Genomic DNA, 57,671 nt, shown 5'->3' with positions numbered 1-57,671 from the left:
TGTTTTGGGGCTAATGCTTGCGCTTATCATTCATTTCGCTTATAGCGTGATTGGAAATAAAAAGGTGACTAAAAATATACCACTTGGCCCACATCTAGGAGCAGGCTGTATAATAGCCTATTTTGTAATTAAATAAAAGAAAAGATCAGGAGGAATACAAGCAATGAAAAAAATATTAAGAAACAGGACCGTTCTAGGGATAGCCAGTATCGTGCTATCTCTTATTATTTGCTTTGGATTGACCCCCTTATTCAATCAGGTGATTTCTGAGAAAGTATCGGTTGCAAGAATAACAGAGAATATTCAAAAGGGTGACCTGATAACGTCAAAAATGATAGAAACAGTTGAAATTGGTGGATATAATTTGCCGGATACAGTTTTACGTCAGGAAGAAAACATCGTTGGTAATTATGCCTTAACAGAACTTCACGCAGGTGATTATATTTTGAATTCTAAGATTTCAAGTAAACCCCTTGCAAATTATGAGTATTTAACAGACTTTGATGGTAGTGAACGAGCTATATCTGTCAGTATTAAAAGCTTCGCTGCTGGCATGTCTGGAAAATTAGAACCGGGAGATATTGTTACGGTCATGGTTTCTGACTTTGGAGATATGAGAGAAACAGTAAGTCCTGCGGAGCTTCAATATGTAGAAGTACTCGCAGTGACAGCCGGAACAGGTCTTGACACAGATGAATATGAAATAGATCAAGAGGCAATAGAAAAAGACAAAGAATTGCCAGCCACAGTGACATTAAAGGTAAGTGATAAGCAGGCAAAACTTCTTGCTGAGATGGAAGCTAAGGGTAAAATTCACATAGTCTTTGTGTATCGTGGTGAAAAGGAAAATGCAGATAAGTTCTTGGACGAACAGAAGTTGATTTTGTCTGAAAGTGAAGATGAAGCAAAAGCTGAGAAAAATGAAACGGATGCTATAAATCAAGATGAGACACAAGAAAATAGTCAAGAAATTGAGGAAGAAGTGGAGGTAAGTGATGATGAAGAACAATAAAATTATTGCCATATGGGGCAATCCCAATAGTGGGAAAACCACTTTGAGCATTAAGATTGCAAATGAACTGATTAAAAAAAATAAAAGTGTCATATTGGTCATGGCAGACCCATTTGCACCGGCTATTCATACCGTGCTTCCATTCACAGAGACAAAGGATCAGTCATTGGGAGCATTGTTGTCTTCGATTCAGATTTCTCAAGAAAGTATTTTGAAAAAGTGCATTCCAGTCCCTAATACTAAGAACTTAAGTGTTTTAAGCTATCTTCATGGAGAAAATATTCGAACGTATGCAGATTACGGGAAAGAGAGAATCCTTGATTTTTTCATTCTGTTAAAGCATCTTGCAGATCACATTATTGTGGATTGCAGCAGTCAGTTTCACCATGATCTATTGTCAAGAGGTGCACTTGAATTATCAGATCAAGTCATTCGTTTAATATCACCAGACTTAAAGGCCATTAGTTTCTATGACGCTTCGTTACCTTTATTGGGAGAGAGAAAATACAATGTGTCAAATCAGATTAAGGTACTATCCAATGTGAAAGCAGAAATGCCTAAAGATATTGTTGGTAATCGATTTGGGGGCATTCAGAATGAACTGGATTATAGTGAGGAACTTGAGCGACAAGTACTTGAAGCAAGGCTCTTTGAAACATTAACAGATAAAAAGAGCGAGGGATATAATAAGCAACTTCAAAGCCTTATGGATATATTGTTCTTTGGTGAAGATGATCATGAGAAAAAAGAAAAGAAGAAGGAAAAGAAACTTAAAATTGCTTTTCTCAAAAAAGGGAGTGATGCGTAGATGAGTGGTGTGTTTTTAGATTCAGCAAAGAATATCCGGGAATTTTCTGATATCCTTCACGAAGTGCAGGAATATATATCAGGAAAATATGCAATTTTAATATCCCATGACAGCGAAAATCAAAAAGATCAGATGAAGTCCTACATCACCAAGTATCTGATGGACTATTCCTTAGCGGTTGAAGATATGAACCTAGATGAGTTGGTAGAAACCCTATACTCAGAAATGGCAGAGTATTCATTTCTAACCAAGTATATTTTTCGTAGTGACATAGAAGAAATCAATATTAACGGATGGAATGATATTAAGGTCACTTATTCAAATGGCGAAATTTTACCGATAAAAGAAACCTTTAATTCACCAAGCCATGCCATTGATGTCATCCGAAGACTGCTTCATAAAAGCGGTATGATTCTTGACCAGTCACAGCCTATTGTCGTGGGTCATCTATCTGAACGTATTAGAATCACAGTTTTAGGACAAGGTGTTATTGATCCCGCAATAGGTGTTGCGGTTTCCATTCGTATTGTTAATCCAAAGAAACTGGTGAAAGAGGATTTTATCAGACAGAATACGGCAAGTGAAGAAATGCTAGACTTCCTGTCATTGGCACATCGATATGGTGAAAGCCTTTGTATAACAGGTGCAACGTCTAGCGGTAAAACCACTCTCATGAGTTGGATTCTTTCTACACTACCGGATAACAAGAGACTCTATACTATTGAAAACGGGACAAGAGAATTTAATCTAGTCAAGAAAAATGAAAAAGGTAAAGTTATCAATAATGTTATCCACACCGTAACACGACATAGCGATGATCCAAAACAAAATATTACCATGGTAAAACTCCTTGAAACAGGACTTACAGTGAACCCAGATTATATCTGTGTAGCTGAGATGAAATCGGAAGAAGCTTTTTTCGCACAGGAATCTGCAAGGACTGGCCATGGTGTGACAACCACCATTCATGCCAGCTCTTGTATTGCCACCTATTATCGAATGGTAACCCTGTGTAAACAGCGCTATGATATGGATGAAAGAACCCTTTATAATCTGGTAACGGAAGCCTTTCCCATTGTTGCTTTTTCAAAAAAGCTAGAAGACAACTCAAGGCATATCATGGAAATTACCGAATGTGAGATCAAAGAAGATGGAACAAGAGCAATCAGGACATTATATAAATTCAATGTTATAGACAATGCTGTTGTAGATGGGAAACTTAAGATCATTGGAAAATATGAAAAGATCAATGACATATCATTATCTTTAGAGAAAAGACTTCTGGAAAATGGTATGCCAAGTAGCCTTTTAGAAGGGTTTAAAGGAGGTGGAGACCATGAGTAGTTTATTGTTTATCGCATTTATTGCCATGATGAGTGGTCTATTTATTACCTTTGAACTTTCCCCCTTTGACATGGCAACAGACATTTTAAGAAAGAGTGCTAAAAAGGAACAGGCATTAAATGAAAGAATTAAAGCATTAACCAGTAAGAAAAAGAAAAAAGGATTGAAAAAGCTTATTGATGAAACCAAACACGTACTAAAAATGACCAATAAAGAGAATCTATTTATGCTGATCGTCATACTATCTTTAGTGTTTATGACCATCGGCTTTTTTTGGGCCATTACACTAAATAATATGTTCCTTGTACCAGTACTAACCATTGGTTTTTCATTACTTCCTTTTTGGTACGTCCAGTTTACAGCGACAAAATGGAAAAAAGGACTAAACAGTGAACTGGAAACAGCCATATCAATCATTACAACATCTTATTTAAGAAGTGAGAGTATTATCATGGCTATAGAAGAAAACGTCAACTATATCAATCCACCAGTCCAGCATGTGTTTCATGCTTTTTTAACACAGACGAAGCTTATAAATGCCAATACAAAAATGGCACTGGAAAGTTTAAAACCTAAAATAGAAAGCTCCGTATTTCATGAATGGGTGGATGCGCTCATTGATTGCCAAGAAGATAAAAATCTTAAAAGTACCCTGACACCCATTGTATCTAAATTATCAGATATGAGAATGGTCTCAGCAGAACTTGATTATCTTCTATATGAACCTATTAAAGAATTTGTGACCATGGCCATATTATTAATCGGCAACATACCACTCATGTATATGCTCAACAAAGATTGGTACCATACCTTGATGTTTACAGGCATCGGTAAATTTGTGCTGGCAGTCTGTGGTATCGTCATATTTATTTCACTGGCAGCCGTAGTTAAATTATCTAAGCCTGTGGAATACAAGAGGTAGAAAGGGGTGATTAGATGGTACAAATTTTACTTTTATTTTCGATATCCTTTTCTTTAGGTGTGTATCTAATCTTGAAGGACCTATTAAAATTGCCTTCAGGACGAGCTGTTAAAGCGGTTCATGTCATAGATAAAAGGGAAAGAAAAAAATCAAAGAATCTTGAAGTGTTAATCAATGAATGGGCGATTAGATTATCTAAAGTAGTCCATATGACAGATTACAGCAGACGAAGACTTACAGCGACTTTAAAATCAGCAAATATAAAGCTCTCACCAGAAACCTTTGTTGCAAGAGCTTGGCTAAAGGCAGGGATGATGTTACTTTTTATAATCCCTGCTTTATTCATTTTCCCCATGGTATTTCCGGTCGTATTGTTTTTAGCAGTAGCAGTTTATTTCAAAGAAATCCGAAGTGCTGATGAAGCGGTCAGAAAAAGAAGGGAAGATATTGAGTTTGAATTGCCACGTTTTGTTTCAACCTTGTCCCAGGAATTAAAAGCCAATCGAAATGTGCTGAATATCCTAGAAACCTATAAGCAAAATGCAGGCAAGAGTTTTAAAAATGAGCTAGAGATTACCGTGGCAGATATGAAATCAGGCAGCTATGAATCAGCCCTTACAAGAATGGAAGCAAGGCTCAACAGCCCATCGCTGTCTGAAATGATTCGTGGGCTTATTGGTGTACTTAGAGGGGATGATGGCGTTGTTTATTTTCAAATGCTATCCCATGATTTGAAACAGCTAGAGCTACAGCGATTAAAGACAATCGCCATGAAAAGGCCGGCAAAGATAAGAAAATATTCATTTGCCATGCTCTTTTGCTTTTTGATGATGTATCTATCGGTTATGTTTGTTGAGATTATTGAAACCCTTGGGAAACTATTTTAGAAAGAGGTGATGTAGATGATAGAAATTTTAAAATCAAAACGGGGAGAAGGGTATATTGATGTTGTGGTGGTTGTCCTTATAGCTATGATGGTCATTGCTATGGCAGTTAAGGTCTATCCTGTTTTTGTAGTAAAGAGCGATTTAAACACATTTGCTAATGAGCTTGCAAGAGTGGCAGAGATTGAAGGGCGCATTGGTTCAGAAACCACGGCTAAAAAAAATGAACTCAGGGCAAGTCTAGGGATTGATCCAGCAGTAAATTGGTCTACATCAGGGAGTATTGATCTCAATGAAGAGTTTAGCCTTGTCTTAACTTTACCTGTAGATATTGGCTTTTTTGAATTTGGGTCTTTTCCGATAACCCTGACCGCTAAGGCAACAGGTAGATCGGAGGTATATCACAAGTGATAAAAATCATAAAAGATAAACAAGGCAGTGCAGCGATCTTTGCCATTGTCATTATTTTATGTCTGATACTTCTCTTTACAGTTGCAAGCGAATACTTAAGATTACAAATCATAGCAAGTGGTGTCAGAGATGCCCTGCAATCCTCTGTTATTGCTGTAGCGACTGAAAACTATGATGAAGTCTACAATGGTTTAAGAGAAGGCTATTCTGGTGGTTATCAGCTAGATGAGATGGATAGATGGGACGAGCGAGTTGATTCAGGTGCAGTGCTCATGAAATTAAGTGATAAACTGGGACTGATTGGTGGCAATAAATATTCAGGTGGGTATTTGGAATATCGCTTGTATGATTTGGATATTCAGATTAATAATGCACCTTTTGCAACCAGTGATAGTAACAACGGATTTGAAGCAGAAGCCTGGGTGACACTTCTTGTACCTTTATCCTTTGGATGGGAGCATTTACCGCCAATGGAGATTCGACTTAAAGTCAATGCAGGGTATAGTCCTAAGTTCTAAAAAAATAAGTGAAGTATAGACAAATAAAATCTTTGATTATAATATGAATATATAGAACATGTATAGATTGTACATGTTGTACATATTGTTATTGGAGTTGATGAACATGAATAATAAATCTTCTATAAATCTGAATGAACCAAGCTTTTATATCTTATTGGCACTATCTAAGGAGTCGATGAGTGGTTACGAGCTGACAAGAGATATACTAAATATCACAAAAGGTAGACTTGAGGTAAGGACTGGAACCATGTACCCCACACTAAAAAAGTTAGTGGACCATAAGCTCATAGAACAGGTTGAAGAAACCAGCCAAGAGAGAAACAAGAAGACCTATCAATTGACAGAAGAAGGGGAGAAAATCCTTCAACATGAAGTTGATATGCTCAAAGAAAAACTAGAAGAAGTAAAGTTGATTATAAACGAAACCTAAGGAGGTCGTGGATATGAAAAAAATGAATTCAAAACAAATAACATTGGTTACAGGAACATCTTTAATCATAGTTGCAGTAATATTTGGAGCTTTGATTTTTTCAAAGCTAAATACAGGAGAAGTTACTAAGGATAATTTATCATCAGAAAATCAGGATAACATGCCTGTTGTAGAAGAAATTGAAGTATATGAAGAAGTTAAGCCCATTGTTGAAGTTCCTAAAATTCAGGATACAGAAACAGTGGTAATAGAAGATAACGAAGAAGTTGTTTCTATTGAAAAGCCAATGCCCGAACCACCAGAAAAACCAGAACTAGAAGTACCAAAGGATAAACCAGAAACTAATGACGATTTAGAAGATATGGAAAATGTACCAGAGTACGATGAAGAAGATTTAGTTGTTGAAACGGAAGAGGTTGTTGAAGTGAGTAAACCTCAAGAATCAACAGAACCAGAGCCGGTAGTAGAGGAAGAGTACGAAAGCAATTTAGTACCACCATCTGAAAATCCATTTGCTAATCCTGCTAATGCAGTTAATGCTGAAGAAATTGATGGATCTGAATTAAGTGATTATGTTCCTGGCACAGGGGATAAATTTTAAATGAAAATAAATTATTTGAGACAGTCTCTTAGAATATGGGGGACTGTCTTTTTTTGGAGGAATGAATATGATGAAAAGATATAAAAGTACACTAGGAACATTACTTGTTATAGCACTACTCATTAGTTCGATAGCCGCATATGCCGATGATAATGCTGATACAGGTTCTGGTGATACCAGTAACGCACTAGAGGGTAAAGGTTTTTACCGTGGCAGTGAATATATGTATAAGGTATCTGTGTATGTTGGATTGTCAGATCAAGCTGATAAGAATACAAGTTTAAGCTCAGATTGGAGGATGTTAAGCTCAAGACCTATCTATGTAAAACCATCAAACTTTTCAATGCCATCAAGTGTATTTTATGGTATTGAAAGTAAAGTAGGCTATCAAAATGGGAATGCATTAACATCAAACAATAATCCTAAAATTCTTATAGATAGCCCTCCGCCAATTCCTATTACCCATGGTGGAAATATTAATGCTATTAAGTCCTACTTTGGTGATACAGCAACATTAAATTACTTTATTGATGCCTTTGCATCCCAAAAAGGAACTTCAAGAGAAGGTCTAGTTGAAAACATTAGTTTTACCATTGAAGGTGAAACAAAACGTTATCCAGCAGAAGAAATATTGCCTATCAAAGTCAATGATAAATATCAGAACAAAGTACCATGGCTGATTGTTTACGAACCTGTGATTATTTCATATCTAAAAGACCGAACAACCACATTAGCCTTTACCGCCACAGAATATGCCTTAGCTCAAAAGCTAGGGTATTTTAATTTTAGGGGTGGATCTGACGGACAATATATATCGGGAATGACCCATTCTGATTTGCCCAATTCTATTTTCTTAGAGGAAAGTTGGTTTGGTTATCCGGTAACGTCAGCACTTCCTGATAATGTGTATTGGGATTTAGATCGTATCATAGCAGGCGGTGGTTGGGGTATGCGCCTATTAAAGGCGAATGCGGTCAATGTCGTTGAAAATGATACAGAGTATGACTATGAGTATCGTGTTGACACAGATGTTATTACGTCAGTTCGAGTTTACGCAAGTGATGACATAACGCCCGATAACCGTCATGAAAGTGAAGCTGCCTACAACAATCCAGTTAAAAATACAGCCACTGTAACCATCAGTGCAAATGGCTATTCAAAGAGTACTGAGGTCGTTATTCCTAGTGGCGGTTCAGAACTGGTTTGGCTCAAATGGCATACTCCAAATACGCCTGGTGACGTAACAATTCAAGTAAATGTTAGTGGAAACAGTGCAGCAAAAATTGATGGAACAAGTCGTAGTGCTACCTTAATAGGTAAAGTTGTAGATTTAAGCTTGAGCGAACCACCAAATCCAACAGCCAATGACCGAAATGATCATTTTACCTTACCAAGTATTCCGGTAAAAGCAGAGAAAACTACTGCGAACTGGGGCGTGTATGATTGTAACTGGATTCCTAAATGGGTATGGCATCCAAAATGGGAATGGGAATCTGATTGGCAGAAAGATTACTATACCCATCATCATTCTGGTGGATGTAGAGATACTGATGGTGATGGAGATGACGATTATTGTCCAGGCCACAGAAGATACCGCTGGGTAGATGAAGGTGAATGGGTTGACAATGGCCATTGGGTAGATGAAGGACATTGGGAATATGACTATACAAACTATAGTGCCAGTCTCACAGGAACGATGTCATTGGAACCAGATGAAAAATCTCCAACCGCAGACGGAGCGGTTATGAAATCAGGCTATGGTGTTAATATTAATGTTTCAACTTTTCCAACAACCAATGCCCCAAGTTCTCACGTTACCAATGCTCAAAATGTCATTACCTATTTCCCTGAATTTCATTATGACACTTACTGGAGGTTACTGGATACAAGGGGATATGGTGAATTTGCCTTCAAGGAAAATAAGTATTCAACATTTAATAGCAGAGTACATTTCACACCATTATGGTTTCCTGATGGAAGGTATAGTGTCTATTCAGAAATCATAGATATGTGGACCCCTGATGGCATGCTTAGAATTAATTTAAATGACAATGTGACCATTGATGGTGATTTATATATGGATTGGCACATTGGTCCCAAAAGGAGTGAGTAATTGACATGGCAATAGATCCAGCAACACTAAAGGTAGTAGCAAAGGTTGCTACAACAGTTTTGTCAGATGAAAAGGGCAGGCGAATCATTTTGATTGCCTGCCTTGTTCCTTTTATTATCATTCTACTCGTTTTATCCTCACCATTTGCTATCTTCTTTTCAATACTTGGTGGTCATGACGAAACAGTTTCTGTTATTAGCGTCTTGAATGAAATGAAAGAAGATTTTAGATATAGCATTCAGCAGGAGCAATCAGATTCTTCTGCTGATGCCATTAAAACCATAGTAATGGGAAGTGAAGATGGCACACTCATTGATAATTCAGAAGATGTATTGATTGCTTTCGCTGTGAAATACAATGGGACAAAGGATGATGCTGAGCAGATTGCTGTCCTATCTGATAAGCAAGTCGAAAAGCTTAAAAAGGTCTACTGGGATATGAATGTAATTAACACTGCTTATGAGACTTCATCAAAAGAAGTTGAAGTCACGACAACCAATGGCAAGGGAGAGAAAGTTACCAAGACAAAAATAGTTACGACAACGACGAAAATTATTACCATTGACAGTTTGACAGCAGAAGATATCGGTGAAATATATGGATTTGATGATGTGCAGAATCAGATGATTGCTGAAATGCGGCAAAGTGGTTATGGTGTACTGATGGCATCAAGCAATGTCAAAACGTTTTTAACTGGGCAAGAAATTAAAGACATACAAAGTTATATCCCTGAAGGTATAACCATTGAAAGTGAGAAAGTTGTTGAAGCAGCAGAGAGTCTAGTAGGGAAAGTGAATTATTTCTGGGGTGGAAAAAGCCTTGCCATGGGATGGGATGAGCGTTTTGGAAGAGATATGGAAGTAACTTCTCCGGGAAGCTCATCGACTGGCACAATACGTCCCTTTGGTCTTGATTGTTCAGGCTTTGTAACTTGGGTATTCGTGAATGCAGGATTGGCTGCTGAGTCCATTGAGTCAACCATAGGCCATGGCACAACAGCACAGTGGAATGTATCGACCAGTATTCCTGCCAGTACAGCAAGGTTAGGTGATCTAGCTTTTCTTGCAACACCAGGAACAAGAAAGGTCAATCACATCGGTATCGTCGTAGGCAGAAATGCTGACGGACAAATATTGGTTGTCCATTGTTCAGCAGGTGCTAATAACGTTTCAATAGCAACAGCAGAAAGTATTGGTCTTCATATATTTAGAAGACCGGCAGTGCTAATCAATTAAATCAGGGAGGTCAAACATGAATCCAGTATTACCAATTGTTATGATTGTATTATGTGCTATTGCAGGAGCAGTAGCCTTTTTCTTTTTAAAAAGACCCATTCAATCAAAGACGAATCAAATATCAGAAAAACAAAAAACAGCCCAAGAATTTGTCAATGTGAAAGATATTCATGACAGTTTCTTATACACGAGAGATGGGCAAATTATCGCCTATATTAAGATTCATCCCATTAGCATAGATTTGTTCTCAGACAGTGAAAAAGAACAGATTTCAAAGGTTTTAACAGCTGAATTATCTAGTGTTCAGAAACCCTTTAAGTTTTTAGCTGTCTCAAGACCTGTAGATATAACACCACTGGTGAATGAATATCAAAGTCTCTTATCAGAAACGACAGATCAAAAACAAAAAGAGCTTCTTAGAAATGAAATCATGGAAATCAGTAATTTTGCTACCAGTGGTGAAGTTATAGAAAGAAACTTTTTTATCATGCTGTGGAGTCGATATCGAGAAGGCATAGAATCAGATTTGATTAAAGAGTGTAAGGAAATGATTCAGAAGTTTGAAAGTGTAAATATCAGCTTAGATATTATCAAAGAACAGGAAATCGTCAGGTTATGCAATCTCATTAATAACCCAGCATATACCCATATAGAAAATATGGACATCTAAATTAAACTTAAGGGAGGCAAATACGTGAAAAAAACAAATGAAAGTACCTTGGAGTACAATAACAGTCTATTAAACATCATCACTCCAATAGGCTTAGAACTTAAAAGAAACAGCCTGATTGTAGGTGAAAACACAGGGAGAATTTATGGAATCGTCAAGTACCCACAAAAGGTGGATTATGGATGGCTAGCAAAAATTACAAATATACCTGGAACAGTTGTCGGCATTACATTTATTCCGATTGATAATGGAGAATTTATTTCAGGATTATCAAAAAGTGTGATTCAAAACAGAGGTGCTGCTGAATCAGCTAAAGATCCACTGATTAGACAAAGAGCAGAGCAAGCAGCACTTGATGGGGAAAAGATCATGCTACAAATTGACAGAGAAGGTGAAACCGTTGGAACCATGATTATATCCATCATGGCCATAGCAAGGGAAGAAAATAACTTTCAAAAGATTTGTAGAAAGACAGAAAGCATCATAGCAACAAGTAAAGCAAAATTAAGAATTATGGCTAACCTACAAGAACATGCATTTAAAAGCATTGCCCCATATTATACCCTCGATGAATCCATTGGAGAAGTCCTTAAAAGAGTTATTCCGATGAGCAGTTTTGTCGGGGGTTTTCCTTTTTCATCTTCTGGTTACAATGACGGTACGGGTTACTATTTTGGAAGAGATAACACAGGTGGTCTGGTTGTACTTGATCCATGGAAAAGGGGCAATGACAGAACCAATACAAACTTTACCATTATGGGCGTGGCTGGTGTGGGCAAGAGCACCGTCGTTAAGCACATTGCTCTTTCAGAGTATATGAAAGGAACAAAAATTATCTTCATTGATCCAGAAAGAGAAATGAGAGAGTTATGTATGGCGCTTGATGGCGATTGGATCAATGCAGGTGGAGGAACCAACGGTAAGATTAATCCACTTCAAATCAGACCTACACCAGTGGATGAAGATGATAAATATTATAAGGATGAAGGCAATGGTATGGGCGATATGGCCATATATATGAAAAATCTTGAAATCTTCTTTAGTCTCTATTTACCGTCAATTTCAGATAAGCAAAAAGCTATTCTTAAAAATACACTGATTGAGCTCTATAATAACTTTGGCATCCATTGGGATACAGATATCAATAAGTTAACTAATGATGACTTTCCGGTGTTTCTTGATTTATATGAGCTTTTGAAAGAAAAGATAAAGGATAAATCGATATCACCAAATGAACAAAATGAATATGAAGAACTGGCGTTACTGCTTCAAGATATTGCTCTTGGTAGTGACGCTTTTTTATGGAATGGAAAAAGTTCAATCGAGACCAATACAAGATGTATTTGTTTAGATACCCATGATCTTCAAAATACCAGTGACAATATTAAAAGAACTCAGTACTTCAATATCCTTACATGGTGCTGGCAACAAATGAGCTTGGATAGAACAGAACCAGTGCTCTTGATCTGTGATGAAAGCTATCTTATGATTGACCCTAATGTGCCACAGTCATTGGTATTCTTAAGAAATGTTGAAAAAAGAGCAAGAAAGTATGAAGCAGGAATAGCCATCATCTCTCATTCAGTCGTTGATTTTCTTGATCCTAAAGTGAAAATGTATGGACAAGCTTTATTAGATATCCCAGCGTATAAGATATTGATGGGCTGTGATGGCATGAATTTAATTGAAACAAAACAACTTTTTAATCTTACAGATGCCGAAGAACAGCTTTTAGCTCAAAAGAAAAGAGGAAATGCACTGGTTATGGTTGGATCAAAAAGACTCCATGTCAATTTTCAGATACCTGACTATAAATTCAAATTCATGGGAAATTCCGGAGGAAGGTAGGCAATTATTTTGAAGAAGAAACTTGTTATAGAACTTATGATATATATTGTTATCGTTGGTATTGGCATTGTCATGCTTTTTATGTATGAACCAAAGGAAGTGGATATCGTACTGCCAAAAGACTTTCATATTGAGCAGGAAGGAGGTGTAAATGATGCTTTTATACCTATCGAGTAATGACAACGTAAATTTGCTGGATTTTCTTAATGATGAGCATGGCATCATCATTAAGAAATTATCTGGTACCTTTTCACTTAGACAGTTTATTCTCAACGACCTTAGAAGCCTTGATCACTTTCAGTATATGGTTATTGATCTTAATGCCATTAAGGATTCAAATAGTGACATTATGGAAGCTGTGAGTGCTTATAAAAAAATGTTCACATCAAGATTGATATTTTATATCGAGGATATGAAAAAGCATCATGATCTAGCCCTTAATCTTATTGAAAATGGAATTTTTAATATTGTTACAGCTACAGATATTGAAGCCATAAAAGCAGAACTCCTTAAATCCATAAGTGATTTAGGAATAAGTAAAAGAGAGGTTATGTTAAAACTTAATCCAAATGATTCCTCTTTTAATACAACATTACATGCATATAAATTCTCAAAAAAAGAAATAAAGATAGCTGTCACGGGGGTTCAACACAGAGTTGGTACAACTACCATGGCAATTAATTTTGTCAATTACCTATCAAGTATCGGTGCAAAGGTTTGTTATGTAGAAGCAAACGAGCATGATCATTTAAGTAAACTACCGGCATTTTATCAGGGGATGACAGCGAACGAGGATGTCATCTTATACAATGGCGTGAAATACCTTTCGCTCCATTCTGAGTGTCATGATGAATTTGATTTCATCATTTATGACATGGGGGTGATTGATAATAGAATTATCAGCGCTATTAGAAAAAACTGTGATGCTGCAATTCTTTGTGCAACAGGTAAACCCTATGAAGTGAATGATATTGAAAAACATAAGAACCTGTTAGATACAACATCACTTAACACAATATTTTCTTTTATTGCAGAGCCAGATCAGCACAAGTATCTAAAGCTTCACAAAGACATTCATTTTTCAAATTACACACCTAATTATTTTAATGGGGAAGTAAATGAAGTCATATGGTCAACAGCTATTAAACCATTTATAAAAAAATCGGAGGTCAAGTATGAATAGCAAAAGTCTTTTAATAGAAAGAGTTTACTCTTTAGAATTAACTCAAAGAGCCACACTAGTTGCTTTTTATCTGATAAATCGTGCTGACAGCGAGGGGACTTGCTTTCCTGGGGTTAAAACAATCGCTAAGGAGTGCAATATCAGTACCAGGACTGTGCAAAGAGCATTGAATGATCTTGAAGAAGCAGGTTTTCTTGTGCGTGAAAGTCGCTTTCACGTACAAGGGGGTCAGCGCTCTAACCTTTATTATCTGAAAGTATTAGAAGATGAGCAAGATGATACACAGCCAGTTGAGGATCAGAGGGAGGAAGATAATAATGATAGTGATGTTTCAAATGCGGAGTCTAATTTGAATATTAACGATTCATATCAGGCTTCAATCAGTATAGATTTACCAACAGTAGGCTTTAAAGAACTACTAGAAGAATATGTGTCACGGTCCCCCTGTCACGATGGCATACCTTGAACTTAACACTCTATTATTAAGGGATATTGAAAAATAAAGTTTAATATTTAAAGCAGGATGCTAATATACTTAAAACTTTTTAAATTAAATGAGTGAATTGGGTTGACAGAAACACTCAAAAAAAGTTATACTACTTATGGTGTTCGGAACGCGAACTGTGGTATTCTATTATACATTTTTAGTTTGAGTAGTTTGAAAGAGGAGATTAAATTGGCAGATAGTAAGAGTATTTTTTCAGACAATGAATATACCATAATGTCAGAAATCGTTGAAAATGAAAATGTTACTCAACGTGAACTTTCAAAAAAACTTGGTATTTCTGTAAGCACGGTTAATGTACTTGTTAATAAAATGATAAAAGAAGGTTTAATAAAAATGACCCAGGTGTCTCAAAAACAAGTGTTTTATATGTTAACGCCAATAGGTATGATGGAAAAAGCAAAAAAAACAGTGAGTTACCTAAAAGGACATTATAGAGCAATTTTTGAAACTAAAGAAAAGATCAAAACTATTTTTCAAGCATTAGATCAGGAACACGATGCTATTTTTGTTTTGTTAGGTGAAGATGAAATGGCAGAAATAATGGGTATTGCGGTAACTGAATTTAATTCTAAGCAGAACCAAGCGAGTGTTAATGTCCTTAACAAAAAAAATAGAAATGAAATAAAGAATTTTAAGTCTCCAGTATTAGTACACATGACTGTAAATGAGGAAATCTTGAAGGAATATGAAATTGTTGATAATTTGAACATTGTAAATTTAGCTGAGAAATTATAAATGGTTTGAATTGATACTTAAAAAATCGAAGTTATTAATTAGGTGTTTCGGCCCTATATAAATAATTAGAGGACATAGTGAGCTTGAGTTAGCAGCGTGACTGTGAATGGGCGAAGCTATGTCTAAAAGGATAGAGTGAAAAACTGTGAGGTTTTCATGATGAAAAAGAATTTGTTAATACTAGGTGCCGGAGGCCATGGTCACGTTGTCAAGGAGACCGCTGAGGCTATGGAGATCTTTGATAATATTGAATTTTTAGATGATCAGTTAGAAAAAGCTATTGGAAAACTAAATGAAATTGAAAGCTTTTCTAAAGAATATAGATATGCATTTATTGCTATTGGCAATAATAAGATAAGAATGCAATGGATTAAAAAAGCAGAAGAACTTGGTTTTAACATACCTGTACTAATACATCCTAAAGCAATGGTTAGTTCTTCAACATCAATATATCCAGGATCAATCGTTACTTTAGGCGCAATAATAAATGCAAATGTGGTTGTTGAAAAAGGTTGTATTATAAGTGCTGGTTCTATCATAGATCATGATAGTTTTATTGGGTTTGGTACCCATGTTGATTGTGGGGCTATTGTGAAATCACATTGTCTCGTCTTAGGAAATAGTAAAATTGAGAGTGGGACAATTATTACCAAAGATGATTTGCCTTCTTCGGAAGATTTCATAAAATCAAAAGGATTTTAAGTAGAAATTTAATGGTTAGATTATGCGTAATAAAAGTGACATATCAATTGGTATAAGAAGCAAAGATGGATTTTCGTTAATAGAGTTAATTATTGTTATTGCCATTTTAGCAATTATTTTAGCAATTGCAATTCCTAACATTAGTAAATATGTAGAGACTACAAGAAGGTCTGTTTGTAATTTAAACATAGTGCAGTTTGAAAAGTATTATGAAATCTATTTAGAAAAAAATGAAAAAGACCATTCTGAAAATATCTTAAGTTATTTTAGGCTCGAGTATGAAGAAAGTTATGGACAAATTTGTCCATCTAATGGAACGATTTCTTATAAGAATGGAACTATAAAATGTGGAAAACATTCTGGTAAAGAATCCTCGGATGATGAGACAGAAGAAATCCCATATATATAGTGAGTCCTATTCTCTCAAACACAATATGTAGCATAATATAAGGATTCGAATCTTTTTTTGCCCGACGTGAGTATGGTGAAAGGATAAAGAGGCCTTAGCCCTGTGAAATCAATAGTTCCAACAGAAAAGCAAAAATGTACATTTTGAAAGGTCAACCAGACTACATAAATTAGAAAATTGAGGTGTTGTACACATAAACACCTATACATTATATAGATGAAAAACACTAAAGAAACTATTTAAGAGAGGGCGAATAAGATGACTGAATTGAGAAGCATTCCATTTTCACCACCAGATATTTCAGATGAAGAGATCAATGAAGTAGTAGATACTTTAAAGTCTGGTTGGATTACAACAGGTCCTAAAACTAAATTATTCGAAAAGCAAATTGCTGAGTATTGCAATACATCTAAAGCAGTTGCACTCAATTCAGCAACAGCAGCAATGGAGATGACTTTAAGACTTCTTGGTGTTGGACCAGGAGATGAAGTCATTACCTGTGCGTATACTTATTCTGCATCTGCTAGTGTTATCACTCACGTGGGAGCAAAAGTCGTTCTTGTAGACTCAGGAAAGGACTCTTTCCATATTGATTATGATGGGATTGCTGATGCTTTTACAGAAAATACAAAAGCCATCATTCCAGTCGATATCGCTGGTGTGATGTGTGACTACGATAGAATTTTCAAAGCTGTAGAGAGCAAGAAGGAACTATTCAATCCATCGAACAAACTTCAAAAAGCATTTAGTAGGGTTGTTGTTGTTGCAGACGCAGCTCATTCAATAGGAGCTACATATAAAGGAAAGATGAGTGGCGAAGTTGCTGACTTCACATCTTTCTCTTTTCATGCAGTAAAGAATTTAACTACAGCTGAAGGTGGGATGGTTACGTGGAAAGATATTGATGGCTTTGATAATGAAGAGATTTATAAACAGTATATGCTTCTTTCCCTTCATGGCCAATCAAAGGATGCACTGGCTAAGACTAAACTCGGTGCTTGGGAGTATGACATCGTGGCTCCAAACTATAAATGTAACATGACCGATATTATGGCATCTCTTGGACTTGCACAGTTCAAAAGATATCCAGAGATTCTTGGTAGAAGAAAAGAAATCATTGAAAAGTATGATGCTTTATTGAGCCAATTAGATGTAACGTCTATGAAGCACTATGACGAGACATATCAATCTTGTGGTCACCTTTACTTGCTAAGACTTAATGGGAAAGATGAAGCTTTCAGAAACGATATTATTACGAAGATGGCTGAGAAGGGTGTTTCTACAAATGTTCACTACAAACCACTTCCGATGCACTCTGCTTATAAGAACTTAGGATTTAAGATGGAAGATTATCCAAATGCATTTGATATGTATAAGAATGAGATTACACTGCCACTTCATACCTTATTGACTGATGAGGACATTGAGTATGTGGTTGGTAGATTAAAAGAATCATTAGATGAACTTAAGTAATGGGGTGAAGGTGTGTATCGTAATTTTTTTAAGAGAATGTTCGATTTAGTATTAGCAATCATAGCACTTCCATTCTGGTTGATTATTTTAGTTGTAGTCGGTCCGATGATCTATTTTCAGGATAAAGGATCGATCTTCTATAACGCGCCTCGCTTAGGTAAGGATGGCAAGATATTTAAAATGTATAAGTTCAGGTCCATGAAAATGAACGCACCTGATTTGCGTAATGAAGATGGCTCTACATTCAATGCGGAAGATGATCCAAGGCTAACGAAAATAGGTAAGTTCATTAGAAAGACTAGTATTGATGAAACGCCTCAGCTTCTTAATATCATCAAAGGTGATATGAGCATCATTGGCCCTAGACCAGATCTTCCTGAGCATATGGAACTATATGAAGGAAATGAAGCTAGAAAGCTTGAGATAAGACCAGGTGTTACAGGTTATAACCAAGCATATTTTAGAAATACAGTTCCTTGGAAAGAAAGAATCAAGAATGATATTTACTACATTGATCATTTGACGATGTGGATGGATATCAAAGTGTTCTTTAAGACTGCAGTGTCGGTTCTAAAAAGGGAAGATGTGTTTGTTGTTGCAAAGAATGAAGATAAAGTTACCTACAAAAATTAAGAGGAATGATTAAATGAAATATGTACTATTTATAGGAAGCAAATTAGGTTATGAAGCAATAAAAATTTTAACTGAGTTAAATTGTCATATAGAGCATGTTTTTATAGAAAAGGAACATGAACACGAACATGAAAAATATTATGCAAAGTCTAAAGACCATTGTGAGATTTATAAAATACCTTTTAGTATAAACGCTGGTAACAGAGAGATTCAAAACACAATAGAGGAGATAGATGCATTTGACTATGTCATGAGTTTTGGATATAGAAGAATGATCAGTGAGTTGGCAATAAAAAAAGCTTCAATATCAGCACTTGGAACTCATTTTTCACCTTTACCAAGATATAGAGGCTTTGCACCATTAAATTGGGTTTTAATTAATGGTGAAGATGAAACAGCTGTAAATCTTTTTTATCTTGATGAGAAGGTGGATAATGGTGACATTATTGCTAGTAGAAAAGTAAAAATAGATAATTTGGATGATATAAATTCATTATATGAAAAATGCATAGTAGCATTCACGGGAATGATGAAAGAGGCAATACCGCTTATTGAAAGCAAAAGTTTCCAACCTAAAAAACAAGATGAATCAAAAGCTACTTACACATGCGCAAGAAATCCAGAGGATGGACTTATTGATTGGAACTGGGATTCAAGAAGAATTTATAATTTTGTACGTGCATTAACATACCCTTTTCCTGGAGCGTTTACATTTCTTGATGGTAAAAGGGTGATTATTTGGTCTTGTGAAGAATATGAAATTCCGAAATATGAAGGGATTATCCCTGGCAAGGTTATAAAGATTATCAAAGATAGTGGTGTAGTAGTTCTTTGTGGTGAAGGAGCCATACTTATAAAAGATATTGCGACTGAAGAGCAGCAAAACATTAAGGCTGATGAATTTATATCAAGTATAAGAGTAACATTAGGAAAAAGATGATGACGATGGGTGTGTCAATATGAAAAAGATATTAATTGTGTCTACTGTAAGTAGACAGTTCTATTTATTTGAACAAGGAAATATTGAAGTTCTCAAATCGTTGGGATATGAAGTTCATGGTGCTGCGAACTTTGAAGATATTAATGAAAGATTGGATAAAATTGATATTGTAAGACATCATTTCGATATTCAAAGGTCACCATTCTCCTTGAAAAATATTAAGGCTTATAAACAATTAAAAACGATAATGAAATCTGAGAACTTTGATGCTGTCCATTGTCATTCACCAATGGGAAGTGTTTTAGCTAGGCTAGTAGCTAGATCTATAAAATTGAAAAATGTAATTTATACAGCACACGGGTTTCACTTTTACAAGGGAGCACCGATTATTAACTGGCTACTATATTATCCAATTGAAAAGTGGCTTTCTAGATATACGGATATTTTAATCACAATCAACAAAGAAGACTTTGACAGAGCTAATTCCTTTAAAACTTGTAGGGTAGAATACATACCAGGAATTGGTGTTGATTCGAGTAAATTTTCTGAAGATAAGAGGATAAGGACTAAAAAAAGAAGTGAACTAAATATTCCTGAAAATTCATTTGTAATTTTATCTGTTGGTGAACTTAATAGAAATAAGAATCATGAAGCAGTCATTAGAGCGATATCAAAAATTGCGAATAAGGATGTCTTATATCTGATTTGTGGGAAAGGAATACTGGAGAATTACTTAAATGATCTAATTCAAGAATTAGGATTATCAAATCAAGTGAAGTTGCTTGGGTTTAGAAATGATTTAGATGAAATATATCAAGCCGCAGATTTATTTGCCTTCCCATCATATAGAGAAGGACTTTCAGTATCTTTAATGGAAGCAATGGCATCTGGATTACCTATTGTCGCTTCACAAATCAGAGGAAATGTTGACCTCATTGAATCGAATGATAATGGATTACTTTTTAAACCGAAAAATACTGAAAGTTGTGCTATTTCAATTGAAAAAATAATAAGCAACTCTGGTCTTAGAAATGAAATGAAACATAGAAATCTAATAACTATAAAAAAATTTAGTAAAAAAAATGTTAGTGAGAAGATGAGAGATATCTACAAAAACTTACTTTAATTAAAGTTTTCATGCGAGGAGATTATAAATGAGAGTATTACATTTGCTTAATTCCGATAGACTATCAGGAGCTGAAAATGTTGCTGTTGAAATAATAAATGGATTTGATGGAGAAATTGAAATGGCTTATTCATCCTCTATGGGGGCAATTGAAAAATCTTTAAATGAACGAAACGTTAAATATATTCCATTAAGAAATTTTTCAAAATCTGAGATTAAGTCAGTTGTAATGGGTTATCAACCGGATATTATTCATGCTCATGATATCCGATCATCTATTCAAGCGGTAAGGGTAGCAAAAAAAATACCAGTTATTTCACACATTCATGGAAATCATGATGATATGAAAAAAGCATCTCTCAAATCTATATTGTACATGCTTGCTTCATTCAAATTTAAACATATTATCGGCGTTTCCAAAAGTGTGGTTAATGATTTTAAATTTTCAAGGTTAATCAGGGATAAATGTTCAGTTTTATATAATGTTATTAGTAAAGATAGAGTTATTAAGGGTGTCAAGAATGATTCTATAGAATATGATTTTGATTTCGTATACTTAGGTAGATTATCTGAACCTAAAAATCCTAGTAGAATAGCTAGAATTGCATCAAAAGTATTAGTGAAAGTTAAATACGCAAAATTCGGAATAATAGGCGAAGGTAATATGGTAGAGGAAATGAAAGAAATCTTTATTAAGAATCAGGTGATTGATAGAGTTGAATTTTTGGGCTTTATGGCAAATCCATACAAGGTTTTAAGTCAATCAAACGTAATGATAATGTGTTCTAGATATGAAGGAACCCCTATGGCAGCGTTGGAAGCATTGTCGTTAGGCATACCAATAGTATCAACATCAACGGACGGATTAGTTGAACTAATTGATGATGACATAAATGGATATATCAGTGATGATGACGATGATTTTGCAAATAAAGTTAGCAGTATCATAATCCAAAAGAAACTATTCGAGCGTCTTTCAGCAGGAGCAAAAGAAAAAAGCATTGATTACACAGATATGAAAAAGTATAAAGAAAAAGTGCTGGATATATATTCAAAGTGTTTAGGCGGAAAAGATGGAAGTGATAAACTATGATTATTAAATTAAATACTTCAAGTAGCCATGTTAAATATCTATTTCTGATAGTGATGATTATTTTCTCAATGCTATCTACATTAATGGGAATAAATAATCAGCATGAACTTTGTTTTATTTTCTCGTTAATGGGCTATTTAGTAATGGTAATCGGATTATTAGGAATATTGAAAAACTATTCAAACATTACGTTGGCTTATGTTTTTTTTATGTTCTTATATACTTACTCTGGAGTTTTTTCAGTAATATGGGGTGAAGGCCTTCATAGAATTTTCAACCCCAATTATGAACCCTCAGTTTTCTTGATTTTAAGTAATTTTGCATACACAGCATTATTTTTAGGATTCATAATATTTTATAAGAATAATAAAAATGAAGAAATTCATTTTTCGACAATAGAAAAGAAAAAACGTCTAAATGATGTCTTAAACAAAGCGATAATATTTAGTTGGGTTGCATTTTCTATGGAATTTATTAATTTTCTCAGAGTTGGTGGCTTTAATGCTGTAGCATTAGGAAAAGCATACTATAATAGTAAATTAAGTCAGATGGTTCTTACTCTACCTGGATCAATGATGGTTACAGTATCATTTGTGTTTTTTGCGTTGTATTTAGGTTATAAGCGGAAATATAACTTTGCAAATAAACCTCTTAAGGTTTTTATATTCCTATTTCCCGTTACAACTGTTCTAGCACTGTATACGCTTCTAGGCAGGAGAGGATCATTTGTAAGTTTAGCGATAATATTAGTAGTAGGGATATATTATTTTAGACCCTTAAGACGAATTCCATTTAAAATCTTTCTTGGAGCCTTAATGTTATATTTCGTCTTGTCAATACTTTATAGTGTAAGAGCACATATAGGTTATTATTTATTTGAGCAGAATGACATAGTAGGACTGTTAAATCTAATAACAGATAATGACAGAATATTAAATGCTATAGTGCCTTCACAAAATGAATTTGGGGTTGCTTTTGGTAATTTTAATGAATACTACGTTTCAGGAACGAAGATTCTTAAGTTAGGAGAAACATATATTAAAAGCATATTGCTATTTATTCCAAGTTGGATATATCCTGGGGAAAAACCTTTGCAAATAGTTTATGAGTTTAGAAATATTTTCTTTCCATCTGAGGCAGCTAGAGGAGCAATAGCAAGCACAGGATTTTCATTTCTTTTAGAAGCATACATGAATTTCCGTATTTTTGGAGTAATTATAGTTTATTTTATTGTTGGAGTAATCTTGGCTAAACTTGAAAAGAACAGAATAAGGAAACAAGAATCATTATTTTTTCAATCATTTTACTTAAGTTCCATAGCTGTTATTGGAATTTTTCAACGAAATGCTTTTGGAGATATTTTCTCTGCGATTGTTATTTATTCAATAATTTTATTAATTGCTAACCTAAGGATAGTTGCTTATAAGAGAAAAACTGATACATTAAGTGACAATTGTGCAATTGAAAGGAAGGTGACAAATTCGTGAAAAAAGATAAGATCGTATGCATAATTCCATCTATCTCAACAGGTGGTGCAGAAAAAATGGTTATTGATTTAGCGAATAATATAGATTCGAAAAACTTTGAGGTCTATTTGATAAGTTTATATTCTAAAAAAAACAATGTATATGAAGATTTGATAGATGAAGATAGGGTTAGATTAATTTACTTAAACAAAAAGAGTGGAATTGATGTTAAGACTTTTATAAAACTTTTCAATGAACTTAAAAAAATTAAACCTTCTGTTATCCACACTCATCTTAATGCAGCAATTTACTCCATACCATGGAAAGTCTTTAATGCGAATGTAGGATGGATTCATACTATTCATAATGAAGCTTCAAAAGAAATGCCACGTCTATACTTAGGCGTTATGAAATTAATGTACAAAAGAGGAATAGCAACACCTATTGCAATATCAAATCTGATAAAAAATTCAATTAAGGATTATTACGGGATTTCTGACAAGATAATTCCATTAATATATAACTGTATTGATACGAAATATTTTAAACCTAATCATGATAACGATGAGATGTTTAAGAATAATGTAACTAAATTATGCTGTGTCGCTCGTTTTAGCTATCAAAAAAATCATTCTTTGTTGTTGGAGGCCTTTTCAATAGCACTTAAGCAAGTTAGTGATTTAGAACTAACGCTTGTTGGAGATGGTGAGTTACGTACAGAAATTGAGGAAAAAATAGTAGCTCTGAGTATTGGCGATAAAGTAAAACTCGTTGGCAACACTAACAATGTTGTAAAATATCTTCAACAATCTGATTTATTTATACTGTCCTCAAGATATGAAGGTTTACCATTATCAGTTCTTGAGGCTATGGCTACTGGACTAGGGATAATAGCACCTGAAGTAGGAGGGATTCCCGATGTAGTTAGTAGCGGAGAAGAAGGCATATTAGTAAAGCCAAATGATTTACAATCGCTTAGTTCTGCGATTGTTACTTTAGCGACTAATCATCAACTACTATCTAGAATGAAAGAAAATGCCTACAGAAAATCCAAAGATTTCGATGTTAAAATTATGAGTAAATTATATGAAGAAGAGTACCATACATGTGTTAAGCTTAAAAATTAAATTGATAGGAAGGGAGGGGTGATGATGTCTAAGATTGTTTTTATGGCAAGTACAACGTATTTTACAAAAAAAGAATTTAGAGACTTATTTGTGGAACAGTTGAATAATTATTATGAGATCGAATTGTGGTCAATATTAAAATTATATAGTGGAATTTATGAAAAGTATAAAGATGTTGATTTTCCAGATAAGATAAAAGAAGTAATTAATATTAGTAATTATGAAGAGTTGGAGAATAGATTAGTTGACATTGGACCGAACCCTATAATTATAACATCGTATTTTTATCCTAATGAGAATCCTAGGGTATTTGAAATTATCAAAAAACATAATGGGATAATAATAGATGTAGATAAGGATGGTTTAGCCACTTATATTAGAAAGAAAGGACAAATTTTTTCAAAAGATGGAGCTGTAGTTGATAGAATTAAAGCACTTTTAAGCTCGAACAAACCTTTAAGAAAAATTTATTATAAATTCCATTATAAAGGGTTATTAAATGATTATTGCTTGACACCTCCTAAACTGACATATTCACCAGCAAAAAAATATATACCAATGCATCACATTAAGTATGATGAGCATTTAAGTGTACAAGATGAAAAACGATTATTAAAAAATAAATATGCAGTATTTCTAGATTCTAAAATACCTTATTTATCAGATATTTTGATACTTAGAGGTGAAGAGAGTGTTGAACCTAAAAAATATTTTTCTTTATTAAATAAATTGTTTGATTATGTGGAAAATGAGTTGAATGTTGAAGTAATTATTGCTTCTCATCCTAAAGTTGATTACAATGAGGAACAATTTAACGGAAGAAAGATCATAAAATACAAAACAGCGAATTTAGTAAAATTTTCTGAATTTGTAATGACACATGACTCAACCTCAACTATGAACGCAGTATTAGCATACAAGCCAATTGTTTTTTTATACTATAATGAAATGTTAGAAAAAGGAACAAGAGATTGGGCTTTGGCTACTATTGAATATTCTAAGTTATTAGGGTCCACTCTCGTAGATATTGAAAAACAATCAAATTTTAATGTTGTACTAGACAGAACAAGATATCGAAGATTTATATATAATTATTTAGTTAACAAAATGGAAAAGAATAAATCAAATGTTGAAATCATCAAAAATTTCATAGATAGTATCAAGGATGAAAAATAATTATGAGAAGATTAGTGTCTATTTTGCGAAATAATAAAATTATTAAAGCTGGAAGCTGGTATACATTTACAAATTTTTTTGTGAAAGGGCTCGCATTCATTACGATTCCAGTCTTCACCAGAATCTTATCAACTGAAGATTATGGTCTTGTATCTTTATATAATACTTGGGTTATTATTTTATCTATTCTCATTGGACTAAGTCTAAATGAAAGTATAAGACGAGCGAAATATGATTTTCCTGAAGAATATGATCAGTTCTCTTCAAGTATAACTACTTTGACCATGATTATATTCTCTGCATTTTTTGTGGTATTTGTATTTTTAAAAACTTCAGTACAAAACATACTTGGTTTCTCAGATTTATTATTCTATATGATATCATTTCAAGCATATTTTTCTTTTATTAATGAACTATTGATTACTAAATTGCGGTATGAATACAAGTACAAGGCAGTATCTTTAATATCGATATTTTCATCAATATTTGGTGTTTTATTATCAATTTACCTCATTATGTATATTTTTGATGGAACGAGACATATTGGGAAAATATTAGGTAATGGAATACCAATAGTTTTCACAGGCATTTTTGCCTTATTCTATCTTCTTAAAAAAGGTAGAAGGTATTTTGATGTTAAATATTGGAAATACGGACTAGTACTTTCAATGCCATTGATATTTCATAATCTCTCGAACGTTGCAAATAATCAATTTGATAGGGTGCTAATCAATCATTATATAGGGGAATCTGCAACTGGAATATACAGCTTTGCTTACAATATAGGTACAATTGTTACTGTAATTGCAGTTTCTTTTAGCCAAGCATGGTTGCCTTGGTTTTTTGAGAAGTTAAAAAATGACGAAGTTCAAGTTATAAGAGATAGAGCAATACTATATAGGGACTCATTTACATTTGTATACGTTGTCATATTAATGATCAGCACTGAGTTAGTGAAATTGATGGCAGATTCAGCATATTGGATTGGATTAGATATTGTTCCTTGGATATTTATGGCACATTATTTTCAGTTTTTATATGCATTTGAGGTGAATGTTGAGTTTGCGCTAAAAAGAACCAAATTGATTTCTATAGGAACGGTATTAGCGGCAATGATAAATATATCACTTAATATTATATTGATACCAATATATGGATACATCGCTGCAGCGGTTGCAACTACTATATCATATTTTCTATTATTTGTTTTTCATTATATATTGACTTCAAAAGTAATTAAGAAAAGTATTTTCGGCATCCGTTTTCATGTTCATTCAGTCTTATATGTATTAATTAGCACTGCTTTTTTTATTATATTCAAAGATTGGATCTATATTAGGTTGTTGGGTATTTTATTAACATGCTTATTATTTTTTAAAAAAGTTATTAAACCTCATTTGCAAGGTTAAGTATACTTTGAACTTTCCATAGTATGTTTTTACGATGTGTGAAGAAACAAAAGAAGGAGAAGAGTGGATGGGCGAAATTATAAAAATTGATAAATCCAAAGTCATAGAGTATTTATTGCCGGAGAGATTAGATTTGGTAATAAAATATATGTATGTAGAAGCATATGTAAAGCAAAAAAATTACAATTATTGTCTAGATTTATATAAACGGCATATTGCCCTTAGAACAGGTGGATTCGAGGATAAGAAGAAATTGATTAATGATTATGTGAATGATTTTAACAATTTGATAGAATCCATGAAAATTGAAGGCTTTAACAAGAATTATCCTATACCAGTATCACGTAATAATAAAATAATTCTTAATGGAGCCCATAGGTTGTCTTGTTGCCTTTATTTCAATTCAGATATGTATGTTGAATTTTCTGATAAGGAAGGCTTGACATGGGATTTTGATTGGCTTGTGAAGAATAATTTTGATGATGATATTTCAAATATTTTAAATAAATATGTTTGTTTAAAACCTCAAAATACTTATATCGGAATTTTGTGGGGAGCAATAAAAAACAAATGGGAAAATGTTGAAAAAATTATTGGTGAAAGATTTAAAATTGTTGGTGAGAAAGATTTCAGTTTTGATAGATATGCTTTTGTTTCTATGATTGAAGATATATATTCATATGAGTTCGGTGTATTTCCATCGTTCAACATAAAAAATAAAATAAAATTTTTAATGAAATTCCCATTAGATTTTCGAATAGTTGTATTTAATATAGAAGAACCAAATTTCATTTATGAAAAAAATCAATTAATATGCAAAGAAACTGTGGAACTAAAAACGTTCATTAGACAAGAATTAAGTACTTTAGTTGATGTAGATAAATTTGCAACAATTCATACAACAGATAATGCAGAGCATAACATATATCTTAACAACATTTTGCTTAATAAATTTAACATTGATATGATAAGAAAAAGAAAGAATATTGAGTATCGAAAAGAGTTTCTCCAATGGTTAGAGGAATATATTTCAGTACTTAAGAATCATGGATTATCATCTAACGATTGCTGTATTGTGGGCAGTTCAAGTCTTGAAGTAATGGGAATTAGAAACTCAACAGATATTGATTTTATTTTAAAGACTAGTATGAGAGATAACAGGTTTCCAGATGAATTTGTAAAACTTTCAGATAATGTAGATATTGTCTATAAAGGATATCATTTACGATCAGGATCTGATATCAAATATACTGATAATGAAGTAATTCAGGAGTTTGATAAACATTTTTATTTCAGAGGGATTAAATTTGCATCAATACAAATTATTAGAGATAGAAAAGCTCATCAGAAAAGGCCTAAAGATCTTAAAGATATTATGCTGATTGATGAATTTTATAGTTTGAATGAGAGTAAGAATTTCAAGATTACTTTTAAATCATATGTTAAGAAGCTCAAAATGTTCATCCAGATATATATAGTATCTTATATCAAACATGGATACTTGATAAAAGTTAGAACAGCAATTGGAAATAGATTAACAGACAAACAAAAGAAATTAATTAAAAAAATCCTGAGAATTTGAAATTATAAATAAGATGAGAAAGAAGGCTTATATGGAAATGAAAACAGTTGCTTTTGTACCAATAAAATTAAATAGTCAACGATTACCAAATAAGAACATATTGCCCGTAGGAGGGCAACCCCTTTGTTGGCACATACTAGATACTCTTTCTAGGACAAAAGGAATTGATGAGGTGTATGTATATTGTAGTGATGAGAAGGTCAAAGAATACATACCCGATAAAGTAAAATTTCTAAAAAGAGATAAACAACTTGATGGGGATTTAGTAAAAGGATTTGATATTTATGATGCTTTTATAAAAGAAGTAAAGGCTGATATTTATATATTAGCACACACAACATCACCTTTTATAAAGCGGGAAACAGTTGAATCAGCCCTAGATAAAATGATTGATGGTGATTATGATTCGGCATTTTCAGCTCAAAGAGTTCAAACATTTGCATGGTATAATGGTAAACCAATAAATTATGATTTAAATGATGTACCGAGAACACAAGACATGGAACCAATATATGTAGAAACCAGCGGATTCTTTATGTTCAGAAAAGAAATATTCACTGAAAATCGAAGAAGAATAGGGTTCAAACCATATATTCAAGAAGTTGATAGCATTGAAGCGGTAGATATAGATACTAAAGAAGATTATGAGTTTGCTTTATTAATAAGTCAAAACATGAATAAAGGAGAGTAAATTATGTTCAGATTAATTGCGGGTCCATGTGTTATAGAAAATGAAGAAATGGTATTAGAGGTTGCAAAGGAAGTAAAGAAAATCACTGATGAATTAGGAATTGAATATGTATTTAAAGCTTCTTTTGATAAGGCCAATAGGACTTCAATATACTCATATAGAGGACCAGGAATGGAAGAAGGCTTACGTATTCTTAAGAAAGTTAAAGATACTTATGGACTAAAGGTAGTAACAGATATTCACGAGCCATATCAAGCTGAACCTGTTTCTAAAGTGGCTGATATTCTTCAAATTCCTGCATTTCTATGTAGACAAACTGATCTCTTAGTTGCTGCAGCAAAAACAGGAAGAGAAGTTAATGTTAAGAAAGCACAGTTTTTAGCTCCTTGGGATATGAAGAATGTTGTCAACAAGCTAGAAGAAAGCGGAAACAGGAATATTAATCTTACTGAAAGAGGGACTACCTTTGGATACAATAATTTAGTTGTTGATATGACAGCAATTATTGAAATGAAGAAGTTTGGATATCCAGTAATATTTGATGCAACACATAGTGTTCAGAAACCAGGTGGAAAAGGTGATGCTACTGGTGGTAACCGTGAATACGTTGAATATCTAGCAAAAGCAGCCATAGCGGTAGGTGCTGATGGTTTATTCATGGAGGTGCATCCTGACCCTGATAATGCAAAGTCTGACGGGCCTAACATGGTTCCATTAAAAGACCTTAAACCATTGCTGATAAAGTTAGTTGATATATACAATTCAGTTCATAAGTAGGGGGAGTTTTGATGGATTTATTACAAGAAGCAAGAAGAGTTTTTGATATTGAGATTAATGCACTTGAGTCTGTTAGGGACTCATTAAATAGTGATTTTTTGAAAATTATAGATGCAATTACCAACTGTGAAGGCAAAGTTATTATCACTGGTATGGGTAAACCGGGGCATATTGGAAGAAAAATTGCTGCAACTATGGCTAGTTTGGGCACCTCTTCATTCTTTTTACATCCGGCAGAGGCTCTTCATGGTGATTTGGGAATGATTGGGAAAGAAGATGTTGTGATTGCGATTAGTTATAGTGGTGAAAGTGAAGAGGTTACTAGATTACTTACCAACATTAAAGCAATAGGGGCTACACTTATCGGAATATCTGGAAATGCGAACTCTACATTAATAAAACATAGCGATATATCACAAGTGTTCACAAAATTTGATGAAGCGTGTTATATGGGATTAGCACCAACATCAAGTACGACAGCTTCATTAGTTTATGGCGATGCATTAGCCGTTGTTGCGTCCAAAGTTTATGGATTTAATGAGAATAATTATGGCTTATATCATCCTGCTGGCTCTTTGGGGAAAAAGCTATTTATAAAAGTTAAGGATATTATGGCATGCAAGCAGAATAATGCTGTTGTTATTCGAGGTGAGACTCTCAAGAATGCAATAGTAGAAATGGGTAAAAAAGGACTAGGTATGGTAACAGTAATCGATAGTAATTCACTTATTAGAGGTGTAATTACTGATGGGGATTTACGACGTCAATTAGAAAAAGGGGTTGATGTCTACAACTTAGTGGTAGATGAAGTGATGTCACAAAACCCTACAATTTTAACTGAAGAAATGATGGCTATTGAGGCGTTACAAATTTTAAAGCAGAAGAATATCTCAAGTGCCCCAATCGTAGATAAAAATAACCAATCAATCGGAACAATAAGATTACAAGATATTCTTAATGCGGGTATAGTACTATGAGAATTAAAATTTTAGTTATGGATGTAGATGGGACATTAACGGACGGTAAAATATATATTGGTTCAGAAGGTGAAATGCTTAAGGCGTTTAATGTAAAAGATGGATTGGGAATTTCTAAATTACGTTCCTTAAATATTATTCCAGCGATAATTACTGGAAGAGAATCAGAAATTCTCAAAAGGCGATCAGAAGAGTTAAAAATAGAAGAACTATATCAAGGTGAAGAAAATAAGATTGAAAAACTTAAAGAACTTGTTGAACGCTACAGATGCAGTTTGGCAGAAGTTGCGTATATTGGTGATGATGAGAATGATCTCCAATGCATGAGAGAATCTGGATTTACTGGTTGTCCAGCGGATGCAGTTGATGCTGTAAAAAAAGAAGTGGATTATATTTGTAATAAGAGTGGTGGAGAAGGCGCTGTAAGAGAATTCATTGAACAGATAATATTACAAATATAGAGTCAAAATTGTAATTTAGGAGGTGACCACAACCAATGAACATATTAGTAACCGGAGGCCTAGGCTTTATTGGCAGCCATACGACAATAGAACTAATTAAAAATAACCATGAAGTAATCATCGCTGATAATCTTATCAACTCAAAGATTGAAGTACTTGACAAGTTATCTACCATAACTGGCATTAAACCAACGTTCTGTCAAATCGATGTGACGGATGAAGCAAAGGTAGAGGAAATCTTCAATAAACATAAGATTGATGGTGTGATTCACTTTGCTGGACTTAAAGCGGTAGGAGAATCTGTTTCCAAGCCACTCGAGTATTATTATAATAATTTGGTAAGTACTATGGTACTAAGCAAGATGTGTGTAAAGTATGGTGTGAATAAGTTTGTTTTCAGTTCATCGGCAACAGTGTATGGTGATCAACCATCTCCACTCAAAGAAGATATGGAACTTAAGAAGACTACCAATCCTTATGGCGAAACTAAAGCCATGAGCGAGAGAATATTAACTGATACAGCCCGTGCTAATCCTAATTTTGCTGTAAGTCTATTGAGATATTTCAATCCAGTAGGTGCTCATGAGAGTGGATTGATTGGCGAGGATCCTAACGGAATTCCAAACAATCTTATGCCTTTCGTGACTAAAGTAGCTAAGGGTCAACTTCCCAAACTTAGTGTATTCGGAAACGATTATGATACCATTGACGGCACCGGAGTTCGTGATTATATACATGTTGTTGATCTTTCTAAGGGGCATGTTAAGGCCATCGAGAATCTTAAAGATGGTGTTAACATCTATAACCTTGGAACCGGCAAAGGTACTTCTGTTTTAGAACTTGTTAATGCCTTCATGAAGGTAAATGACATCGATGTTCCTTTTGAGATTGTTGGAAGACGTCCGGGAGATATTGCTACGTGCTATGCAGACGCCAGCAAAGCTGAGAAAGAATTAAAGTGGAAGGCTGAGCTTGGCATTGAAGAAATGGTCAGGGATGCCTGGAAGTTTGAGCAGAATAATAAGTAGATCAGTAGAAGAAGTTGATCCCCAAAAAATCCCCAAGACACCATTCCTCCACATAAGTAAATTTTGGGAATCTTATACGAGGCGTTATAAGTAATAAGGGCTATGTACAGGGTGATGGAGAGATGAGCTGCTATACAGAATAAACAGATAGGAAAATAGGCTGGTATCAAGATCGGTAGTGACGATGATATTGCAGATAGGCCATGATTACTTTGACACCCAGATAGGCAGTGATGGTAATTTTTCAGGCAGTGATGGCAAACATCCCAGATAAGCAGTGATTCTGGTTGATCAGTTTGACACCATGATTAGCAGTGATGGTAACTTTTCAGATTGGTACTGACGGTTAATTTTCAGGTAGTGATTCTGGTTGATAAGCATGACACCATGATTAGCAGTGAAAGAGAACGGGCATTTTTAGAAGCAGAGATGTCCGTTTTTTTAAGAAGATAAGTTTACAGAATATTGTATTAATGGATGAGGTGTGGGAGGTGATATAGTGTACTCAATGACAAATAGAAAACCAAAAACATGGATTGAACTACAAGATATGGTTGCCCACTATTTCAATTACTCCGGTTATCAAGCAATCTCACCATATAAAATTGAAACAGTACGTGGTGAAGTAGAAGTAGATGTTTTTGTCAAAGCCGATAATGAATTAGGAAACCGAGTTATATGTGAGTGTAAGTTTTGGAATACACCAATACCTCAAGAAAAGATCCATGCATTTAGGACAGTGGTTGCTGATTCTGGAGCTTCTCTAGGAATTATTATATCTAAATTAGGATTTCAAGAAGGAGCAATATTAGCGGCAGATAAATCAAATATTAAGTTGTTTACATGGGAGCAATTCCTGGAATACTTATTTGAAAAGTGGTTTGCTTATAGAAAGAAAAGATTGAAAAACATTTCTAAGCCGTTATCTGTCTATACTGATCCCTACGATATACCAGCGGAGTTATTATCCAAAACTCAGCTTGAAGAATATAAAAAAACAGTTGTAAAAAATGCAAGTCTACATATAATGATATCTAACGTTGATGAAAATTTTTTATCGAATTATAAAGAGACCTTTGATGACAGTGTAACTACAATCGAAGATTTTTTTAATAATGCTGAGCAAAGGGTCGAAGATGCAATAATCTATTATAAAGACCTTTTTAAAGGAATTGAAATACCCGAATGGAAGTTTGAATGGTAACTTTCATATCGAGATTAAGTTATAAACTGAAGGGCGGTGCTCAATTGAGATTAAACTTTAAAAATTATGATGACTATTATTCCAAATGCAATAACTATTCATCTCATGAGTGTTCTAAATGTAAAGGGACAAAAGAAGTAGCTATTTCTGAGGGAACAGTTATTATTGCTGATAGGATTATGAATTTTGAAGATATTCCTGTTCTGAAGTGTACTTTTTGCGGGGCAGTATCCTTAGCAGACCACTCGAAAAAAATGATCGATGAGTGCTATAAGTACATGATAAAAGAAAACCATCTTGAAGGTAATCATAAATATAATGGCTATAGAAAAAAATTTGAGTATTGCCAAGAAGATGATTTGATATACGATCATAGGGATTACTATAGTATTCCTGGGTTATCAGTTGATTTTGAGCACTCAATAGAAGGCTTTTTAACCCCGGTTTATTTCACCAAAAAATCAGTCTTGCATTTCATGCATGACCCTGATTATGAATTTAGACTTTTTTCAGATACATATGGTCAAGTGGGATACAAAGATGAATGGATAGTTCCGTTTGGAATAAACTCTGAAGACAAGATAGTATTTTGGTTAGGTGATTTATCTTATATGGATAAGACAAGCTTGAACATATTGAAGCCTCACAATATTGAGTCTGACCATCAATTGACAAGATCTGAGTTTTACGCTGCACAACTATGCTGTATGTGGAGTGAACCAAATAGAGAGCTTCGTGTATGTTATAAAAAATGTGATTTTTATAATGCGGTTAAAAAAGCATATCATCTATCTTTAGAGCACCTTGAAAGTGAAATCAAGGAACAAATGAATAGATTTCAAAAGCCCATTGTAATTAGTGAGAAAACAATTGATCCGACCATTAATATGCTACACAAAGTGCTAATAGAAGGTGTGAATATTAAAGAGTTGAGAAATTTGTACTTAAAAGTAGAAGTTAGTCCTGCTGAAGGATATGAAGATTGGAAATCAATAAAGCTCTATGAAGGAATTCTGAAGGCACTCATGAAAGGTAATATTGAGAAACTAGATATTACATCCATTATCGGGCCGTTATATTTATTGAATGATTTGAGGCAATATTATGATCATTTGCTATCTAATGAAAAGCGGAACGTAATAAAAGAAAATATAATAAAAACATTCAACTTAGAATCATTTGAAGAAATTGACTCTTTATATGAACAGCTTATTGATGGTTTAAATATGCTTTTCGAATATTTTATCTTGGCGACAAATAATCAAAGTTTAGATCAATAGTTATAAAAAGGAGGCCTCCAGTCATGGACAAACATATCTTCACCGGAAGAATAATTTCAATACAACCCAGGATCCGTCTCACTAGATCCTTCGACGAGTCCTCCCATACATATCTCGGTTATGCCATTACTTTAGAGGGAGAGATTGATACTCAACACACGACTTTCTCCATCGGTATCGGCAAAGCTGCCCATGCCAAACATCAATTCAAAGTGAATGACGTTATCTCCGGAGAGTGCGTTCCAGTGCCGGATCCTGACACTGAGCCTACTGATTACTACAAAGTCTCTAAACTCAAACTCATCACCAGAGGTACCATCACTAACACATCATCACCTTGGGAACTGGTGCCGCCGGAGCTGGAAGTATACAGAGAAAGAGGACACCGCAGGCTGGCAGCTAGGACATATGACACGAAGTGTAACAGCTGCATGTGGGGAGCTAGGATGCCTGTTGAGATTATCATAGATAACTGGAATCCGAGAGGCAGGAAGAAATATAGATTTGAGACGTTCTGCTATGGGCCATTAAACTGTAAATTGTACAAGGCTGGTTCTAACCGGAAGGTGGAAGGTCGGAACGGTATGGTGTATGTCGAGGAAGATTGGGTTGATGCTATGAATATGGAGCATCGAGGAGAAAATGAGTAGGACTTTTCAAATGCACTGGGGGTGTAATGATGTGGAGAGATAGTGAAACAGAACTTGATTATCTAGACTTTGATTATCTAATTGAAACTGTGAGCAATATTATCAAAAATGATGACTTATTACCTTCTACTATAGGAGTTTATGGTGATTGGGGAAGCGGAAAATCCAGCTTGATTAACATGAGCATTGCTTCATTGAAAGACAATAAGGATACTGAGTGTATATATTTCAATGGATGGCTATTTGAAGATTATGAAGACGCAAAAACTGCCTTGTTGGGAAATATTCTAGACACTATAGAGCGTAACAGGACTTTAGGTGACAATGCAAAAAAATGTATTGCTGGTTTGTATAAAAGCATAGATAAAATGAAGCTAGTGAAAAATGCAATTAGACTTGGAGGAGCATTTCTAACAGGGGGATCAAGCGTTGTAACTGAATTTGCCATTTCTAATGCCTTAGATAACATGTTACCTTCAAAGGACGGCATAATCAAAGAAGATTTGATGGAAGCTATTAAATCTGAGTTGACGGATAAAGAGCTTCGTGAAGATATCAACTCATTCAGAGATAATTTTGATAAGTTACTAAAAGAGACCCAAATAGATAGGTTAGTTGTTTTTATTGATGAACTTGATCGATGCAGTCCGGATACAATATTAGACACATTAGAGGCAATCCGACTGTTCCTATATGTAGGAAGAACTGTATTCATTATTGGTGCAGATGAAAGACATATTTCTTATGCTGTTCAAACCAAGTTTAAAGAAATCGAAGGAACCGGTATTGACATCGGTAAAGAATATTTAGAAAAAATTGTACAGTATCCGGTAAGAATACCAAGGTTAAGTACCCGGGAAGTAGAACTTTACATATCACTACTTTTTATGGAGAAAGATTTGTCAAAAGAGGAATTTAAAAAGACTATTGAATTTATTGATGATAAGAAGACTAAGAATTTTTTTGATTTTCAACTTGATTATGGACTGATAAAAGGCTTTGATGAAGATATTGCAGATAAAGTAAAATTGAGTCTAGAGATATCAAAACAACTATCTTCAGTATTAGCTAATGGTTTAAATGGAAATCCCAGACACTGCAAGCGATTTTTGAATTCTATGGAAATGCGACTTAACATGGCTCAATACAAAACAATTGAATTGGATCGAAAAATCTTAGCAAAAATTATGATGCTCGAGTATTTCAAACCAAGAATGTTTGCAGAATTAGTAAGTGCACCAGTAGATCTGACTGGTAAAATAATAGAATTATCAACACTTGAAAACAAAGAAAGTGAATCTTTGGAAAAATTAGCTTCATGGAAAGATGATGAATGGGTAAAGTCTTGGTTAGAGATGCAACCTGCAATTGGTGAAGAGGATTTACGACCGTATTTCTATTTCGCAAGGACTACACTAGATAATCGATATGAGATGTCTAAGATGAAATTAAGTAAGATTGCTAATGATGTATTAAGAAATTTGACAGCTGGGACGGATTCAGGAATACGCAGTGCTTGTGATAAAGCAAAGGAAGTAAATGAGTATGAAGCTGCTTTGATCATTGAACATCTAATATCACGAATTACCAGCTCAAGTGATATATCGGATATCCAATTAAGATCATTGTTAGAATGGGGAGCGCTTAAAAAGGAAGTGCATACAGAAATTATTAACGGATTAGATGCCGTTAGTGGGACTAGGATAAAACCATCACATATACCAAGAGTAATGAACTTTGGAAAAGAAATCAATCAAACACAAAAAGTTGATGAAATTTTTGATAGTTGGATTAAGAACAATCAAGCTCTAAAGACTTTTATTGATGCAGAAAGGGGGAATTAATTATGGGTACTTCAAGTATTTTTGATGGACCAGTAAAATCATTGCTACCTAGTGATTATGACGATAACGATGATAACTATTCCCCAGAGGACGCCGACTCGCCTGAAGATAATGATGAGGAAAAGCCACAAGGAACTCCTTATAGATGGAAAGATGCAAAAGATGCGATGACAAGGTATGTAAAAGGCACCTCATCTAACAGAGGTAAAGTCATGAGTAGATATGTTGGAGCATCTGGTGGTTCAAGGCAGCTTTCCAGATCTTCAACTTCAGGAAAAAGTGCAGCAATCAATTTAGGTAGGGTTATTCAAGGTTTTAGAGAGAATGGTGTTGAAAATACGCTACAATCGTTACAAATTGATTTTGTTGGAAGGAGCGCAAAAGAAGTTTTATCAGAACTTGTGAATGTTATCTCCGGTAATGCAGACACAAAGGAAGACATTGCAGCAAGGGGGGCTTCGGGTGAAGCTATTTCTGAGCTATATAATATAGTTCTCGAAAACAATGAGGATATAGAATCATTAAGGAAGATAGACGAACCCACATTCAGTAAAGTTATTGAAGTCTTTATGAGTGAATACATCTTTAGACGAGTAATGAGTGATTTACAAAGCCGTTTTGAAAAGTATGAAAGTAATCCAAAAGAGGCAGTCAAGAAAGAACAGGAGCTTAAAAATTATATAAAAGTAAAAGTAGAGCTGAGAATGCGAGAAATGAAGCCAGAAAGTAAAGATTATCGCTCAAGTAGTATTAACAAAGAAATGAATAAATTGTTCCAGACATGTTTTAAAGCTTTCGAAGACTACGTATAAAACTAAGTATAAGGGGGTGCGCTAGATTGATTAATATTGTTTATAAATTTTCAAACTCTGAAGAGTATAGTGTCGAAGGTAACAGTATTACATGTAGTTTCGAGGATTATAGGTATACTTTTTGGAAGAGCAAATTAGAATTGCTGCCAGAATTCCCTTCAAATGAGGCTATAGATCTATTGGTAATATCATTAGCTGTATATGGGGCAGATAGAATAATCAAAAGAAAAGATTCATTTAATGCCTGGAAGAGAAGTATTCATTTGCACCTACCAGTGCTTAATTCAGATTTATTAGAAGAAAATGTGGAGTTGTTGAAACGTACGATTAATTTCCTTACAGGGGATAGTTGGGAATTTACATTCAGAGATAGAGAATTGACACTAGAGGAAATAAAGATAAGAGACCAGATGAGGCAAACGAGAATTGATAAACTTGACATCAATAAACTGTGTATGTTTTCAGGAGGTCTTGATTCGTTTATAGGTGCTATTGATTTATTGGAAGATGAAAGCAAGGATATTATTTTCGTCAGTCATTATGGCGGAGGAAAAGGTACATTAGAATATCAAGAAGCTTTAAGAGAAGAGTTGATTAAAGAGTATTCCTTATCTAAGGACAATTTTTATTCTTTCTATGCTGCTCCCAATGGTGGAAAAGAAGAAACAATGAGATCTCGGTCTTTTATGTTTTTCAGTCATGCAATTGCGTTAGCTGCCTGTTTTAAGAAAAGACTAGAATTAATTATACCGGAAAACGGATATATTTCATTGAACATACCACTAACTTATTCTCGAACTGGAACCAGCAGTACAAGAACAACTCATCCACATTATATGGAATTGTTTCAAGATTTATTAAATAATTTAGGTTTAGAGATCACCTTATATAATCCATATCAATTTAAAACAAAAGGTGAAATGGTTACGGAGTGCAAAAATAAAGATTTTTTATCTGGAAATATTATAAACACAATGTCATGTTCCCATCCCGATGTAGGGAGAATGCGAGGAGAAAGTGAGACCCAACATTGTGGAACGTGTTTGCCATGTATTATAAGAAGAGCAGCAATTAATTCTGCTGGAATCGATGATAGGACATCTTATTATGATGAGGATTTTTCATCAGGGAAAACAGCTAGAAAAAACTTGAACTCATATTTGCTTGGCCTTGAGAAGTTTGATTCTGAGAGAGCATACCTCGATATTCAAATGTCTGGACCTTTAAATTCAAATCTTGAACAATATGAATCAATTTTTAAGCGAGGTATTGCTGAACTAAAGGAAGTGCTGAAAGATTATCATGAGAATACTTAAATATGACACACATACGCATCTTGATCTATATGATGACTTTGAAACAAAACTCAAATATATCGAGAAAAATGAGATTTATACCATAGTGATGACAAATGTTCCAAAACTTTATAAAAAGTATAAAGACAAATACCCGAATTTAAAATTTACTAGATTCTCGCTAGGTTTACATCCAGAACTAGTCATTCAATACGGCAATCAACTTAAATTGTTTTTGGACTATTTACCTGAAAGCAAATACATAGGCGAAATAGGCCTAGACTATTCAAAAGGTATAATTGTAGATCAGAAACAAATTTTTGAAAGAATTATAGAATCTTGCAACACTTTTGAAGATAAAATTATTAGTATCCATAGTAGAAAGGCCACAGATAGTGTTATTGATATTGTTGGAGAAAGCAAGAATAAGATAATTCTTCATTGGTTTACTGGAAGTAAGAAAGAGCTAGAACGAGCTATAGATAAAGGATATTATTTTTCAATCAATAGTGATATGTTAGTTACAAAAAAAGGAGCGGCACTTATTTCAGATATCCCCTTAAATAAATTATTAATTGAGAGCGATTCTCCATTTACAAAACAAACTAGAAACAACTTTACTATAGACTATTTTGATGATTTTTATATGAATGCATCTAAAATACTGGGTAAAACTGTAGATGAGGTTGAGTTCCTGTTTAGTGAAAATTTCAGGACTCTACTTAAATAGAATAACTGAGATAAGGAATACTTAGGGAAAGACGAGTCATTTTAATTGGTGGTGAAGCTATGAAAGCACAGCTTTATTTAGATAATCGAATACGAAAAACACTGACAGAACCATTTGAGACATTTGCCAAGACATATGTTGAAAAAGTTATACCGATTTTCTCCTCGTTAGAGGAAGAGTCACAGGCTATTGCTGACGAGAAATATAATTCTCTTGGAAGGTACTTTAATCCTGAAAGCGATGATCCTTCAGATTATGCAGAGATGGCATGGGAAGCAGGACTTGAACACTATGAAAGTATGTCACTCATGCAGTACAATATGCGATTGATGTGGATCTCAACCTTATATCAATTCTGGGAACAGCAAGTTAGAAAATTTGTCTTTGAAGAAGTGACAAGGACACATACGTTTATAGATAAGAAGGGAAATGAGATTTCTTTTGATAGTTTCTTCTCCCGTGGAATCGATGATATAAAAGATGAATTTAAGGAATTTGGACAAGATTTAGAGAAGCTCAGTTCTTGGTCTAAGATTGAAGAGTTAAGGCTACTAGCCAATGTGATTAAACACGGCAACGGATGGTCTGCAACAAGGCTAAAGCAACTGAGGTCAGACTTCTTTGACTCAGGGATCATTTCAACTGATTTACTTGATTTATACAAGACAACACTTGGAGAGCGAGTACTGAATATCGAGGATTGTGAATATAAGATTTACTGTGATGCAATAATTCAATTTTGGAATGATCTACCTGTCGAGTTCAAAAATTAAATCCGAGCTAATTTTCATCTGATTTATAGAATAATTTTACAATAAAAAAATATCAAGTCCGATTATTGATGAAAATAAGACTCAATATCATAAAGTGTTTCCATATACAGAAATAGTTACAAGACAAATAAGCCTATCTATCAATAGACTTGATAACTCATATGGATTTGTTTATCTAAGCAACTTTATCATAAGTGTGGTATAAACCATTAAGTATGGGTTTTGATTTTAATTTTGATTCGGTTATCCTAGTGGGTTTGTACTTTGGTAATGGTATAGGCGTTTTACAATCAATGCCTTGATGAGTACGGTGAGTATTATAGTAACTGTTGACATATTCTTTTAAAACTCGATATAAATGGTCTTCATTAATAGGGATTATATGATTGGTTAATTCTTGTCGTATAATTCCATTTACTCTTTCAGCGATTCCATTTTGCCATGGTGAATAGAAAGATGTTCTTTTAGATTTTATACCTTTATTCGATAAAAATGTTTTAAATTCATCGCATACAAAAACTGGATCGTTATCGTGAATAAGGTATTTTGGTTTATGGTCATAAGGAGTAGCATTTCTGATTTGTTGTTTAACTCATTCAAGGTTAGGGTTAGTCGTAATAGCAAAATGCTCAATTTTTCGTGAACCATGATTAATTATTATAAGTACATAAAGCATTTTAAAGCATAAAGTTGGAACAACAAAATAATCCATAGCCCATATTTCTTTGCTATGATTTTTAAGAAATGTTTTCCATGATTGAACTTGTTTTTCTGAAGGTGGTTTTTTAAGTTCCGGAATGTATTTGGTCATTGTATTTGGTGCTGGAGGATTAACTACTCCCATAGAAAGCAACATTTCATGAATTTTTTTAGGCGACATCAGAGGGTTTTCCTTATGAATTTTTTTTATTAATTTTATAATGTCTTTTTCTATAGGAGGTCGGCCTACTTTCTTAGATTTTTTTCTCCAATAAATTTTAAAAGCTGTTTTATGCCAACGTATAACCGTATCAGGTTTGAATATTGCTGATAATTGTTTCCAATTTGAGTGAAATTTTGATATTAGTACCCATAGTTCCCTAAAGGCTCGATGAGACTTAGACTTTTTTATCTTTTTATTTTCTAGTTGCTCAGTCAAAAGTGCAATTTGACTTCTGAGTGCTATAATTTCAATGTTTTTAGCAGCATTACTCATAAAAACTACTTTTATGATTTGAATAATATAGGTTAACCAATGTTTAATATATTTCATGAACGATTTCAATTTATATTCTCTCTTTGTAGATACCAGTCCCTTATATACATATATATTTAAATTGTAACATATAAATAAGCAAAGAAGGTGCAAAGTGCTAGCAAAAGTAAGCATACTCATATATATAATAGCAGCAATTTTACATTTTATAGATGATCAGATAGCACTCTTTATACTGTCAATAGTGCTAGGGTTTATTACTTTATGTTTGAGTCTATACATGAGTTTTCGGGAGCTGAGCCCTCAATTAAAAGAATACAGAGAATCAATTTATAGAATGGAAGCTGAAGAAGCTAGCGACGATGAGATATTAAATTTTATGGATCAAGAAATAAAAGTAAATCCAAATAAAATAAAGAAGACGCCTTTGTGGATGAATTTTGTTATGGCATTTGGCATTGTGAGCAGTATTATTTTATGTGGAATTGGAATTATTAATTGGCTTTAAAGATAGTTTTATGAGAATATCATGAACAAGTCTCTTGAGTGCCAAGGGTTAAAATAGTATAATCATAAATGTAATTCAGTTTAAATCGTTACAAGATTGAATTATTAACAGCTTATGAGTTTAATAAATAGATGAAAGGAAATTAAAGGAAATGAAGTCTGTTAAGGTAGCTGTATATCTCCAGGATTATTATTCAGAAGATAGTGAAGAGCAATTAAATAAGGCAGAAAAGACTATAATTGAATACATTAACAATGAACCGACTTGGGAATACAAAGGTGCATTTAAAGATAGTGATCGTAACTTCCCTTCTTATCATCTTGAAAGGTTGGTTAGAGAAGCTAAAAAGAAATCTATTGAAATTATTCTAGTCGGTTCTCTTTCAAAAATCAATGAATCATTAAATAATGCCATGGATACTATACATGAGATTCTTTCCATGGGTATTCGCATTATTTTTTTTGAAGAAGGTATTGATAGCAGTACCTCAGAGGGCAAAATGCTTCTTGAAAAGTTAAGAAGTACTTTAGCTATTGAAAAAAAGTTGGCGTCGGTAAGTAGAAAATGGACTTTCGATAGGATGTTTGAAAAAGGCAATGTCATCTTCGTGAGATTGCTAGGATACAAAAAAATAGACGATCAGTGGGTCATTATACCCGAAGAAGCTGAAATTGTAAGAGAAGCATTTAAACTTCATTTGGAAGGCCTTTCTTTACTACAGATTGCTAGACGATTTATATCTAAGAAATATAAAAAAGCAAATGGCAGGATGGACTGGACACCGACAGCTATTAAAAATATTATTAAAAATGAAAGATATACCGGTGATGTGCTGTGTAGAAAGACAGTATCAGATGAAGATGTAGCACCCGGTTTAACAATAAAGAAAAAGCAGTATCTGGTTAAAGATCATCACGAAGGTATTATTTCTCATGAGGATTTTGAAAAAGCAAACAAATTGTTATGGCAAGGTGTAAAAGGCGAAGATAGAGGGGATATCCCAAAATATCCATTATCAAGAAAACTTAAATGTAACCTTTGTGGTGCTAATTTTCAAAGATCTCAGAGTAGAGATAAAGTTTTTTGGCGTTGTGGCACCCATACAAAGAGTAAATCATTATGTCCTATGACTGGCATCAACGAAGAATATGTAAAGAAAGCAATGCTGAAAGCATTCTTTGATAAGTTCAACGATGGTGTAAAGGATTTTAGAATATTGATTGATTTTCTAAGAGAAGCTGAAACTTTTAAAGACGATTACGTTAATCCTTTAGCCGAAAGAATAAATCAAATTATTGAAGAAGAAAATCATATTGTGCTTCATGGCGATCTTAATAAACTTGAAGAGTTAAAGAGTGAAAAGGTTGAAATAGAAGCGCTTTTAAGGGATAGAACTAAAACTTTAATGGGTATTGAAAAAGATTACACAGTTAGAATGAAAGCTATTGGCATACTAAATGAATTAATCGATAAAGGTGGTTCAGTACCAGACTTACGAGAAGCGTTGAATGATTTCTGGTTATTAAGAGCCTTTATAGTACAAGTAACGATTCATTCTGATGAATTATATGATATTGAGTGGATTAACAATGAACATAGTGGTGTTCAGATAGAAGCAGGTGAGTAGCGTATGGGAAAAAGATTAGCAATATACATTAAAGAGTTTGTTAATAAAGATGAGCGTGACTTTGTTTACGGAACTGAACTAGATAACTATATATCAAATTTAACAGAGTCATCTAATTGGACCACGGTAAAAACCTATAAAGATAAAATTGAAAAGGATCTTGATGCTACAATTTTAAAAGCTTATCATCGAATGATTAAAAAAGCCCTTAAGAAAGAAATTCATGTCATTGCTTCTTTTTCAATAACCCTTTTTGGAAAAAATCGTGATGAAGCACTTGAAAACATAAATAAATTGATGGAATCTGGCGTTGAATTGCTTTTCTTTCATGAAGGAATAAAATTGCCATCAAAAGATGGTGATGCATATATTAAGTTACTTAATAAGCTTTCCCATGCTGAATCCATTAAATATTCCACACAGACGAAAAAACAGATTAAAAAGAGCTTTCAAAAGGGTAAAGCGCATACGCCAACCACCTATTTTCTTGGTTATGATACTGATAAAAACGGTGATATTGTTATTAATGAAGATGAAGCAAAAATTGTTAGAAGAATCTTTAATGACTTTTTATCAGGTAAAGGGACACCAGCCATTGCAAAAGAACTTACAAAGGAAAAAATAAAAACTGGAAGAGGTAACACCAATTGGACAAGCAACGCTGTTTATAAGATTATTAAACAAGAAAAGTATTATGGTGCTGTTAGAACTCAAAAGTCCGTTACATTAGAACCACATACCCATAAAAGAGTTTGGAACAAAGAAAATGAACCACAGTATTTAATAAAAAACAATCATCCGGCAATTATTTCTGAGGATATGTTTTTAAGGGTTCAGAGAGAACTTAAGTTACGAAGTGAAATGAGAAAAGAAGATGAAGAAGGCGTAATTTCTACCCATAGCAATACATCTGCTTATTCTAATATTTTCACCTGCGGAGAATGTGGAAGACCGGTCATTAGAAGAACCTTGACATCGAGAAGTAAAGGTGAAAAAGTACATTTTAAAGCTTGGCATTGCCGAGTAGCAGCAGGAAGAGAAAAGGAGATGAAATGCAAAGCGCAATATGTTTGGGAAGATGAACTTAATAATTCGGTAAGAGAAGTTTTTACTGAACTTAAAGCAAACAAGAATAATTTGGCTTCAGAAATAGATGACAATCATATTCAGCCCATGTTTACAAGTGAAGAAAATCAGTTATTAGAAGAGCTTTCCTCAAAGCTTCATGCTGTTGATATAAGACTAAAAGAAATTTCGGATCTTACGGTATTAGGGAAAGATATTGCCTATGAAGAGAGTCTTGAAAAATTAACCGCTCAGCGAGAGCTGATGAATAAGCAATATGAAGATTTAAAGTTTAAGAAATATGAAGCAGAACTCAGTGCAAAACAACTGGATGTCCTACTAGAAAAATTGGAACAATTTGATCCTGAAGAAAGTGATATCCAAGATATCTTCTCTAAAACGGTTCAAAAGGGGATATTGTTTACGAATCACCGCTTAGAGATCCAGTTTAAGTGTGGTATTGTTAGGGAGTTTACTGCTGAGAAGAGCAAATAGATTAGAATGAACTAAGATTTTATTTGGTAAGGGGTTTTGGAAATGACTCAAATAAACGATTTAATTGGTACAAGAACAGGAATGCTAACAGCCATTGAAATAATAGAAACTAATCAAGGACAGAAAATTAAATGCAAATGTGATTGTGGCAATGAGAAGATCATAGCTATAAAGAGTTTTAAATATGGAAAAGTTAAAAGCTGTGGTTGCTTGTCTTCTAAGAGCAAATTAAAAGATATTACGGGTCAGCGATTTGGCAAATTAGTAGCTAAAGATTTTACCGGAAAAATCAAGAATCATACTGCGGTATGGCTTTGTCAATGTGACTGTGGAAATACAACGGAAGTAAAAGCTAATGCTCTTTCAAGTGGAGGAATACAGAGCTGTGGTTGTTTACGCTCTGAGGTTCGTATTCATGATTTATCAGGGCAACGATATGGTAAACTTGTTGCAGTAGAGAAAACCGGTAAGAAGCAAAACAATTCCCAAGTATGGCTATGTGAATGTGATTGCGGTAGCAAAGTTGAAGTTTCAGCAGGGAATTTAACCAGTGGAAAAACGAATAGCTGTGGGTGTCTTTTGGATGAATCTAGAAAAAAAGCAATTAAGAAGGCTTTAGATACAAGACAAAATCAGTATGTAGATGGTACAGATATCTATCAATTGGCTCAAGACCCAAGAACAAATAATACCAGTGGCGTTGTTGGAGTAACTTATGATAAATCGACAAAGACCTGGAAAGCAAAAATCCAATTTAAGCAGAAAAAATATTATCTAGGGTCATCAAAAGATATTAATGTAGCAATTCAGTTGAGAAAGGAAGCCGAAGAAAAGTTGCACGGTGAGTTTTTGGAATGGTATAAAAATCATAAAAATAAGGACCATCACATTGATTAGTCCTTACCATCATCTGCTCCTAAGAAATCACTTTTTAAATCAACCGGAATATTTAACTGATACCCTTTCGAATTCATGATCATAAGCTTTACAGCTAATAAATGAACATCGGTCTTGAGAAAACAGGCAGTTTCATAAAAGTTGTATCCTTGGTCAAAATATTCTAATATATCCTTCGTTGAAAATAATAACTCGGCAGCAAATAGATTGGCTTCATACTCTGGTTTGCTTTTCATATCATATATGGCAAATTCCTGTAGAGTATGGTTTTCGGCTATATGTCTGTGGAGTTGATCATGCCCCAACTCATGGGCACAAACAATCCTTTGAAGGGGTTCACAAATCTGATCATTAATAATTATGAATCGATTGTGGCCATCTCTTTTATAGAATCCTTTAAGCTTGCCAAGATCCATAAACAAAACATCGATATTCATGTTGGCAGCTATTTCAAAAGGATTTCGTGTCTTATATTTCTTTATGAGTCTAATTGAGCGGTTAATAATGTAATCGTTCAAATCATTCCTCCCCCTTAGAGAGATTTCAAGAAATTACTCTTCCGTATCTCGATATTTTTTTGGAGTAAATTTTTTGTTTTTTTCTTTTGATCGCCAGTAAATTTCAGTGATTGCCTTAAAAACTTTATCTTGATCTTCATCACTTAATTCACCTCCTGCAAAGAGCATGGCTGTTTCATTAATAAATGATTCAGCCTTTTTTTTACCCCTGTAGCCATATTTTGCAGTGGCATCGAGTAAAAAAGATTCGCTTTCTGATAATAAATAATCAGTTGAAACATCAAAAATTTTACATAGCTTTAGGATGAGTTCTTTTTTGGGTTGCCTTTCATCATTTTCATAATAAGCTATAGTACGAACTGTAACGCCTAATGCTGTGGCAAGATCAGGCTGGGTCATGTTACGTTCGTTTCGGAGTAGTTTTATTTTACTTCCTAATGTCATTGTACACACCTCTTCTAATAATTTAAGTCTTCATTTAACAAGTATTGACATGAACATTTAGTTCATGTATAATGAACAGACAGAACATGTGTTCGTGGTTAAATAATAACACAGAAATGGTTGAAATGTCAATAAAATCAATAATAAGAGGTGAGGTATGTATGGGAAAGACGAAAAATGGCCTTGAAAGATTAATGAACTCTTTTAAGGTCTATGATGAAATTGATGAGAAAGTGTATCACGATGCCCATCTACTACTTAACATATATTCAGATGTTTTGTGGGGCATTAAAAATAGCTACACCAATATTGTATGTGAATGTAAAGAAATATATGGTAATTCGTCTGTTGCAGTATTGGATGTTATGACAGAGTTTGGTTCGGATTTAAAGGCAAAGCTATTACATGAACAATTAGAAGATGCTGAAGCAAGTAAGGTGATCATAGATATCATCAATAGTGCATTGCTTAGACTTAAGACTTATCCTAAAAAAGGTGAGGCTTATCATAAAATTCTTAATGCTACATATTTTTCAGATAAAAAATATGAGGAACAAGATTTGTTGGACATGCTAGAGCTGTCCCGCTCTACATATTTTCGGCAAAGAAAAAAAGCGATCTCCCTATTTGGCGTTATTTTATGGGGATATGTACTACCGGAATTTATCAGTAACATGAGACTAGATTGAGACAGAATTGACACTAAATTGAGACTCTTTTGGTACTGACGTGACATTGTCAATAGGGTATAATGGGTATGCTGGATGAATTAGGCATATATGACCTCTGCTTTTGTGGAGGTTTTTTTGTGCCATTTTTCAAATCAAAAATTTAATATAGGCAAATTTTAGGCTAGAGGTCAAAGTGACTTCTGGCCTTTTTTTGCGCCCTTTTTTAGGAGGAAAAAAATGACAGATCACAAAAGTATCTTAATTCGTGGTCCATAACTTTTTATTTTGTAAAGAACATTTCATTAATTACAAATAGGAGGTATGGAAAATGAATGAAAAAGAAGAACGGGAAAAAGCTTTAAAAAGATATTTTATTCCGGTAGATGGCAAATACTATGAGACGACAAAGGAAGTCTATGAAGTTTATTACCAGATGGACCGAAGGGAGCGGTACTTAGAAGAGCGAGATTTGAATAAGGGGGTTATCAATTTTTGTGATATCGATAATGAAGATTACTCTGCTGAAGAAATATTATCTGATAAAGATACAGATATTGAAGAAGAAGTTATAAATAGTGTATTAATAAAAACAGTTCTTGAAGCCATGTCTTTGCTCAGTGAAGAAGAAAAATGGTTAATTCAAGAGCTGTTTTTTTGTGGGAAAAGTGAACGGGAATTAACTAGGAATACTGGTATTCCAAGGAAAACCATTAATTATCGAAAAGAAAAAGCACTGAGTAAAATAAGAAAATTTATAAAAATATGAAAAAAGTTTCGCCCACCCCCCCTCTTTTTTCGGCTTATAAGTAAGGGGGTTTTTTATCTCTCAAGATCTTTGACAAATAGTAAAGCTAATTTTACTCATATTCAATATTTTAGGTACGTTACCTTGTGACCGAGAGGAAAGCGACATAAGCGGATGCGCCATGACGGAAATTCCAGAGCGTTAACATCCGGCTTTAAATTATCTAGTGGTCTAGATAATTCGCCATGATCCACAAGGGGAAATTTGAACGATACTTCTGTCAAGTCCTAAGTATCCTATGGATGGCAGCCTGACAAATGGTCAGGAGAATACAGCCTTTGCCTGGAAGCCAATGGCATAGGTTGCTTCTATGAGGTCAATGACTATTGACCGCCTAAAGTATTTATTAACTATATTTTAAAAGAATCACTTAACAGTACAAACGTGTAACGAAGTTGTTTTGACTTGGTTCTAGGTTTGTGCTGTTAAGTGAAACAAACTTAACTAAAGGAGAACTGATGGATAATATTCAAGCAAATTTAGAAACAAAAGATATTTTAAAGAAAATAATCGGTGAAAAATGGATCACAGAAAATTCGACAGGTGTATTCATTATTAAAGACTGCATCGTAGTCCAGAGCTTTACCGGCAAGAATTACACCTATCGTGTGGTTAATTATGTTACAGGGGACCAAAAGTATTTATTTTACAAACGACAAGAACTAGCAAAGCGAGATTATGATGGTGTTATTGATAAAATCAAAGCCTTATCTTTTTATGATTTGAAACAAGCCTCAGATGGCTCTGAGATGATTGATCTTATCTTCAGGGATATCTTTCCCAAGTATGGTTTTGTTGTAAGAGAAGAGCAGGTAGAGTTATCAAAGCATATATATGAAAACATGAAAGAACGGAAGATATCCTTAAGTGACATTGCAGTCGGTCTTGGTAAAACCCACGCTTATCTAATTGCAGCAATCGTGCACAGTATTTTTGCAAGAAAGGGTCGGTTTTATAAGCAAATGCCAATTGTGATTACCACATCAAGTATTGAATTACAAGGCTCAATCATAAAAGAGTACATACCGGAGATTTCTAAAATGCTGATAGAAAATGGTATTATCTCATCACCAATCACCTGTGTACTTAGAAAGGGTAAAGAAAACTATGTTTGCGAAAATCGCTTAAAGGATTATTTTCAATCACTAGATCCCAAGCGTAAACGTTCTAGTGAATATAAAGGACTAGAAAAATTAATTCAAAGTAGAAACATTGATCTTGCTGATGCTGAAGATATTAGTGCTTATGATAAACGAAAAATCAATGTTAAAAGTAGTCAGTGTATGAAATGCAGCAAGTTTAAGACATGTGCTTTTCAGCAGTTTATGAAAGAGGCGAGAAAAAGCACTTATCATTTTCAAATATGCAACCACAACTATTATTTGGCAGACATATTAAAGAGAAAAGATGGTCGAAGATCATTATTGCCAGATTATCAAACAGTCATTATTGATGAAGCACATAAGTTAATGGATGCTGCAAATCAGATGTACGGAACAACCATTAATGAACATGAGGTGAATCACTTGATGAAGAAGATATCGCCTACCCACTCAAAGAAGAAGAGTCAAAAAGAATTAAAGAATTTAACGAGTGAGGTGATGGCACTTAATCAAATGTTCTTTGATGCTCTAACAGAACAAATTCCAAGAACAGCATTTTCTGATGATACAGAAAAATTTCCAACAACAATCACTTTAAGAACCATGACACTTTTGAAGAAAATGGTATTCATCATTCATGAAATCAGTAAGAAGATGAGTTATACAGAAAGACAATTTCTAATTGACCTTAAAACTGTTCTAGATGGTTTGAGAGTATTTTTATTAGAAACAAATATCTATTGGATGGAAAATCCTAAGGCTAAGAGTCAACGGATGCTGGCATCCATTCCTAAAGTCATCAGCAAAGAATTAGGTGACGATTTCTGGACGGTTAAGCGGTCCATGATTTTAACATCAGGTACCTTAGCTGTGGATGGAGATTTCAGTTATATCAAGCATCAACTTGGCATGAATCATATCAGCGATTGGAAGATTAACGAACTCACCAAATCATCACCATTTCACTTTAAAGAAAATTGTATGCTCTATATTCCAAAGAAGATGCCTTTTCCTAATGTTGATGATGAAGCATACCTTCAGTTAATGGGGGAAGAAATATCAAGGCTAATTAATGCATCCAATGGACATGCGTTGGTCTTGTTCACATCTTATAAGCCATTGCGACTGATATTTCAGCATATCAAGGAAGAACATCCGAATCGACAGCTAATAGCAATGAATCGTGGCAAAAATACAGCCATCGATGAATTTAAGGAAAGTCAAAATGCTGTTTTATTTGCAACTGGAAGCATGTGGGAAGGTGTGAACATACCAGGGGATGTATTGTCCCATTTAATTATTGTGAAGCTACCCTTTCCAATACCTGATCCAATCAGTGATTATGAAAAGTCATTGTACCCAGATATGAATGAATATCTTAAATCGGTGTTGATTCCTAAAATGTTAATAAAATTACGACAAGGTGTTGGTAGATTGATACGAAGTGAAACAGACACTGGTGTTATTTCTATACTAGATGTCAGAGCCAGTGACAATGGCCGGTATCATCAAGAAGTTTTACATGCATTACCTGAATGTAGAAGGGCAGAGAGCATTGAAGATATTCGAAATTTTCTTAATGATAAAAAAGAAAAGAACTATTTTGAATGAGAAGTAATAAGGAAGTAATTGTACACTGTATACAAAAATAAAATAAACGAAATATTGAGCAAAATTTGGCAAAGGAATAGAATAAAAGCATAAATAGCGCTATTCCTTTTGGAGTTAATTACAAAGGAGATGAAATTTTATGGAAACTAAAAAGATTTATTACACTGCTGAGGATGTTGCAATAATGTTAGGTATTAGCATTGGAACGAGCTACAGAATTATTAGAAAATTAAACAAAGAATTGAAAGAACAAGGTTTTATTGTAATTGCAGGCAAGTTACCAATCAAATATTTTGAAGAAAAATATTATGGATTAGGCGCATAAGGAGGAATATTGTGAGGACAATTAGAGATGAGAATACAGGTAAATGGAAGGTTGATTATACTTATGTCGATTGGCTAGGTAATAGAAAGAGATCTACCAAACGTGGATTTGCAACTAAACGTGAAGCTGAAGAGTGGGGAAGAAGTTTCCTCGCTCAGAAGCAAGCTGATAATACAATGACTTTTGGTGATTTTTTAGAAGTGTATTATGAAGATATGGAAGCCAGATTAAAAGAGCATACCATGATCAGCAAAAAATATGTAATCGATCTAAAGGTATTACCATATTTTAAAGATATGAAACTGAGTGATATTAAAGCGTCAACAGTTCGCAAATGGCAAAATGAATTAATGAAAAAGAATTATTCAGACACGTATCTTAAAAGTATTAACAATCAATTGAGTGCGATTTTAAATCATGCAGTAAGATTTTATGAACTTAAAAGTAATCCATGTAGAAAAGCAGGAAGCATGGGTAAAGGGCAGGCAGATGACATGGAGTTTTGGACAAAAGAAGAGTTTGATGCATTTATTGAACATGTGATGGATAAGCATACTTCCTATTTAGCTTTTTCAACTCTTTATTGGACCGGTATGAGAATAGGGGAACTGTTGGCACTAACACCAGCAGATGTTGATGTTAATAAGAAGACGATCTCCATTACAAAATCCTACCAGCGTTTAAAAAGTAGAGATGTCATTACAGAGCCTAAAACACAAAAGAGTAAAAGAACTATTAGCATACCATCATTTCTTGTAGCAGATTATGAAGATTACTTTACTAGGATTTATAATTTTGATGTAAATTCAAGAATATTCAATGTTACAAAGGGATATCTCTCAAGTGAAATGAGACGAGGTGTAAAAGAAAGTGGCGTTAAAAAAATCAGGCTCCATGACCTGAGACACAGTCATGCAAGCCATTTGATAGAGCTTGGTTTCACGCCAGTAGCAATTGCAGAAAGACTGGGTCATGAAAAAGTTGAAACAACACTGAATACTTACGTTCACCTTTACCCAAATAAGCAAAATGAGATTGCTGATAAATTAGATGCAGAATATAATGAGGAGGCTGATTAATGGCTTGTCCAAACAGGAATAGAAAAAGGCCAAGAACTCTTGCTTTTAGATGTACCGATGAAGAATTTGAAATCATTGATAAAAGGATAAAAGTAACTGGTGAAGTTAAAGGAGATTATTTAAGAGAAGTTGTATTAACTGGTAAAGTTCAAATCAGTGTAGGAAAATTTAAAAGCGATAAACTTGCCTATGCAATAAAAAATCTGGCTCGCGAATTAAAGAAGATAAGAGATTCAAATTCAGATGAGGAATTGAAGACTCTACTGAATGAAACACATATTTTGCTTCAGGAAATGTATCCACTGGTTGTTCCAGAGGAAAATGAATTGGTTTAAAATTAATGTAGATTGAAAAGAGTATCTGATTAAGAGTATGAATGTACTTTTAATCAGATACTCTTTTTAGTGTGAATGTCAATGAAAAAGTTTACCACTTGCTCATGAATTAGTTTACCACAACGCTAGTCAATTAGTTTACCACCTGCTATTGAAACTGTTTACCACTATGGTTCATAAGGTGGGAAGCACGAAGTGCTTCCCATGGTAGATTACCACCCACAGAAATCAGGATATTCTATACCATGATTTCTTAGGAGGGCTTCAAGTATATCCGCATGTTCTCTTAATTCATGATAATCTTGACGCAGTTTTGCAAATGCTTCATCTGCCTCCTGAAGTGCAACTTCTGCTATTTGCAGATCCATTTCCATATCTGTCATATTTATTCAGTCTCCTTTCCATCAGCTGATACAACGGCTGCGTGTTCAGCACGATAAGGATTGTCTGAATTCATATTCAAGACATGTGATCGAAAGGTAAGCCGATCAATTAAGGCAGTGACCATTGTCTGGTTTTCAAACATTGTAGTCCATTCTGAAAACCTCAGATTTGTAGAGACGATAACACTGCGGCGTTCTGCACGGTCAGCCACCACCTTGAAAAGTAACTCTGACTGGTGGCGATTGAAGGTAAGGTAGCTTAGTTCATCAATGATTAAGAGATCAGACTTGGCAATCTGCTTCTCTAAACGCATGAGCTTGTGATTATCTTGAGCCTCTATGAGTTCATTGGATAGATTGGCCGCTGTATAAAACTTTACATTCATACCCTGCATGCAGGCTTTGATACCAAGGGCGATGGAAAAATGTGTTTTCCCCGTTCCCGGATTTCCAACCATTACGACGTTCTGCCGCTTGTCGATGAAGTTACAGGTGGCTAGTTCCTGAATGAAAGCTTCGCTCATATGTTCAAAACGTCTCAAATCCAACTCATCCATGGACTTGAGGTAAGGGAAGCCAGCAGTTTTGATTTTTCTTCTACGCGCACTTTCCTGTCTGGAGTCTAACTCCAGTTTCATAAGGGCCATCAGAAAATCTTCATAACCTTGATTTTGGTCCAGTTGCCTGATCACATCGGCGTACTGATTGAACATAGGAGTTCGTAGCTGCTTGGCGTATAACTCAATGGTTTGTAAATGGATTTTGTTCATCGTACAGCCACCCCACATTTCTCATCATAAATTGCCAAATCAGTGGTGGTAACCTGTATTTCACTTTTTAGATAGACTAGATTCGACTCAGGTGTTGTATGAAGTTGACTTCGAATCATATCAACCGTAGGAACAAGTGATTGTGGTAGCTGTGACTTAATGTAAAGCACCCGTTCTTCTCCGTAATCTACACATAAGCGCAAGAGCTTAACCATTTCAGCATTACCTCCAGGAAGTAATCGCCCCCAATCTAGTAGCTCTTTTGTGACGCTAGATTTCACAGGTTTTGCCTGAAAAACACTCCTTGGTTTTCTTTCAAGAAGTTCGATGTAATGTTCCAGACGGTATTCAGTTTTTCCTGATCCGTACATACGATCATAGGTTGCAATTAGCTCGTTATTGTAGAAGAAACAGACTTTACTAGCATAACCCTTTGCATTGATTGTCTTCCGCAAATACTTAATCGGCACTGAATAGTTGTTCTTTTCAAAACGAACCGTGGAGTAGTCACCAACAATAGGCGTAGCACTTCGACTGGTATCAAACCGATAGGCTGGTATCTGTTTTAAGAAGTACCATTCTTCCTCATACGCCTCCTTAACTGTCTGGTTATGTGTTGCTATCTTGTGGTTGTTTCTGTAGCTTAAACAATCCCTTAGAAGACTTTGATTAAGCTCATCCAAAGAAGATACTCTTGGTACTGGAACCATGAAATTTCGTCTGGCATAACCGACCAAATTTTCCACAAGCCCTTTTTCATTGCCACTTGCGATGTTGCAGAAATCTGTTTGGAAGGCATAATGTGCAGCAAAGGACTTATAACCATCTGTAGCTTTAGCATGGCGTCCAAACCCTTCTTTTACAGCCACTTTGGCATTGTCAAAAATAATCCGTGATGGAATGCCTTTGAAATGATCAAACATGAGCTGCTGTGCTTCCAGAAACGACTCCAGATTCTGTGAGTAGAATGCTTGAACAAAGATATCACAACTGTAAGATAATCTGCCACAAAAGAAGGCGATTTTTCGCTTCTGGTTATTGATATAAACTGTAGCATCGCCCCAATCAATCTGAATGGCTTCTCCTGGTTCATACTCTAGAGGGACATCAGCTTGAGGGGGGATAGAGGATTCTATACGAAGTGCTTTTACAGCTTTTCGTATGGTTGATTCTCCACCTTTGAAGTCTTTTTCCTTGACCAAACGGTCATATATTCGCTTCGCAGTGTGTTTTTGTTTCGACAGTTTCATCTGTCGATCTTCTTCGAGACACGCAAGAATAAAACTTTGGACATCATCAGTAATGACTTCTGTCTGTCGAGAATACTCCTTGCGTATATCTGGATATGTGTTACCTTCACAATACTTTTTAACGGTCTGCCTCGATATACCTAGGCTTCTTGCAATAGACCGTATGGATTCGCCATCGCTATAGCGAATCCGAATTTGATAATATAAATCCACTTCAACAATCACACCTTTCATCTCCTTGTAAGAATTTAGTCACCTAAAATTTTACAAGATATTTATTCAAGGTGGTAAACTTTTTCGATAGCGAAAGTGTTAAAAGTGGTCAACTATTATAATAGCGTTTACATTTTAGTTTATATGCAAATTGTAATCTATATAATTTAGGTGTATAATAAGTTCAAGGATTTATAACTAGCCCAAATGGCGAGTTATCCAAAACGATTTATTAAGCATTTTCAGGGGTTGAATTTTGACTCCAAAATGACTCCATTTTGACTCATGAATGAATAGATGACTCCAAAATGGCTCGAATTTTTTTGATAGTCAGCAAAATTTCGGCTAATATTGCAAATAAAAACACAAAAAACACTATGAAATCATGAAAATTCAGGGTGAAACAGACTACCCTAATTGAGTGGGAATAGTAAACTTAAAGCGTCAGACCCTTGTGTATAAAGGGTTTGGCGCTTTTTTGATGTTTGGGTGATAGTAAATTGATATTAAAAGGTATTTTTTAGTGATTTTCTAAGCGTCCTTCTACATGAGAGACAAGTTGATTGTAGAGGGAATAATTATATTCGTTACTCTTGATGAATTTAGCAAAAAGTTCTTTTATATGGTCTGTACTAAATGAATTGCTAATGCTAAAATTTAAATGGTTTAGAGAACTATCAGTGATATAAATTCTCTCATAATCTATGTTTATCAGATTAGCTGTAATATCTACTGTTTTATCATCAATAGTAATCCATGAATGTGTTTTTTTGTCAACGGTTCCTTCAGTAAGGGTAATATTTATATTTTTTGATAAGTAGTAATTTCCAAGCATAACTGTGAGAAGTTTATCAAGTGAAATTTCATTAGGTAAAAAAGGCCTTTCAGAAGTTGTCTTATCAATAAATAATTTATCAATTCCTTCTTTAAACTGAATTGCGATCATTCGTACTTTTGAATCAATTATTTCTTCAGTCGTCATCTCTCTAATTCGATATCGGTGTTTGTTAAACTTGTGGTTATCCAATTTTTTTATACATTCAATGAGCTCTAAAAAGCCGGATGAAAATCCGATGATTGTTGATCCTTTGTATTTGGGATAAGATTCAGCCATTCTTATAAACTTATTTTTTTCAATAGTAGATACTATTTCTATAATTTCCAGATCTAAGTTGCTTGCAATAGGGCTTTCTTTTAGCTTGCTTATGGTATTATTTATGCAGTTAACATATCTTGGGATTTCTTTATCTAAATCATATTTGCCGATTTCGCCGGGTCTTTGTTCATTGTTAATTGTAATTGTAGATTTCAACCGTACTATATTTTGACTATAATAGATTTGATTGAAAGTTTTTAAATCTGAATCATTAATTTTGGTTAAATCTTTTTCGATTTTCGCAATATATAAAAATAGATTCATTAGACGATATACATATAAATATAAACTAACAAGATCATTTTCGACAATTAGAAAAGCTTTTTTGCATTTCTTGT

At 34.2% G+C, this 57,671-nt stretch carries 61 protein-coding genes (1 of these 61 running past the window's edge); 53 read left to right on the top strand and 8 right to left on the bottom strand.

What is annotated here, in order from left to right:
- The 43 genes from P0N36_RS01730 to P0N36_RS01520 all read left to right on the top strand — a co-directional run.
- On the top strand, positions 1-136 hold the final stretch of the coding sequence (locus P0N36_RS01730) for a prepilin peptidase (protein WP_275841039.1). 278 nt of this gene lie to the left of the window's left edge; 136 of the gene's 414 nt are visible here — the last part of the coding sequence; the start codon falls outside the window, past its left edge; the stop codon is at positions 134-136.
- Positions 137-163: 27 nt separating this feature from the next.
- Positions 164-1,012 carry a Flp pilus assembly protein CpaB gene (cpaB, locus tag P0N36_RS01725; protein ID WP_275841038.1) on the top strand — a complete coding sequence of 283 codons (849 nt, stop codon included), beginning with the start codon at positions 164-166 and terminating at the stop codon, positions 1,010-1,012.
- Positions 996-1,820 carry an AAA family ATPase gene (locus tag P0N36_RS01720; RefSeq protein ID WP_275841036.1) on the top strand — a complete coding sequence of 275 codons (825 nt, stop codon included), beginning with the start codon at positions 996-998 and terminating at the stop codon, positions 1,818-1,820. Before cpaB ends, P0N36_RS01720 begins: the two co-directional genes overlap by 17 nt.
- The gene (locus tag P0N36_RS01715) at positions 1,821-3,164 is read left to right on the top strand and encodes a CpaF/VirB11 family protein (protein WP_275841034.1); all 1,344 of its coding nucleotides are present in this window, start codon (positions 1,821-1,823) and stop codon (positions 3,162-3,164) included.
- Positions 3,157-4,086, top strand: coding sequence for a type II secretion system F family protein (locus P0N36_RS01710; protein ID WP_275841032.1), 930 nt, complete (start codon positions 3,157-3,159; stop codon positions 4,084-4,086). Before P0N36_RS01715 ends, P0N36_RS01710 begins: the two co-directional genes overlap by 8 nt.
- Before the next feature lie 14 nt (positions 4,087-4,100).
- Positions 4,101-4,973 (top strand): secretion protein F, encoded by an 873-nt coding sequence (locus tag P0N36_RS01705; protein ID WP_275841030.1) that lies wholly within the window; start codon positions 4,101-4,103, stop codon positions 4,971-4,973.
- A 15-nt stretch (positions 4,974-4,988) separates the two neighbouring features.
- Positions 4,989-5,381: a DUF4320 family protein gene (locus tag P0N36_RS01700; RefSeq protein ID WP_275841027.1), complete on the top strand. Its 393-nt coding sequence runs from the start codon at positions 4,989-4,991 to the stop codon at positions 5,379-5,381.
- Complete coding sequence (locus P0N36_RS01695; RefSeq protein ID WP_275841026.1) at positions 5,378-5,899, top strand: hypothetical protein; 522 nt, start codon at positions 5,378-5,380, stop codon at positions 5,897-5,899. Before P0N36_RS01700 ends, P0N36_RS01695 begins: the two co-directional genes overlap by 4 nt.
- Positions 5,900-6,005: 106 nt before the next feature.
- The gene (locus P0N36_RS01690) at positions 6,006-6,332 is read left to right on the top strand and encodes a PadR family transcriptional regulator (RefSeq protein WP_275841024.1); all 327 of its coding nucleotides are present in this window, start codon (positions 6,006-6,008) and stop codon (positions 6,330-6,332) included.
- A 13-nt stretch (positions 6,333-6,345) separates the two neighbouring features.
- Positions 6,346-6,933 (top strand): hypothetical protein, encoded by a 588-nt coding sequence (locus P0N36_RS01685; RefSeq protein WP_275841023.1) that lies wholly within the window; start codon positions 6,346-6,348, stop codon positions 6,931-6,933.
- Between the two features lie 67 nt (positions 6,934-7,000).
- Positions 7,001-9,046 (top strand): hypothetical protein, encoded by a 2,046-nt coding sequence (locus P0N36_RS01680; RefSeq protein WP_275841021.1) that lies wholly within the window; start codon positions 7,001-7,003, stop codon positions 9,044-9,046.
- 5 nt (positions 9,047-9,051) lie between these two features.
- The gene (locus tag P0N36_RS01675) at positions 9,052-10,281 is read left to right on the top strand and encodes a C40 family peptidase (RefSeq protein WP_275841020.1); all 1,230 of its coding nucleotides are present in this window, start codon (positions 9,052-9,054) and stop codon (positions 10,279-10,281) included.
- 16 nt (positions 10,282-10,297) lie between these two features.
- The gene (locus P0N36_RS01670) at positions 10,298-10,951 is read left to right on the top strand and encodes a hypothetical protein (protein ID WP_275841019.1); all 654 of its coding nucleotides are present in this window, start codon (positions 10,298-10,300) and stop codon (positions 10,949-10,951) included.
- A gap of 24 nt (positions 10,952-10,975) precedes the next feature.
- A complete protein-coding gene (locus tag P0N36_RS01665; protein WP_275841018.1) occupies positions 10,976-12,799 on the top strand; it encodes a VirB4 family type IV secretion system protein in 1,824 nt (607 codons plus the stop codon).
- A gap of 9 nt (positions 12,800-12,808) precedes the next feature.
- Entirely contained in the window at positions 12,809-12,976 is a 168-nt protein-coding gene (locus tag P0N36_RS01660; protein WP_275841017.1) for a hypothetical protein, read from the top strand.
- Positions 12,951-13,982, top strand: coding sequence for a hypothetical protein (locus P0N36_RS01655; RefSeq protein ID WP_275841015.1), 1,032 nt, complete (start codon positions 12,951-12,953; stop codon positions 13,980-13,982). The genes P0N36_RS01660 and P0N36_RS01655 overlap by 26 nt, the downstream gene beginning before the upstream one ends.
- Positions 13,975-14,448 carry a helix-turn-helix domain-containing protein gene (locus P0N36_RS01650; protein WP_275841014.1) on the top strand — a complete coding sequence of 158 codons (474 nt, stop codon included), beginning with the start codon at positions 13,975-13,977 and terminating at the stop codon, positions 14,446-14,448. Before P0N36_RS01655 ends, P0N36_RS01650 begins: the two co-directional genes overlap by 8 nt.
- Before the next feature lie 210 nt (positions 14,449-14,658).
- The gene (locus tag P0N36_RS01645; RefSeq protein ID WP_275841013.1) at positions 14,659-15,225 is read left to right on the top strand and encodes a winged helix-turn-helix transcriptional regulator; all 567 of its coding nucleotides are present in this window, start codon (positions 14,659-14,661) and stop codon (positions 15,223-15,225) included.
- A gap of 156 nt (positions 15,226-15,381) precedes the next feature.
- Positions 15,382-15,927 (top strand): PglD-related sugar-binding protein, encoded by a 546-nt coding sequence (locus P0N36_RS01640; RefSeq protein WP_275841011.1) that lies wholly within the window; start codon positions 15,382-15,384, stop codon positions 15,925-15,927.
- Between the two features lie 22 nt (positions 15,928-15,949).
- Entirely contained in the window at positions 15,950-16,336 is a 387-nt protein-coding gene (locus P0N36_RS01635; protein WP_275841010.1) for a prepilin-type N-terminal cleavage/methylation domain-containing protein, read from the top strand.
- 258 nt (positions 16,337-16,594) lie between these two features.
- A complete protein-coding gene (locus tag P0N36_RS01630) occupies positions 16,595-17,809 on the top strand; it encodes a DegT/DnrJ/EryC1/StrS family aminotransferase (RefSeq protein ID WP_275841009.1) in 1,215 nt (404 codons plus the stop codon).
- A gap of 36 nt (positions 17,810-17,845) precedes the next feature.
- The gene (locus P0N36_RS01625; RefSeq protein ID WP_275841007.1) at positions 17,846-18,442 is read left to right on the top strand and encodes a sugar transferase; all 597 of its coding nucleotides are present in this window, start codon (positions 17,846-17,848) and stop codon (positions 18,440-18,442) included.
- A 13-nt stretch (positions 18,443-18,455) separates the two neighbouring features.
- Entirely contained in the window at positions 18,456-19,382 is a 927-nt protein-coding gene (locus P0N36_RS01620; protein ID WP_275841005.1) for a methionyl-tRNA formyltransferase, read from the top strand.
- Between the two features lie 19 nt (positions 19,383-19,401).
- Positions 19,402-20,508: a glycosyltransferase family 4 protein gene (locus tag P0N36_RS01615; protein WP_275841004.1), complete on the top strand. Its 1,107-nt coding sequence runs from the start codon at positions 19,402-19,404 to the stop codon at positions 20,506-20,508.
- A gap of 28 nt (positions 20,509-20,536) precedes the next feature.
- Positions 20,537-21,601 (top strand): glycosyltransferase, encoded by a 1,065-nt coding sequence (locus P0N36_RS01610; RefSeq protein ID WP_275841002.1) that lies wholly within the window; start codon positions 20,537-20,539, stop codon positions 21,599-21,601.
- Complete coding sequence (locus tag P0N36_RS01605) at positions 21,598-23,088, top strand: O-antigen polymerase (RefSeq protein ID WP_275841000.1); 1,491 nt, start codon at positions 21,598-21,600, stop codon at positions 23,086-23,088. The genes P0N36_RS01610 and P0N36_RS01605 overlap by 4 nt, the downstream gene beginning before the upstream one ends.
- The gene (locus P0N36_RS01600; protein ID WP_275840999.1) at positions 23,085-24,194 is read left to right on the top strand and encodes a glycosyltransferase; all 1,110 of its coding nucleotides are present in this window, start codon (positions 23,085-23,087) and stop codon (positions 24,192-24,194) included. Before P0N36_RS01605 ends, P0N36_RS01600 begins: the two co-directional genes overlap by 4 nt.
- Positions 24,195-24,215: 21 nt before the next feature.
- Complete coding sequence (locus tag P0N36_RS01595; protein ID WP_275840997.1) at positions 24,216-25,370, top strand: hypothetical protein; 1,155 nt, start codon at positions 24,216-24,218, stop codon at positions 25,368-25,370.
- A gap of 2 nt (positions 25,371-25,372) precedes the next feature.
- Complete coding sequence (locus tag P0N36_RS01590; protein WP_275840996.1) at positions 25,373-26,779, top strand: lipopolysaccharide biosynthesis protein; 1,407 nt, start codon at positions 25,373-25,375, stop codon at positions 26,777-26,779.
- A gap of 67 nt (positions 26,780-26,846) precedes the next feature.
- Complete coding sequence (locus P0N36_RS01585; protein WP_275840995.1) at positions 26,847-28,361, top strand: hypothetical protein; 1,515 nt, start codon at positions 26,847-26,849, stop codon at positions 28,359-28,361.
- Positions 28,362-28,392: 31 nt separating this feature from the next.
- Entirely contained in the window at positions 28,393-29,052 is a 660-nt protein-coding gene (locus tag P0N36_RS01580) for an acylneuraminate cytidylyltransferase family protein (RefSeq protein ID WP_275840994.1), read from the top strand.
- A gap of 3 nt (positions 29,053-29,055) precedes the next feature.
- Positions 29,056-29,829 (top strand): 3-deoxy-8-phosphooctulonate synthase, encoded by a 774-nt coding sequence (gene kdsA / locus P0N36_RS01575; RefSeq protein WP_275840993.1) that lies wholly within the window; start codon positions 29,056-29,058, stop codon positions 29,827-29,829.
- 11 nt (positions 29,830-29,840) lie between these two features.
- Positions 29,841-30,806, top strand: coding sequence for a KpsF/GutQ family sugar-phosphate isomerase (locus tag P0N36_RS01570; protein WP_275840992.1), 966 nt, complete (start codon positions 29,841-29,843; stop codon positions 30,804-30,806).
- The gene (locus P0N36_RS01565; RefSeq protein ID WP_275840991.1) at positions 30,803-31,267 is read left to right on the top strand and encodes a KdsC family phosphatase; all 465 of its coding nucleotides are present in this window, start codon (positions 30,803-30,805) and stop codon (positions 31,265-31,267) included. Before P0N36_RS01570 ends, P0N36_RS01565 begins: the two co-directional genes overlap by 4 nt.
- A 35-nt stretch (positions 31,268-31,302) precedes the next feature.
- A complete protein-coding gene (galE, locus tag P0N36_RS01560) occupies positions 31,303-32,295 on the top strand; it encodes a UDP-glucose 4-epimerase GalE (protein WP_275840990.1) in 993 nt (330 codons plus the stop codon).
- Between the two features lie 508 nt (positions 32,296-32,803).
- Positions 32,804-33,499 (top strand): restriction endonuclease, encoded by a 696-nt coding sequence (locus P0N36_RS01555; protein WP_275840989.1) that lies wholly within the window; start codon positions 32,804-32,806, stop codon positions 33,497-33,499.
- A gap of 44 nt (positions 33,500-33,543) precedes the next feature.
- Positions 33,544-34,779, top strand: a complete 1,236-nt coding sequence (locus P0N36_RS01550) for a hypothetical protein (RefSeq protein ID WP_275840988.1) — start codon at positions 33,544-33,546, stop codon at positions 34,777-34,779.
- Between the two features lie 23 nt (positions 34,780-34,802).
- Positions 34,803-35,429 carry a hypothetical protein gene (locus P0N36_RS01545; protein WP_275840985.1) on the top strand — a complete coding sequence of 209 codons (627 nt, stop codon included), beginning with the start codon at positions 34,803-34,805 and terminating at the stop codon, positions 35,427-35,429.
- Positions 35,430-35,455: 26 nt separating this feature from the next.
- Positions 35,456-37,273: a KAP family P-loop NTPase fold protein gene (locus tag P0N36_RS01540; protein ID WP_275840982.1), complete on the top strand. Its 1,818-nt coding sequence runs from the start codon at positions 35,456-35,458 to the stop codon at positions 37,271-37,273.
- 2 nt (positions 37,274-37,275) lie between these two features.
- Positions 37,276-38,085: a Qat anti-phage system associated protein QatB gene (gene qatB / locus P0N36_RS01535; RefSeq protein WP_275840980.1), complete on the top strand. Its 810-nt coding sequence runs from the start codon at positions 37,276-37,278 to the stop codon at positions 38,083-38,085.
- Between the two features lie 26 nt (positions 38,086-38,111).
- The gene (gene qatC / locus P0N36_RS01530; protein WP_275840978.1) at positions 38,112-39,401 is read left to right on the top strand and encodes a Qat anti-phage system QueC-like protein QatC; all 1,290 of its coding nucleotides are present in this window, start codon (positions 38,112-38,114) and stop codon (positions 39,399-39,401) included.
- Positions 39,388-40,110, top strand: a complete 723-nt coding sequence (gene qatD, locus P0N36_RS01525; RefSeq protein WP_275840976.1) for a Qat anti-phage system TatD family nuclease QatD — start codon at positions 39,388-39,390, stop codon at positions 40,108-40,110. Before qatC ends, qatD begins: the two co-directional genes overlap by 14 nt.
- A gap of 59 nt (positions 40,111-40,169) precedes the next feature.
- Positions 40,170-40,883 carry a hypothetical protein gene (locus P0N36_RS01520; protein ID WP_275840975.1) on the top strand — a complete coding sequence of 238 codons (714 nt, stop codon included), beginning with the start codon at positions 40,170-40,172 and terminating at the stop codon, positions 40,881-40,883.
- A 175-nt stretch (positions 40,884-41,058) separates the two neighbouring features.
- Here the strand turns inward: P0N36_RS01520 and P0N36_RS15710 are convergent, their stop codons facing one another.
- A complete protein-coding gene (locus P0N36_RS15710; RefSeq protein WP_275841104.1) occupies positions 41,059-41,358 on the bottom strand; it encodes an integrase core domain-containing protein in 300 nt (99 codons plus the stop codon).
- A 117-nt stretch (positions 41,359-41,475) separates the two neighbouring features.
- Positions 41,476-42,135 carry a hypothetical protein gene (locus P0N36_RS01510; protein ID WP_275840973.1) on the bottom strand — a complete coding sequence of 220 codons (660 nt, stop codon included), beginning with the start codon at positions 42,133-42,135 and terminating at the stop codon, positions 41,476-41,478.
- Between the two features lie 97 nt (positions 42,136-42,232).
- On the opposite strand from P0N36_RS01510, the gene P0N36_RS01505 reads away from it, so the two are divergent.
- From P0N36_RS01505 to P0N36_RS01490, 4 genes are all read left to right on the top strand, one after another.
- Complete coding sequence (locus P0N36_RS01505; protein WP_275840971.1) at positions 42,233-42,586, top strand: hypothetical protein; 354 nt, start codon at positions 42,233-42,235, stop codon at positions 42,584-42,586.
- A gap of 151 nt (positions 42,587-42,737) precedes the next feature.
- A complete protein-coding gene (locus tag P0N36_RS01500; RefSeq protein WP_275840970.1) occupies positions 42,738-44,213 on the top strand; it encodes a recombinase family protein in 1,476 nt (491 codons plus the stop codon).
- A gap of 3 nt (positions 44,214-44,216) precedes the next feature.
- Positions 44,217-45,773: a recombinase family protein gene (locus P0N36_RS01495; RefSeq protein ID WP_275840969.1), complete on the top strand. Its 1,557-nt coding sequence runs from the start codon at positions 44,217-44,219 to the stop codon at positions 45,771-45,773.
- A gap of 42 nt (positions 45,774-45,815) precedes the next feature.
- Entirely contained in the window at positions 45,816-46,670 is an 855-nt protein-coding gene (locus P0N36_RS01490) for a hypothetical protein (protein WP_275840968.1), read from the top strand.
- On the opposite strand, the gene P0N36_RS01485 is transcribed toward P0N36_RS01490, so the two are convergent.
- Positions 46,667-47,188, bottom strand: coding sequence for an ImmA/IrrE family metallo-endopeptidase (locus P0N36_RS01485; protein ID WP_275840967.1), 522 nt, complete (start codon positions 47,186-47,188; stop codon positions 46,667-46,669). The two genes, P0N36_RS01490 and P0N36_RS01485, sit on opposite strands and share 4 nt — an antisense overlap.
- 33 nt (positions 47,189-47,221) lie before the next feature.
- Positions 47,222-47,632, bottom strand: a complete 411-nt coding sequence (locus tag P0N36_RS01480) for a helix-turn-helix transcriptional regulator (protein WP_275840966.1) — start codon at positions 47,630-47,632, stop codon at positions 47,222-47,224.
- 161 nt (positions 47,633-47,793) lie between these two features.
- Between P0N36_RS01480 and P0N36_RS01475 the strand changes: the two genes are divergently transcribed.
- From P0N36_RS01475 to P0N36_RS01450, 6 genes are all read left to right on the top strand, one after another.
- Positions 47,794-48,321 carry a hypothetical protein gene (locus tag P0N36_RS01475; protein WP_275840965.1) on the top strand — a complete coding sequence of 176 codons (528 nt, stop codon included), beginning with the start codon at positions 47,794-47,796 and terminating at the stop codon, positions 48,319-48,321.
- Between the two features lie 310 nt (positions 48,322-48,631).
- Positions 48,632-49,069 (top strand): sigma-70 family RNA polymerase sigma factor, encoded by a 438-nt coding sequence (locus P0N36_RS01470; RefSeq protein ID WP_275840963.1) that lies wholly within the window; start codon positions 48,632-48,634, stop codon positions 49,067-49,069.
- A gap of 497 nt (positions 49,070-49,566) precedes the next feature.
- Positions 49,567-51,822 (top strand): ATP-dependent DNA helicase, encoded by a 2,256-nt coding sequence (locus P0N36_RS01465; protein ID WP_275840962.1) that lies wholly within the window; start codon positions 49,567-49,569, stop codon positions 51,820-51,822.
- Positions 51,823-51,961: 139 nt separating this feature from the next.
- Complete coding sequence (locus tag P0N36_RS01460; protein WP_275840961.1) at positions 51,962-52,147, top strand: ICEBs1 excisionase; 186 nt, start codon at positions 51,962-51,964, stop codon at positions 52,145-52,147.
- 11 nt (positions 52,148-52,158) lie between these two features.
- Positions 52,159-53,226, top strand: a complete 1,068-nt coding sequence (locus tag P0N36_RS01455; RefSeq protein WP_275840959.1) for a site-specific integrase — start codon at positions 52,159-52,161, stop codon at positions 53,224-53,226.
- The gene (locus P0N36_RS01450) at positions 53,226-53,561 is read left to right on the top strand and encodes a plasmid mobilization protein (protein WP_275840958.1); all 336 of its coding nucleotides are present in this window, start codon (positions 53,226-53,228) and stop codon (positions 53,559-53,561) included. Before P0N36_RS01455 ends, P0N36_RS01450 begins: the two co-directional genes overlap by 1 nt.
- A gap of 212 nt (positions 53,562-53,773) precedes the next feature.
- On the opposite strand, the gene P0N36_RS01445 is transcribed toward P0N36_RS01450, so the two are convergent.
- The 4 genes from P0N36_RS01445 to P0N36_RS01430 form a co-directional block, all read right to left on the bottom strand.
- Positions 53,774-53,944, bottom strand: a complete 171-nt coding sequence (locus P0N36_RS01445; protein ID WP_275840957.1) for a hypothetical protein — start codon at positions 53,942-53,944, stop codon at positions 53,774-53,776.
- Positions 53,945-53,946: 2 nt separating this feature from the next.
- Positions 53,947-54,714, bottom strand: a complete 768-nt coding sequence (istB, locus tag P0N36_RS01440) for an IS21-like element helper ATPase IstB (RefSeq protein WP_275840955.1) — start codon at positions 54,712-54,714, stop codon at positions 53,947-53,949.
- On the bottom strand, positions 54,711-56,189 hold the full coding sequence (istA, locus tag P0N36_RS01435) for an IS21 family transposase (protein WP_275840954.1): 1,479 nt from the start codon (positions 56,187-56,189) through the stop codon (positions 54,711-54,713). Before istA ends, istB begins: the two co-directional genes overlap by 4 nt.
- Before the next feature lie 508 nt (positions 56,190-56,697).
- A partial coding sequence (locus P0N36_RS01430; RefSeq protein WP_275840953.1) for a hypothetical protein occupies positions 56,698-57,671 on the bottom strand: 974 nt, incomplete at its 5' end.

Origin of the sequence: Petrocella sp. FN5, from assembly GCF_029210395.1 — a bacterium.
GTDB lineage: Bacteria > Bacillota > Clostridia > Lachnospirales > Vallitaleaceae > Petrocella.
The sequence above is the reverse complement of the archived record's forward strand: the minus strand, read 5'-3'. Positions and strand labels throughout refer to the sequence as shown.

What these genes read in the sequence shown, in the direction of transcription:
- cpaB (WP_275841038.1), top strand. Translation starts at nt 164, where the DNA reads ATGAAAAAAATATTAAGAAACAGGACCGTTCTAGGGATAGCCAGTATC.
- P0N36_RS01720 (WP_275841036.1), top strand. Translation starts at nt 996, where the DNA reads ATGATGAAGAACAATAAAATTATTGCCATATGGGGCAATCCCAATAGT.
- P0N36_RS01715 (WP_275841034.1), top strand. Translation starts at nt 1,821, where the DNA reads ATGAGTGGTGTGTTTTTAGATTCAGCAAAGAATATCCGGGAATTTTCT.
- P0N36_RS01710 (WP_275841032.1), top strand. Translation starts at nt 3,157, where the DNA reads ATGAGTAGTTTATTGTTTATCGCATTTATTGCCATGATGAGTGGTCTA.
- P0N36_RS01705 (WP_275841030.1), top strand. Translation starts at nt 4,101, where the DNA reads ATGGTACAAATTTTACTTTTATTTTCGATATCCTTTTCTTTAGGTGTG.
- P0N36_RS01700 (WP_275841027.1), top strand. Translation starts at nt 4,989, where the DNA reads ATGATAGAAATTTTAAAATCAAAACGGGGAGAAGGGTATATTGATGTT.
- P0N36_RS01690 (WP_275841024.1), top strand. Translation starts at nt 6,006, where the DNA reads ATGAATAATAAATCTTCTATAAATCTGAATGAACCAAGCTTTTATATC.
- P0N36_RS01685 (WP_275841023.1), top strand. Translation starts at nt 6,346, where the DNA reads ATGAAAAAAATGAATTCAAAACAAATAACATTGGTTACAGGAACATCT.
- P0N36_RS01680 (WP_275841021.1), top strand. Translation starts at nt 7,001, where the DNA reads ATGATGAAAAGATATAAAAGTACACTAGGAACATTACTTGTTATAGCA.
- P0N36_RS01675 (WP_275841020.1), top strand. Translation starts at nt 9,052, where the DNA reads ATGGCAATAGATCCAGCAACACTAAAGGTAGTAGCAAAGGTTGCTACA.
- P0N36_RS01670 (WP_275841019.1), top strand. Translation starts at nt 10,298, where the DNA reads ATGAATCCAGTATTACCAATTGTTATGATTGTATTATGTGCTATTGCA.
- P0N36_RS01655 (WP_275841015.1), top strand. Translation starts at nt 12,951, where the DNA reads ATGATGCTTTTATACCTATCGAGTAATGACAACGTAAATTTGCTGGAT.
- P0N36_RS01650 (WP_275841014.1), top strand. Translation starts at nt 13,975, where the DNA reads ATGAATAGCAAAAGTCTTTTAATAGAAAGAGTTTACTCTTTAGAATTA.
- P0N36_RS01640 (WP_275841011.1), top strand. Translation starts at nt 15,382, where the DNA reads ATGATGAAAAAGAATTTGTTAATACTAGGTGCCGGAGGCCATGGTCAC.
- P0N36_RS01635 (WP_275841010.1), top strand. Translation starts at nt 15,950, where the DNA reads ATGCGTAATAAAAGTGACATATCAATTGGTATAAGAAGCAAAGATGGA.
- P0N36_RS01630 (WP_275841009.1), top strand. Translation starts at nt 16,595, where the DNA reads ATGACTGAATTGAGAAGCATTCCATTTTCACCACCAGATATTTCAGAT.
- P0N36_RS01625 (WP_275841007.1), top strand. Translation starts at nt 17,846, where the DNA reads ATGTTCGATTTAGTATTAGCAATCATAGCACTTCCATTCTGGTTGATT.
- P0N36_RS01620 (WP_275841005.1), top strand. Translation starts at nt 18,456, where the DNA reads ATGAAATATGTACTATTTATAGGAAGCAAATTAGGTTATGAAGCAATA.
- P0N36_RS01615 (WP_275841004.1), top strand. Translation starts at nt 19,402, where the DNA reads ATGAAAAAGATATTAATTGTGTCTACTGTAAGTAGACAGTTCTATTTA.
- P0N36_RS01610 (WP_275841002.1), top strand. Translation starts at nt 20,537, where the DNA reads ATGAGAGTATTACATTTGCTTAATTCCGATAGACTATCAGGAGCTGAA.
- P0N36_RS01605 (WP_275841000.1), top strand. Translation starts at nt 21,598, where the DNA reads ATGATTATTAAATTAAATACTTCAAGTAGCCATGTTAAATATCTATTT.
- P0N36_RS01595 (WP_275840997.1), top strand. Translation starts at nt 24,216, where the DNA reads ATGATGTCTAAGATTGTTTTTATGGCAAGTACAACGTATTTTACAAAA.
- P0N36_RS01590 (WP_275840996.1), top strand. Translation starts at nt 25,373, where the DNA reads ATGAGAAGATTAGTGTCTATTTTGCGAAATAATAAAATTATTAAAGCT.
- P0N36_RS01585 (WP_275840995.1), top strand. Translation starts at nt 26,847, where the DNA reads ATGGGCGAAATTATAAAAATTGATAAATCCAAAGTCATAGAGTATTTA.
- P0N36_RS01580 (WP_275840994.1), top strand. Translation starts at nt 28,393, where the DNA reads ATGGAAATGAAAACAGTTGCTTTTGTACCAATAAAATTAAATAGTCAA.
- kdsA (WP_275840993.1), top strand. Translation starts at nt 29,056, where the DNA reads ATGTTCAGATTAATTGCGGGTCCATGTGTTATAGAAAATGAAGAAATG.
- P0N36_RS01570 (WP_275840992.1), top strand. Translation starts at nt 29,841, where the DNA reads ATGGATTTATTACAAGAAGCAAGAAGAGTTTTTGATATTGAGATTAAT.
- P0N36_RS01565 (WP_275840991.1), top strand. Translation starts at nt 30,803, where the DNA reads ATGAGAATTAAAATTTTAGTTATGGATGTAGATGGGACATTAACGGAC.
- galE (WP_275840990.1), top strand. Translation starts at nt 31,303, where the DNA reads ATGAACATATTAGTAACCGGAGGCCTAGGCTTTATTGGCAGCCATACG.
- P0N36_RS01555 (WP_275840989.1), top strand. Translation starts at nt 32,804, where the DNA reads ATGACAAATAGAAAACCAAAAACATGGATTGAACTACAAGATATGGTT.
- P0N36_RS01545 (WP_275840985.1), top strand. Translation starts at nt 34,803, where the DNA reads ATGGACAAACATATCTTCACCGGAAGAATAATTTCAATACAACCCAGG.
- P0N36_RS01540 (WP_275840982.1), top strand. Translation starts at nt 35,456, where the DNA reads ATGATGTGGAGAGATAGTGAAACAGAACTTGATTATCTAGACTTTGAT.
- qatB (WP_275840980.1), top strand. Translation starts at nt 37,276, where the DNA reads ATGGGTACTTCAAGTATTTTTGATGGACCAGTAAAATCATTGCTACCT.
- qatD (WP_275840976.1), top strand. Translation starts at nt 39,388, where the DNA reads ATGAGAATACTTAAATATGACACACATACGCATCTTGATCTATATGAT.
- P0N36_RS01520 (WP_275840975.1), top strand. Translation starts at nt 40,170, where the DNA reads ATGAAAGCACAGCTTTATTTAGATAATCGAATACGAAAAACACTGACA.
- P0N36_RS01510 (WP_275840973.1), bottom strand. Translation starts at nt 42,135, where the DNA reads ATGAAATATATTAAACATTGGTTAACCTATATTATTCAAATCATAAAA.
- P0N36_RS01500 (WP_275840970.1), top strand. Translation starts at nt 42,738, where the DNA reads ATGAAGTCTGTTAAGGTAGCTGTATATCTCCAGGATTATTATTCAGAA.
- P0N36_RS01495 (WP_275840969.1), top strand. Translation starts at nt 44,217, where the DNA reads ATGGGAAAAAGATTAGCAATATACATTAAAGAGTTTGTTAATAAAGAT.
- P0N36_RS01490 (WP_275840968.1), top strand. Translation starts at nt 45,816, where the DNA reads ATGACTCAAATAAACGATTTAATTGGTACAAGAACAGGAATGCTAACA.
- P0N36_RS01480 (WP_275840966.1), bottom strand. Translation starts at nt 47,632, where the DNA reads ATGACATTAGGAAGTAAAATAAAACTACTCCGAAACGAACGTAACATG.
- P0N36_RS01475 (WP_275840965.1), top strand. Translation starts at nt 47,794, where the DNA reads ATGGGAAAGACGAAAAATGGCCTTGAAAGATTAATGAACTCTTTTAAG.
- P0N36_RS01470 (WP_275840963.1), top strand. Translation starts at nt 48,632, where the DNA reads ATGAATGAAAAAGAAGAACGGGAAAAAGCTTTAAAAAGATATTTTATT.
- P0N36_RS01465 (WP_275840962.1), top strand. Translation starts at nt 49,567, where the DNA reads ATGGATAATATTCAAGCAAATTTAGAAACAAAAGATATTTTAAAGAAA.
- P0N36_RS01460 (WP_275840961.1), top strand. Translation starts at nt 51,962, where the DNA reads ATGGAAACTAAAAAGATTTATTACACTGCTGAGGATGTTGCAATAATG.
- P0N36_RS01450 (WP_275840958.1), top strand. Translation starts at nt 53,226, where the DNA reads ATGGCTTGTCCAAACAGGAATAGAAAAAGGCCAAGAACTCTTGCTTTT.
- P0N36_RS01445 (WP_275840957.1), bottom strand. Translation starts at nt 53,944, where the DNA reads ATGACAGATATGGAAATGGATCTGCAAATAGCAGAAGTTGCACTTCAG.
- istB (WP_275840955.1), bottom strand. Translation starts at nt 54,714, where the DNA reads ATGAACAAAATCCATTTACAAACCATTGAGTTATACGCCAAGCAGCTA.